The organism is Pseudomonas sp. 2 (genome assembly GCF_056627435.1).
This window is the reverse complement of record NZ_JBWXNG010000012.1, coordinates 55,530-110,614: the sequence shown is the minus strand read 5'-3', so window position 1 is coordinate 110,614 and position 55,085 is coordinate 55,530. Positions and strand designations below refer to the sequence as shown.

Here is a 55,085-nt window from a genome sequence, read left to right as displayed (position 1 = left end):
GACTTCGACGAAATCCACCGGCACGTCGGTCTCCAGAAAATCCTTGTAGTGCTCGCGGCGCAGGCCTAGCCCGTAACCTGAAAAAACTGCAGTCATCTTGTGTGCTCCATCAATCGGCATGAAAACGGGCCTGCCCGGCGAGCAGGCCCGTCATTCATTACTTGGGTTCGGTCAGAGTGCCGCCAGCCTTCAGGCATTCGGACGGGGTCTTGACGATCACGCCCTCGCCCTTGCAGCTGTTCAGGCCCTTGCAGTCGTTTTTGGCGGTCGCGCACAGGCTTTCGCCCTTGCAGTTGTTGACGCCGTAGCAGCGGCCCGGTTTTTCGGCGCTGGCGTCAGCAGCCGAAGCGCCCACGCTGAAGGAGGCCGAAGCCAGGGCGAGCAGAGCGGCGGCGGTGGCGATGCTGAAACGGGATTTGGCGGACATGGTCATGGTGTTTCTCCAGATGTTTGCGGTCGGGTTAAATCAAAAGGTGGAAAATCAGGGGTTATTTGACGGCCAGGGCCGCGTCTTCGATGACCTTCGCCACGGCTTCAGGCTGCGAGATGTAAACCGCGTGGCTGGCCTTGATTTCGGTGACTTTCGAGCCGGCACGCTTGTACATCCAGCGCTGCAGATCCGGACTCAGGGCGTGGTCGTCGGTGGCGACGATTCCGTAGGTCGGCTTGTTGTGCCAGGCAGCGGCCCAGGCCTGTACGCCGAAGGTGGCGGTGGTCGCGGCAGGCTGCGACGCGGCCATGAAGTCGGTGCGGTTGGTGGTCAGGTCGCCGGCAAAATCGGTGGCGAATTTGGCGCGGTCGAAGAACAGGTGGCCGTCGCGGGTCGGACGCACGTCATCGCTGGGCGACGGCATCGAGGCGATCAACTGGCCCATGCTTTCGCCAACTTCCGGCTGCAATGCCGCGACATACACCAGTGCCTTGACCTTGTCGCGCACACCGGCTGCGCTGATCACACCGCCGCCGGAGCTGTGGCCGACCAGCACCACGGGGCCGACCTGCTGATCGAGTATTTCGCGAGTGGCGGCCACGTCAGCGTCGAGGTTGGTCGCAGGCTGCCCGACCACGGTGACCTTGTAGCCCTTGTGAATCAGGATGTCGTGCACCACTCGCCAGCCCGAACCGTCGACGAACGAGCCGTGGACGATGACGATGTTTTTCGCGCCGGTCGCCGGAACGGGAGCAGCGGCAGGTGTTGCGGCCGACGCCAGCAGCGGAGCCGCGACGGCCATGATGCCCAGAGCGAGTTTTGAAACTGTACGCATGTTGACTCTCCAGGGGCCTGCGCGGCCCCGTTGTTGTTTCAGGGTTGTTGTTCAGCGCGCTTATTCGGCGCAATCAGTCAGCGCAATGCGGTGCGAAAGCGTGCAAAAAACAGCTCGTCCAGCGACCAGCGTCCGGCGCCGTACACCACCAGCGGCAGCAACAGCCCCGCCCAGGTCAGGTGCGTCGGCCAGGCATCGGGGTAAACGAAAATCTCGATCACCGCCGTCATGCCCAGCAGCGCCGCCGCTGCGGGCCGGGTGGCCAGGCCGAGCACCAGCAGAACCGGAAACAGGTGCTCGGCGTAGGTCGCCAGATAAGCCGCAAGATCGGTCGGCAATACCGGCAACGCGTACTCGTACTGGAACAGCTGGAAGGTCGACGGCTTGAGGGTCAGAAGGCCCGTGACCTTGGTCCGCCCCGACAGGAAGAACACCGAAGCGATGCCTAACCGCGCCACCAGCAACAGAAAGCTCGGCATGGCGGCCCGCAACGCAGGCGCCAGAATCGCGCCGCGCATCACTTCTGTTCCGTCAGCGAGCCGAAGCCCTTGGGTGTCTTGATCGAGGTGCAGGTGCCCTTGTCGACCAGCACCCAGGCGTTGCCCTGGTAGTCAGCGCTGGCAGTCGCGGCGCAGGAGGTGCCCGGGCCGGCGGCGCAGTCGTTCTGGCCGGCCAGCGACACGCCGTAGCATTTCTCTTTCGGGGTGGCCTGGTCGGCTGCCGAAGCAGTGCCCGCCAGAGCGGTGAGCGACAGGGCCAGGGTGGCGGCGAGGGCGGCGTATTTGGTGTTCATCGTGCATCTCCTGCTCATGTTGGAATGTGAGCCGATCGGCAACCTTGCGAGGGTTTCAAGGTTGAAACCGGCGCTGCGTTTCGGTGAGCAGATTTAATCGCGGGGCTGTATCTGGTCTGTGTCGCGGGGTGGGGAGAAGGCTTTGCAGATGTATCTCGCGGCGGTCTGTACACAGTGCGATACAAACCGGGATGGAATAAAACCGGAGATGCGAAAAAGAACGCCTCGCAGAAGCGAGGCGTTAACGAACGTTCACATTACCGTAGCAGCACGGCTTGCCGGCGGGGACGATCTCACAACCGCTCCCGCTGGCAAGCCATGCTGCTACGTGAAGACACCCACTCAACAATTACTCAGGCTTTTCCAGTTCCTCCACCAACGCCTTGAAGAACCGCGCTGCCTCGCCCCCGGTCACCGCCCGATGGTCGAAGGTCAACGACAGCGGCAGGATCGGGTGGATGACGACCTGCCCGTCCATCGCCACCGGCTCCTGACGAATCCCGCCCGCGCCGATGATCGCCACTTGCGGCGGAACGACGATGGGGTTGGCGTAGCGGCCGAACAGCGTGCCGAAATTGGACAGAGTGATGGTCGCGCCCATCATTTCCTTGGGCGGAATCGAGCGAGCCTTCACATCCGCGCGCAGGCAGTTCAGGCCCTCTTTCAGATCGGCAGCCTCACGATTGCCGACATCGCGCAGTACCGGTACGAACAAGCCGTCCGGCGTGTCGACGGCAATGCCCAGGTCGAGGTTGTCGTGTTGTTTGATCGACAGCGATTTGCCGTCGAACCAGCTGTTGAGCACCGGTTCGACCTTGCACGCCGCGGCCATGGCCTTGCCGATGCGAATCAGCGGGTCCCGGGCGGCGCCCCAGCGGTGCAGGTCGGCGTCGCCGAAAATCGTCACCGGCACCACCTCGGCGTGGGACTTAGCCATGTTCAGCGCCATGCTGCGGCGTACCCCGCGCAGCTTCTCGCCGCCAAACTTGTCGCGGGCCGCCTGCGAGGCGTTTTCCACATCGGCGCGGGTGATCAGGCCGTCGCTGCCAGAGCCGCTCAAGGCACTGAGGTCAACGCCCAGTTGCCGCGCCAGTTGCCGCACCGCTGGTGTTGCGCGGGTCGACAGGTGTTCGCGGGTCGATGGCGCAGCGCCGACGAAGAACTGGTCATCCTGGCTGCTGCCACCGCCCTCCAGGCGCCCGACCACCGTACCGGCATCGCCCTCGCCTTCGAACGCCATCAGCGGCTCGCCCACGTGCAGGATGTCGCCATCGCCGCCGTAGACCTTCGCCACCACGCCGTCGTAAGGCGCGGGAATGTCGACGATGGCCTTGGCCGTTTCGACCGACACCACCAACTGGTCAGCCTTGACCGTATCGCCCGCCTTGACGTGCCACTGGACGATTTCCGCTTCCTGCAAGCCTTCGCCCAGATCGGGCAGTTTGAAATATTTCATCGCAAGCCTCCTCGGGCGTCAGGCGAAATTCAGGGCAGCGTCACAGGCGTGAAGAATGTCTTCGACGCTGGGGATGTACAGCTGCTCCAGGCGATACAGCGGCGGTGGGATGTCCGGCGCGGTGACACGCTGGATCGGCGCTTGCAGGTCCAGCAACACGCGCTCGTACAGGCTGGCGGCGATTTCCCCGCCGAGCCCGCCGGACCGCGGCGCTTCATGGACGATCACGCAGCGCCCGGTCTTGCGCACCGAGGCTTCGAGGGTGTCCAGGTCCAGCGGCTTGACGCACGCCACATCGATCACCTCCGCCGACACGCCCTGCTCGGCCAGCGCAGTCGCCGCCTGCAGCGTTTCATGCACGCTGGCGCCCCAGCTGATCAGGGTGATGTCGCTGCCTTCACGCAGGGTGAAGCAAGTGTCCAGCGGTAGCCGCTTGCCGTCGTCGACCAGCGCTTGCGGGTTCATCCGGTACAGCCTTGTGGGTTCGAGGAAGATCACCGGATCCGGATCGTCGATGGCCGCCAGCAGCAGGCCATAGGCGCGGGCTGGCGAGGAAGGAATCACCACCCGCAGCCCGGGCACGTGAGCGAACATCGCTTCGGTGCTTTCACTGTGGTGTTCCGGCGCGCGAATCCCCGCGCCCATGGGCGAACGCATGACCATCGGGCAACTCAAGCGCCCACGAGTGCGATTGCGCATTCGCGCGGCGTGGGACACCAGATGTTCCATGGCGGCGTAGATGAAACCCATGAACTGGATTTCCACCACCGGCTTCAGCCCTTGCGCGGCCATGCCGATGACCAGCCCGCCGAGCATGGTTTCAGCCAGCGGCGAGTCGATCACCCGCTTGAAGCCGAAGGTATCGCGCAACCCCTGGGTGGCACGGAACACGCCGCCGTTGACGCCGACGTCTTCGCCCAGCACCACGACGTTTTCGTCCTCGCTCATGGCCCGGTGCATGGCCAGGTTGACCGCTTCGAGCAGGCTCAGCTTTTTATGGGTGGAGAGATCATTCGCCATGACCGGCACCTCCGTTGCGACGGGCCACACGTTCCAGGAACCACTCGCGCTGATCGGCCAGCGGCGTCGGCCATTTCGCGTAGACATGGTCGATGACGGATTCGGGCGTCTGATTGCCTGCGCTTTCGAAGTTATCAACAGACTGCTGCACCAGCCCCTGGCATTCGGCGATCAGCGCCTGTTCGCGGCCCTCGTCCCAAACGCCCTGGGCGGCCATGAACGATTGCAGGCGTTTGATCGGTTCCTCCTGCCAGGCTTGCTTGACCTCGTCTGCGGGCCGATAACGGGTGGCGTCGTCGGCGGTGGTGTGGTCGCCCAGCCGGTAGCTGATGCATTCCAGCAGCACCGGGCCCTTGCCCTTGCGCGCCCGCTCCAGCGCCACCTGCATGCGATCGTAGACGGCGAGGATGTCGTTGCCGTCGACCTGCTCGCCGTGGAAGCCCGCGCCGATGGCTTTCTGCGCCAGGGTCGGCGCGCCGCACTGGATGCGCCGCGGTACGGAGATCGCCCACTGGTTGTTGTTGATCACGAACACCACCGGCAACTGCCAGGCGCCCGCCACGTTGAGCGCTTCGAGAAAATCGCCCTTGCTGGTAGCGCCGTCGCCGCAAGTAGTCACGGCCACGCGGTGCTCGCCGCGGATCTTCATCGCGCTGGCCACACCGCAGGCATGCAGCGCCTGGGTGGCGATCGGCACACACAGCGGGAAGTCCTGGGCCACGGCAGGTTCGGCATAGTCGCTGCCGCGCTCGTCGCCGCCCCAATAGAGCAGGATTTCCTCCATGCGCACGCCGCGCATCAGTTGCACGGCGGTGTCGCGGTAGTAGGGAATCAGCACGTCTTCGGGGTGCATCAGGCTGCCAATGGCCACGCCTATGGCTTCCTGGCCAAGCGTCGGCGCGTAGGTGCCGATGCGCCCGGTGCGCTGCAGCGCCACGGCCTTCTGGTCGAAGAGCCGGGTGAGGACCATTTGTCGGTAGAGTCGGGTGAGGAGATTGAAGTCATCGGCCCAGCGGGGAAGCTCTCCGGTCAGGCGACCGTCCGGGGACAGATAACGGGTGTACGCAAGATCGATCTTGTTATAAGACATTGCACACTCCTGACACGCGCCTTCGTGACGGCGCGTGATGGTCAAGGCTTGCGACTTGTGGTCACAGGCCAGAGTCGAACGGCGCCGGTAAGGCGCCTATTCGAGGTTCAACAGGCGTTCTGCCAATGCGTCGGCAACCCGCGCGGGTGAGCGCTTCTCGGCCTGGGCATGGGCAAATACTTCAGTCAGCCGCGTCCCTATCTGGGACAGATGTGCAGTGATGGTGTTCTGGTTTTCTCCTTGATGTTGCAACGCCAGGTAAATCAATCCACCTGAATTGATGACGTAATCGGGGGCGTAGAGGATGCCGCGTGCTTCGAGCTGGTCAGCGATGGCCGCGCAGCTGAGCTGATTGTTGGCGCCGCCTGCCACGGCCGCGCAACGCAGTTTGGTCACGCTGTGGCTGTTGAGTACGCCGCCCAGCCCGCACGGCGCGAGGATGTCGCACGCGGTGCTGAGCAAGGCCTCGCTGGCCACCGGTTTGGCGCCCATCTGCTCCATGGCCAGTTGCACCTTGCCGCTGTCGAGGTCCGAGACCAGCAACTCTGCACCTGCCGAATGCAGTTGCTCGGCCAACGCGTAACCCACATGGCCCAACCCTTGAACCGCCACCCGCAGGCCTTCGAGATTGTCGCTGCCCAGCCGCGCCATGGCCGTGGCGCGAATCCCCGCGTACAGCCCCATGGCCGTGTGCGCGGCAGGGTCGCCGGTGTTCGTGGTGCTGGTGACGTGCTGGGTGTACTGGGCGATGCAGTCCATGTCTTCACTGGAGGTGCCGCTGTCCATGGCGGTGATGTAGCGGCCGTCCAGGGTCTGCACGAAACGGCCGAATGCCTCGAACAGCGCGGCGCGGTCCGGCACGTGGGCCGGACGCAGGATGACCGCGGTCCCGCCGCCCAGCGACAAGCCGGCCAGCACGGCCTTGTAGCTCATGTTCCTGGCCAACTGGATAGCGTCTTCGATAGCGCTCTCCTCATTTGGATAGGAAAGGTAGCGACAGCCACCCAGAGCCGGACCTCTCTGGCTGCTGTGTATCGCGATCACGGCTTTGAGGCAGGTGTGTGAGTCGACGATCAGGTGCAGCGATTGAACGCGTGAACTTTGCATGAGAGCGAACATAGGCAGTGCTCCCGGTTTTTGTTCTGCGAGTATAGGCGCTGGCAGAAAAATCGACGGCTTGATTGGGGAGATCCTGACAACATGTCCGCCGGATCCGCGCAGTACGCAACCGGCAACACACGGCGCTGGACGAACGTCTTCGCCAGCGCTAAAACGGGAGCATCGCCAGCCTGCATTTCAGACGCCTTTCCGAGCGGAGAAGTCGATGAATCCACGCCAACACTGCCTCGACTGCCTGCACCACACGCCGCCCTCGACGTTCGACGCCGCGCTGTGGATATCGCTGGAGCACGACGCAGAAGCCGACTTGAACCACACCCGCGAAACGATTTCGGGCCTGGAGCGCCGCATCAGCGCCGCCCTGCCCCTGATGCCCGCCGCCGAGCTGGCCCAGCCGCTGCTGCGGCAGATGGCGACGATCGGTTTCCAGCAGGACGACGTGGCCCAGCCCAAGCCGCAGGTGGCGTTGCTGCACAAGATCGTCGAGCGCCGGCGCGGACAGCCGCTGGGCCTGGCGCTGGTGGCGCTGGAACTGGCCAGGCGCCTGGATATTCCGCTGGAAGGGGTGAACTTCCCCGGGCACTTTCTGCTGCGCGTTCCCGGCGCCGACCACACGCTGGACCCTTGCGACGGCCGCAGGCTGTACCCCAAGGATTGCCGCGAGTTGCTGTTGCGTCAGTTCGGCCCGGACATTCCCCTCAAGGCCGAACACCTGCGCACCGCGACACCGGTGGCCATGATCCAGCGTTTGTCGCGCAATCTGCGCCATTTGCACCAGATCAACGACGATCTGCTCGCATCGCTCAAGGATGCCAACCGTGTGCTGGAACTGGGCGAGGCCAACACCAGCGATTACCTCGCCCGCGCCAGCCTCTACCAGCACCTGGATTGCCCCCAGGCCGAGCGCTTCGACCTGGAGCATGCGTTGCTGCTGAGTGACGATCCGGTGCAGCGCATCCGCCTGACCCAACGGCTGGTGCAACTGCCATCGGGCCGGGCGATTCATTAGGCTGGGAGGGTGAAGGCTTTCTCCAGCTCCAGTTTGCGCCACACCCAAATACCGGTCGTTGTGCCAATGCCTTTGGCGACCGTTTGACCACCGTTGATCAGCGCCCTGGCCGAGTCGCCCCCGGATACCAAGCCCAGCACACCAGCGACCAGTAAAGGGATGGCCGTCGCGTGATCGCCGGCGATGTACGCTTCGATACCCTGGTAAAACGCCACGGAAGTGGTCAGCACATTCCAGGCGAAGCTGGCTGTGGGGAACGGCAGCAGGACAATGGTTCCGGTCCACTTGATGATGGTCCATGCCAGCGCCAGGCGCTTTTCCGCCAGGCTTTCGGTCTGGCTGTCGGTGTCGGCGATCATCCGTTTGATCATGTCGTCATAGAGCCGGTGGGCATCGACGATACGATCGCCGTCTTTGATGCGAATGAAATCAGGGTCATGCTTGCCGCCGCGATGAAGCTCGTCGAAAAACCGCAGGACCCGGCGCTGCCCGTCATGGGCGACGCGAGCGCTGAAATACCGCTGCATTGGCGCCGACGCCAGTAGCTCGGCGAAGTCGGTCAGTGGGCGGAGGCTACGGCCGTCTGGCGCCAGAGGGGTATAGAGCAGCCGGTCATCAGGCTGGCCGAAGTCTTTAAAGATGTACACGCCTTCGACGATCTGACCGTCGATCTTAAACGTCGTCACCGCGCCAACGGCCTTGGTCCTTGGCTGAGCCGAGCTGGGCGAGAGGCCATTGATGATCTGCCGCATTCTGGAGTAGCGAGGCGCGTCCAGATCGCCGCGCAAACAGGCAGTCAGCGCAGCTTCGATCATTTCGTACTGGATGCGCTTGGCGAACAATGATTTGCGCTGCCTGTACAGCGGATGGTGGCGCCCCAAAAAGGATTTGCTCAGAAAATCCATGTACTTGGCACCCAGGTCGGCCTCGCTGATCTGCGTGTCGATGAACTTCACGACACGCACCGGCAGCTTGGTCAGGTTCAGCCCTGTCGACGAATACAGATGAATCTGCGGCCTGTGGCTCAGAACCTCCTCGTCGCCATACATCATCAGGTCTGTCAGCGAACGCAGGTGAGAATGCTCACCGAAGTCAGGGGTGTCGTAATACGGCAGGCTCAGGCCCAGGTACAAGGTATCGGGGTCGATCTGCCGGGTGTATCCCTGACTTCTCAGGTACTTGTTCAAGGCATCGCTCGTCTGTTGATGGACGTAGTCGCGCAGTGTGATCAGCCCCGGACTGAGTCTTGCAAACTCGTTGTTCAAGGCCGCGATGCGAGCTCGCACCTGTGCCAGAACAGCAGGACTTGCATATGACGAGGGCTGGTTCGTCTCTGTTAACGGAACCGACAGCCCTTCGAGGGTGCGCAAAGCTTTCAGATGAACGACCTCACGTAGACGACTTTCAAAATCCACGCCATCGCATTGCACGAAGATGAGACTTTCCGGGCCCCACTGCGTCGGTTTGAGCTCCACGCTGTTGAGCACCGCGTTGATCCTCGCCTCTGCTCGGCCGGCCAGCTGATCATGGAGAAAGCCACGCCCGGCGGTGCTTGCGAACCATTCGCCCACCTGAATGCACAGCTGGCGCCAGGTGCCGAATTCGAAAAAATCCTGGCCGCCCGGGGCACCTGGGGCATACAGCACGAAATGCTCATCAGCCTTGATCTTTTCTTTAAAAACGATCAGATCCCTGAAGCGGCTGTGGCCATCGGCCAGGTGCAGACTGCCCATGATGCGGCTGACGCCAGCCTCTACCATGTCGCCACGGATCAGGTGCAACAACTCATGGCTGCGATCCTCCATCAGGTGCCCTTGCATCAATGCCGCCTGGGCTGCCAGCGCAATGGCACTGTCGCGATGAAGGGTCATGGCGCGCAGGACTTGCTCATCGGTGAACGTCTCCTGCAGAACGGCGACGTGGCGCTGATGCAGATTCAGGTCATCGAGCATCGTGCGCACAAACTGCTCCGAGAATTCGGCATGCAGCTGGCCAGGAGGTGGAGAGAATTCGATGCCATCCTTGGTAAACGGCAGCCCCCTGACGGCGAACTCCAGTAACGAGTGATCGTACTGTGCGGCGAGTGCATCGCCTTCCACCAGATCGATGGTGTCGTGCACCGAGAGTCTCACGTTTCCGGGATCGATGAAACAGCCCAGACGCGCCTGGATATACGTCGTGATCTGCTCATGGGCGAAGCTTTCCAGGGACGCCGCGGCACCCAGCAAGCGCTCGACCTCGCGCTTGCGTTGCTGTTGCGCCTGTTCAAGCCTGAGCAAATACGCCTTTTGTTCAGGATCGGCAAACTTGCGCCAGTGAGGCTCGACCACTTCTCCCGTTTCGGCGAGCAGTGCGTTGAAACGCTGCCCCATCGCATCATCCAAGTGACTGCACTTTCGCACCTGTTCGAGCTGAGCGTGAAAGGCGACGGCTGGCAATTCGCTTGCGTCCTGGTCGAACAGGAACCTGCAGTCTTCCGCCTGTTTATGCTGCAGTCCCTCTACGCACGCTTCGACCAGAGAGTCATGCCTGGCCTCCAACTGCCACGCCTGCGGCTGTACCGGCTCCTCTGCGGCAAGTTGCATCTGGTCGGCAATCAGCAAATGCTCCCGCAGGCCGCCGTCCTGCGCAGCGAGCTTGTCGCTTAGCGCCTGGCGCAACGATTCGACCGACTCGAAACGTTCGACGCCTCGTCCGGGCAGAACCAGAAACACTACGCCAGCAGGCTCATCGCCCTCATGGGGCAACTCGCTGACGACGCAGGCCGACGGTAGCGCCAGATGCCCACCGTCGCCTTTGACACAGGACACGCCGAACACCCCACCAGTCACGGCGCCGATGATGACGCTGTCCAGGCGCTCTCGCTCTGCAAGCGACAGGGCAGTAAAGCACTCACTCAGGGCGAGTTCGCTTTGCAGGGAGAGACGTTGTTGATCGGCCAGAATCTCTGTGGTCGATTGGTACACTTTCGGATCTTCGGGGCTCTGGACCTGTTTACGCCAGAGCGCACTCAGATGAGCCTGATAGGACTCGGCCAGGATGCCTGCAAAACGACCGAGGGCTGTTTCTATTTCCTGCCGCTGGGCGGCCGATAGGGCATATTCGGGGTCCAGCGTATCGTGCCGCGTATAGAAGTTGCCGCCGGGGGCTGACATCACCGATTGACCACTGCGCATGACGTCAATCAGCAGATCAGTCAGCGCCACGGAGCGGAGATCGCCCTGCTCATCGTGGCGGTTGAAAAAAATGGCATCCGGATTGACCACAATCAGATCAAGCTCTGCCTGAAAGTGAAGGAGTCGATCGCGTAGCAGCGTCGAAGCCAGCTGTCGCAGGCTCCAGTTCTGGGTCAATGCATGTTGGCAGCGCGCACTGGCTTCGGCGAACTGCGCCAGGTGCCGGGTGATGTGTTCGTGCTTTTGCGCATCGTGGATGGATGAGGTAACAACAAGATCATTCATGGGTACAGCTCCAATGCAGGTCGCTTGCCTCCACACCGGCATCCAGCCGGAGGAAAATGACGAGCAAGCGACGAAAATGAGTCGCTATGACACCTCGCGTCAGGTATTGACGGGGCATATATATTTATCTAGAGACCGACGCCCGAGAGACAGAACACGTAGGAAATGGCGTTGCAAGACTGTTGTTTTTCGTAGCATTGTTGCCGCAGCGGTAAAACTGCATGTCGCAAATTGCCATGTTTAACTTCACGCCAAGGTACTAACATGCACTCACTTCGCGGCCGCCCTCGCCGCGAACGGGAAATACGGTTCAGGCTGGTTGTTTCGCAATTCCCAGAGACTCGACCGGATTTCCAGGCGTGGATTTTCAAGCTCCTGGATCTCACGCTTTATTGCGCCGCTGCCTTTGCAGCGGCTTTTTTTTGGCGACGCAATACATTTCGTCAATGTGTGGCGTATTTAATATTTCCTTGCCAGCACCGTGATCGACACCACTTGGATTGTGTAGATTTTTCCTACGCAATTATCAGACCCACTCCTACGTCAAGATATGTTTAAAGGTGAGTTGTCGGGGCGTGGCTCATGCGGTCACTGCACCGATAAAACAACAATGACTAATGGAGTTTCATCATGAACAAGAACAAGATGGCGGTGATGTTTCTGGTTGCCAGCACATTCAGCAGCCTCGCCACAGCAGCAAGCCCGACCAGCGGGACAGCCTCCTGCGCCAGAACATCAAGTTCGAACCCTACGAGTATCGCCGCAGCAAGGCAGCAGAAAGTCATATACGGACCTTACACAGTCACCTGCGCTTCGGGTTTACATAGCTTTCAGGTCAGGGGCGCTCCAAATCAACCGCGAGTTTCGATCCAGAAACTCACGCCGGGCGGCTGGTCTTCAGTAACCCCCATGACGAACAACCCATCGGCCCAGCTTGGAGCGGGTACCTATCGTTTGGTGCTGAGCAATACTCACTACAACAACATTCAGAGCTACGCGGTGAGCTATAGCGTCCCTAGGTAAGCCACACCCGAACCGAGCGCAAGGCGCTCGGCTCGGCCCTATATCAACCCCTCACTCACGCACGAATATTCACCAGCGATTTCACCCGTGGTTTTTTTGAATACTCTTCAATGGCCATCAATACCGAAATCGAGGCATTGATCTCTATCAGTTCCCCCTTGGCGACATCATTGCCCTTGAAGGCAGTCCCGCTCAGGCGTACCAATTGTTTGTTCAAAAAATCATAAACATTGATTTCCCTGTCCAGTCCGATGGGCTTCCCTTGCGCATCAAGCTGTAAATCCATAGTTGCTAGTGAATGAGCAAGATCACTGTCAATCAAACCTTCCTCAGCGAGAATATTGGCAAGATCCGCCATCTGTTTATTACTCGTGCGCCTGGGATCAAATCCGCTGAGATCCAGATTCAGGCCTTCGAGTTTTTTGGCAGCCACAATATCACTATCTGCCCAAAATTGACGGATCTTCTGTTTGGCCGCTGCTTCGTGCGGAGCGAGGGTGGATTTGACGCTGAACTGCTCGTTCGAGACAGGATGATAGGTTTTAAAACGCTGCTGTATTTTACTCAAGTTGCTGATCATAAAAACCTCCAAAAGACAGGGTCAATCTTCCGGAGTGTCGGGTTTTGACGGCCGACATTGAGCGTGAAACCGTAAATTCAGCGTCCTTGATTAATTTAGAGACCGTTCCTACAACTTATCAAATAACCTTCCTACAAAAACCGGCCAATTCAATCCTTCGAACCAGCCGTCCTGCCCATCACCCAGCAAACCGCTGCAAATTCGCCATCATCTCCCTCAGCGCCTCGACGTTATCCGCCGGGTGCACCGCGTTGTTGAAATCACCGATGGTGCTCCACTGCGCCGCCACGTCCTCGGGGGTGAAGCCTGCGTGCGGATCGAATCCCGCGCCCAGGCTGCGCTCCCAGCGCACCTTGCCGACCCAGCCGCCGCCGACTTCGTACAGCCCGGCGCTGTCCTGGCATTGCTCGCTGCCCAGGTACACCACCAGCGGGCTGACCAGTTCGGGTTTGAGCAGTTCGAAGACGCTGGCCGGGATCAGGCCTTCGGTCATGCGAGTGCCGCCGGTGGGGGCGATGGCGTTGACTAGGATGTTGTTCTTGCGCCCTTCCAGCGCCAGGGTGCGAGTCAGGCCGTAAAGCCCCAGCTTGGCCATGCCGTAGTTGGACTGGCCGAAGTTGCCGTAGATGCCGGAGGTGGATGCGGTGAAGATCACCCGGCCGTAGTTCTGCTCGCGCAAATGCGGCCAGGCGGCACGCGTGACCTTGTAGGCGCCTTCGACATGAACCCGGTAAACCAGATCCCAGTCGGCGTCTTCCATCTTGGCGAAGCTCTTGTCGCGCAGGATGCCCGCGTTGTTGACCACGACATCAACGCGGCCGAAGGCATCGAGCGCGTTCTCGACGATTTTGTGGCCGTCGGTGACCGAGTCATGGTTGGCCACGGCCTGCCCGCCCAGCTCGCGGATTTCGGCCACCACGCGATCCGCCGCCGATGCGTTGGCGCCTTCGCCGTGGGCAGAACCGCCCAGATCGTTCACCACCACCCGCGCGCCGTGGCGGGCGAACAGCAAGGCGTGGGCGCGGCCCAGACCGCCACCGGCGCCGGTGACGACCACCACTTTGTCTTCGAAACGTACCGACTCGCTCATGGCTCTTCTCCCCTTTTCAGTCAGGCGAGTGTCGGCCAGTCACGCAGCGGTCACAATCAATACGAGGCGCTCTGAATGGTGCTCGATAACGCAAAGGGATGATTGGCCGCAGCGCTGTTGTGCACAACCCGCAGCGGCGTAATGGTCGGCAGTTTTGCCTCGCAGGCGGCGCGAAACTCATCGTAAAGGCTCAAGACCAGCGTTGGCGCCTCGATGTGCGGGTAGCGGCCGACGGACGGAATCAGCACAGTGTCGGGATCGGGCACCAGCTCGCGATAACGCTCGACCATGTGCCGCCCGGACACCGGATCCCGGGCACCGTTGATGAAGCGCATCGGCACGCGGCTGTGCTGCATCGCCCTGACCCAACGCTCACGCTGACGGATCCGCTCGGGGATGTAGCTGACCAACCGATAGAGGATGTGATGGCCCTGATTGGCGGCGATCAGGCTCCAGAAATCATCCAGCTCGCTTTCGCTGGGGCGCGTGTCGGGGCCGAAGATGCGGCTGAAATCCCGATCCAGGCTGCAGCGGTTGAACACCCGGCCGAACAGCCAGCCAATCGGGCTGAGCAGCAGTTTCTGAATGCGCAGCGCCCGATGGGTTTCCGGAAACAGCCCGCCGTTGAGAAACACGCAACTGGCCATCTGGAATCGGTTTTCAGCGTGACGGGCCAGCAGTTCCTGCGCCACGCTGTCGCCGTAGTCATGGGCCAGCACGTGCACCGGTTGCGCCACTTCAAGGTGCTCGAGCAAGGCCTGCTGCAGATCGGCCTGTTCGACGAGGCTGTAATCGTGGTCGCGAGGTTTGTCCGAATCGCCGAAGCCCAGCATGTCGCAGGCGATCACCCGATAACGTCGCGACAGCGGCTGCCAGAGGTAATGCCAGTCCCAACTGGCTGTGGGAAAGCCGTGGATCAGCAGCAGCGGCTCCCCCTGCCCGGCCGCCCAATAGCGAATGTTGCGCCCCCGAAACGAGAAGTCGTGTCCGCGGGTGCGCCAGACACACAGCGGAATCTGCGCCAGGCTCATTAACGCCAGGCTCCTGGCTTGCACGGTTCGGCTTGCATGATCGGTGTCCCTCCGGCAGCTGATCTGCTCTCATGAGTGAGCAGTCTAGTCAGCCTTGCAGGAACCGGTACTCGCCTTGGCAGCCACGTTAGTGGCTTGGCGAGTCAGCCGTTGCCGACCCGCGCTTGAACCTCTGCGCTCAGGCGTGCAAATGGCTGACGAAATCCGCGAGCCAAGGCTCGGCATCGGTCTCAGGCGTGACCGTCTCGCTGGCGTCCAGACGCAGCATGTCTTGCACCTCGCGCACGCCAAGCTCCAGAAACAGCTCGCGCATCTGCTCGCCACCGCCGCAGAAGGTCTCGCCGTAACTGGCGTCACCCAGCGCAATCACACCGCCGGGCAAGCCGCGCCAGGCGGCAGGCAGCACGTCGCGGATCTGCGAATACAGCGGCTGCAGGTTGTCAGGCAATTCACCCAGCCCGGTGGTGGAGGTGACGGCCAGCAAGGCCTCGGGCGCAAAGGCCTGCAGATCGGCCAAGGTTGCCCGTGAATTGAAATACACCTCGTGACCGGCGTCCTTGATGATCTGCTGGGCGTGCCGGGCGACTTCTTCGGCCGAGCCGTATACGGAGCCCGAAACAATGGCGACTTTCATGCTGTGATCCTGATCCTGTGGATAAGTAAAAACGTGCGGCATTATGCCCCAGACCTACACAATGTTTTAGAATGCTGGCCTTGCGATACCTGCTTGGGAGCCTGTGATGATTAGCGCAAAACTGATGCAGATGGTGGTCGACGCCTCGAATGACGGGATCGTCGTTTCCGAGAAAGAAGGAGACGATAACATTCTCATTTACGCCAACAAGGCGTTCGAGCGACTGACCGGATTCAGTAGCGACGAAATCCTCTATCAGGACTGCCGCTTCCTGCAGGCCGATGATCGCGATCAGCCCGCGCGGCGTGTCATCCGCGAAGCCCTGAAGAAAGGCCAGCCCTGCCGTCAGATTCTGCGCAACTATCGCAAGGACGGGACGTCTTTCTGGAATGAGCTGTCGATCACGCCGGTGTTCAACGACGCCGAAAATGCCATGTATTTCATCGGCATCCAGAAAGACGTGACCGAACAGGTGCTGGCGCAACAGAAAGTGGTCGAATTGCAGGACGAACTGGCGCAAGCTCGCCTTGAGATCGAAGCCCTGCGGCGCAAAATTCAGTAACAGACGAACGGCAGCAACCAAAAAGCGAATGTACTGTCTGCTTTTTCAATAACCGGTTAATCGAGCTTGACCATGCAGCGCGACAATATCCTCACGCAGGATGAGCTGGACTTCATCCAGAACATGCAGCACAACCCCAAGCTGAACCTGCGCGACAAGTCCCGCAGCCTGGTGGTCAATGGCGGCGTGCAAATCCAGGATCTGCTGACGCGTCTGGCTGCCCATGAGCAAGTGACGATTCAGGCCCAGTTCGACAACCAGCAGATGACCTTTCCGCTGCACCTGGTCGAGGATGAATTCCACGCGCTGCATCTGGAACTCGGCGCGCCGAGCATCTTCGAGGAAGGCCCGAGGATTCGCCCGTGGCGCCTGATCCTGCCGCAGCCTGTCGCGCTGGAGACGGAAAAGGGCTCACTGACCGCCTTGTGGGCCCACGAAATTTCCTTCAAGGGCATCCTGCTGGAAATCCGCAAGGCGACCAAACCGCCCAAGTATTTCTCGGCCTGGTTCAATCCCGGCGGCATGGCGCCGATCGCCCTGCGCGGCACCTTCGAGCGCCTGACCGAGCAAGGTCTCGCCGCGTACCGCCTGAGCCAGGGCAATAAAGACGAGACCGAGCGTCTGCGCCAGTACATCCTTCAGGAACACCGCAAGATCCATCCTTCGATGCATCTTTAAAGAAAGCGCAACGATCTGTAGGAGCGCGCTTGCCCGCGATTGCATTCTTCCAGATGTCACCATGGGGAATGACACACCGCAATCGCGGGCAAGCGCGCTCCTACAGTGGTAATCGCCGTGCTCAGGTATCGAGTTTTCCAGCCAAAAACTGCTGCAAGCGCTCGCGCATGAGCATGCCGTTGCTGCCCAGGCACGCGATCGGCGAGCCCTTGAGGTCATCCTGCGCCATATCGGCCAACTCGCCTGCCAGCACCATCGGACACCCCAGCCCCATGCCCAGCTTGATCAGGCGCCTGGGTAGCTCGCTGGTGGGTTTCTGATGGGAGAAAAGCACCAGGGCATCGGGGCGAATCCTGCTACACACCAGATTCAGCTCCTCAAGCGGCTGGCCGGGTGCCAGGACACTGATCAGCGTCTGCGGGGTGGACATCAATAACGCGGCCACCCACAACTCAAGTTCTTTGCAGGAGCCCGGCAGCGAGGCCAGCACCACATGCCGAGCCACATCCGTGCAGGCAGACTGCAAACGCTGCAGCGTACGGGTGCGCAGATAAGTGTCGAAGAACAGCCATTCGCTGACCTGCCCGCAGGATTCGTTACGCGCGGCGAAGTCGTGCCAGACAGGCATGAGCACGTCCTCATACGCCTGTGCCAGCGGATAGGCGCTGAGCACCTGCTTCAACAGCTGATCGAGCAGGGTTTCATTGAAATCAGACGCGGCCTGCCGGAGGCGATCCTGCCAGGCGCGATGTCCTGAGCTGTCGATGACACCGCGCGGCCCCCGTGTTCTGGCGTCCTGATCCCGAGTAGCAGCCAGAATCCGGCCGACCTTGCTGACCGCAACGCCGCGTTCGATCCAGCCCATGATGCTGCGAATGGTTTCGACGTCGGTACTGGAATACAGGCGATGACCGCCTTCGGTACGAACCGGCGCGATCAGGCCGTAGCGGCGCTCCCAGGCCCGCAGCGTGATCGGGTTGACGCCGGTGATGCGCGACACTTCGCGGATGGGGAGCAGGTCATCGGCTAGAAGCCCCTCGACAGACGATGGGGTACCGAGCGATTGAGCCATGTGAATGTCTGTCGCCAAGTCAATAAAGAGGCGCCAATTGTACATCCACCCCCCGTCGTCAAATGTGTCCGGACTACAGGAAATTCTGAAATTTCACACAAATTCGGGAATAATCCTTGCTTGCTTCGTCTATCGAAGCCGACGCACCGCCACCACCCCGGCGCCGCGCCTGTGACTTCCTTATCCGGGAATCTCACTCGTCTTATCGGAGATACATAATGTCTACCTCACCCGTCACGCTGATGGTCGCCCGTCGCGTCGCCCACGGCCAGTATCAGGCGCTGATGACCTGGCTGCGCGAAGGCGAACAACTGGCCACCGACTTCCCCGGTTACCTGGGCTCCGGCGTGCTCGCTCCGCCTCCAGGCGACGACGAATTCCAGATCATTTTCCGCTTCGCCGACGAAGCCACGATGCACGCTTGGGAGCATTCGGCCTCCAGACGCTCCTGGTTGGTGCGCGGCAGCGGGCTTTTTGCCAAGAACTCGACCCACCGCGTGCGCGGCATGGACGGCTGGTTCGGCACCGTTGGCCAGCGCCCGCCGCGCTGGAAACAGGCTGTGGCGATCTGGCTGGCGTTCTTCCCGGTCTCGCTGATTTTCAATTACGTGCTCGGCCCGCTGCTCACGCAGTTCGAGCTGGTACCGCGGATCATGATCAGCACGCTGATTCTCACGCCGCTGATGGTGTTCTGGTTCATTCCCTTGTCCACGCATCTGTTGTCGGGATGGCTGCACAGCGATGCGCCGGTGCCAGCGGCCCAAACCGAATCAGCGTCCACCTGATCCGGTTTTGTCGGCGCAATGCTGAACCTGTGGGAGCCGGCTTGCTGGCGAATGCGTTTTGCGACTCAAAGGCGATGTTGATTGATCTATCGCATTCGCCAGCAAGCCGGCTCCCACAAGATCGTATTGACTCGCGCCCTTTGGCCGGGCCGCGACAGTTGTACAGCCCCACCCATTGGGTTAACTTTGCCCTCAGACGGCTGCGGTTGATGGCGCATTGAAACCAGGCGGCTGTCAGCGACTTCCCTTCCCGATCAACGCGTGAGCAGCCATGGCCTCCTCGATTGCCCCTGTCCTGATCACTGGCGCCGGCCAGCGCGTCGGGCTGCTGTGTGCAGAGCGATTGCTGCAGGATGGCCAGCCGGTGATCTTCACCTACCGCACCGAGCGCCCCGGCGTTCAGCGGCTCAGGGATCTGGGCGCAGTGGCGATCAAGGCAGATTTTTCATCGCAGGAAGCGGTCATGGCCTTCATCGAGCGCTTGAAGGAGGAAACGGACAGCCTGCGCGCCATCGTGCACAACGCCTCCGAATGGCTGGCCGAAACGACAGACGATCAAGGTGATGCCTTCCTGAGCATGTTCAACGTGCACATGCTCGCGCCCTACCTGATCAACCTGCACTGCGCCGAGCTGCTGCAACGCGCAACGCTCGCCGACATCGTTCACATCAGCGACGACGTCACGCGCAAGGGCAGCAGCAAACACCTGGCCTATTGCGCCAGCAAGGCCGGCATGGAGAACCTGACGCTGTCGTTCGCGGCGAAGTTCGCTCCGCATATCAAGGTCAACGGCATCGCTCCGGCCATGCTGATGTTTCAACCCGACGACGACGCGCAATACCGTACCCGCACGCTGGCCAAGTCGGCCCTGGGCATCGAACCCGGCGCCGAAGTGATTTACCAGAGCCTGCGTTATCTGTTGGACTGCCCGTACGTCACCGGCACCACACTGACCGTAAACGGTGGACGGCACGTCAAGTAAGCCGCCCCGAGGAACCCTTTGATGACACTGTCACTGCCTGAGCACTATCGTGAAATCCTGGTTGGCCTTGGCGAGGACCCGCAGCGCGAAGGCCTGCTGGACACCCCCAAGCGCGCGGCCAAGGCCATGCAGTACCTGTGTCATGGCTATGAGCAGACGCTGGAAGAAATCGTCAACGGCGCGCTGTTCGCCTCTGACAACGACGAGATGGTGATCGTCAAGGACATCGAACTCTATTCGCTGTGCGAGCATCACCTGCTGCCGTTCATTGGCAAGGCCCATGTCGCCTACATTCCCACCGGCAAGGTACTGGGCCTGTCGAAAATCGCGCGGATCGTCGACATGTACGCCCGCCGCCTGCAGATCCAGGAAAACCTCACCCGACAGATCGCCGACGCGGTGCAGAGCGTGACCAGCGCCGCTGGGGTGGCGGTTGTCATCGAGGCTCAGCATATGTGCATGATGATGCGCGGCGTCGAGAAGCAGAACTCGACCATGAACACCTCGGTGATGCTCGGCGCCTTCCGCGAATCGACCACGACCCGCATGGAATTTCTGCAACTGATCGGACGGAGCAAGTAAGTCATGGCCAGACTCGAACCAGGCACCGCGCGCATCCGGGTCAAGGACCTGTGCCTGCGCACCTATATCGGGATCAACGAGGATGAAATCCTCAACAAGCAGGACGTGCTGATCAACCTGACGATCCTCTACGCGGCCCAGGAAGCGGTGCGCGACAACGACATCGATCACGCACTCAACTACCGCACCATCACCAAATCGATCATTCATCACGTCGAAAGCAACCGCTTCGCGCTGCTTGAGCGCCTGACCCAGGAAGTCCTGGATCTGGTCATGGCCCATGAGGCCGTACAGTACGCCGAGGTGGAAGTCGACAAGCCCCACGCGCTGCGCTTTGCCGAGTCGGTGTCGATTACCCTGGCCGCCGAGCGCTGAGCGCCTTTAGAATCCGCAGCACTTTTACATGCAGAGCCCATCATGACCGAGCAACAACGCCTGGAACTCGAAGCCGCCGCCTTTCGCCGCCTGGTCGCGCACCTGGACAGCCGCAAGGACGTGCAGAACATCGACCTGATGAACCTGTCCGGCTTCTGCCGCAACTGCCTGTCCAAATGGTACAAGGCCGCCGCCGACGAGAAGCAGATCGACATCAGCCTCGACGACGCCCGCGAAGTGGTTTACGGCATGCCGTACAGCGAGTGGAAATCCCTCTACCAGAAAGAAGCCAGCGCCGAGCAGCAAGCCGCGTTCGCCAAGGAAAAAAAAGCATGACTGATTTGAACACCCTGCGCGCCAGCCTCAAGAGCGGCGAACACGTTTTCGCCGATACCCTGGCGTTCGTGGCCGCGCACTATGACTACCAGCCTCAGGCGTTCAGCAACGGCCCGGTGGAAAACGCCGCTGGCCAGAACGAAGGCTCCTGCAAGACCCTGGGCCTGGCCGTGCTGGAAGGACTGAGCGATGAAGAAGCGCTGCTGGCGTTTGGCGAACACTACCGCTCGGTTGTGGCCACGCCGGAAGGCAGCGACCATGGCAACATTCGCGCGCTGATCGCGCATGGTCTGGCGGGCGTGAAATTCAGCGCGCAGCCATTGACCCGCAAGGCCTGATACGATCTGTTGGAGCGAATTTATTCGCGAATGATCTGCCAGACGATATAAATGTGTCGCCGGGTTCGTCTTTTCGCGAATGAATTCGCTCCTACAGGGACAACGTCCTCAAGATCGCTGCTGCTACGGGGCGCGGTGATGGCGTAGCGCACGAGCATGGGGTGCTAGGGGGCGAGCGTTCAATGAGATGCCCAACGCGCAGGCACAAAAAAACCGGCTCAATCGAGCCGGTTTTTTGTTTGGAGCACCTAATCAGAACGAAGCGTTCGCCAGGCCGTCCAGGTAACGCTCAACGTCCAGTGCGGCCATGCAGCCTGCGCCGGCCGAGGTGATCGCCTGACGGTACACGTGGTCAGCCACGTCACCTGCCGCGAACACACCCTCGACGCTGGTGGCGGTCGCATTGCCTTCACGGCCGCCGTTGACGACCATGTAGCCGTCTTTCAGCGCCAGCTGGCCGTCGAACAGCGAGGTGTTCGGCGTGTGGCCGATGGCGATGAATACGCCGTCGACTTTCACTTCGTCGAAGCTGCCGTCGTTGTTTTTCAGGCGCGCGCCGGTGACACCCATGTTGTCGCCCAGCACTTCGTCCAGGGTCGCGTTCAGCTTGAGCTCGATCTTGCCTTCGGCGACACGGGCGTGCAGCTTGTCGATCAGGATCTTCTCGGCGCGGAAGGTATCGCGGCGGTGCACCAGGGTCACTTTGCTGGCGATGTTGGCCAGGTACAGCGCCTCTTCCACCGCCGTGTTACCACCACCGACCACGGCCACCGGCTTGTTGCGATAGAAGAAACCGTCGCAGGTCGCGCAGGCCGAAACGCCCTTGCCCATGAACGCCTCTTCGGACGGCAGACCCAGGTAGCGGGCGCTGGCGCCGGTGGCGATGATCAGCGCGTCACAGGTGTAGGTGCCGCTGTCGCCCTTGAGGCTGAACGGTTTGCCCGCCAGGTCGACCGCGTTGATATGGTCGAAAATGATCTCGGTCTCGAAACGCTCGGCGTGCTCGCGCATGCGCTCCATCAGCACCGGGCCGGTCAGGCCATGGGGGTCGCCCGGCCAGTTGTCGACTTCGGTGGTGGTGGTCAGCTGACCGCCGGCCTGCATGCCGGTGATCAGCAGAGGCTTGAGGTTGGCGCGTGCCGCATAGACCGCAGCGCTGTAACCGGCAGGGCCGGAGCCGAGAATAATCACTCGGGAATGACGTACATCGGACATGACACACTCCTATTGACCGGCCAACGTTTACCTGTGGTCGGAGTTACAGTTTTCGAACCGGCGCATCTGTACGCATACCGGCGCATCTATAAAGGATGGGCGACTGCTCGCAGCGAGGCGCGCCGCCCTTCCTGGAATCTGGATGCTGCGACTCGCGTCGCAGCAAGGGTCTTACAGGCTCTTGGCGTTTTCAGCCAGGTAGTCGGCAACGCCCGAAGCGTCAGCCTTCATGCCTTTCTGGCCTGGACGCCAGCCAGCAGGGCAGACTTCGCCGTGCTGTTCGGTGAACTGCAGGGCTTCGACCAGCCGCACCATGTCGTCGACGTCGCGGCCCAGTGGCAGGTTGTTCACGACCTGATGCTGAACCACACCGTTCTGGTCGATCAGGAACGAACCGCGCAGCGCAACGCCGTCTTCGTGTTCGATACCGTAGGCGCGAGTGATCTCGTGCTTGATGTCGGCCACCATGGTGAACTGGACCGGACCGATGCCGCCCTGATTCACCGGGGTGTTGCGCCAGGCGGCGTGGGTGAAGTGCGAGTCGACGGAAACGCCGACCACTTCTACGCCCAGGTCGCGGAATTTAGCGATGCGGTTGTCGTGGGCGATGATTTCCGATGGGCACACGAACGTGAAGTCCAGCGGCCAGAAGAACAGCACGACGTATTTGCCACGCAGGGAGGACAGCTGGAAGCTGTCGACGATCGAACCGTCACCCAGGACTGCCGCTGCGGTGAAATCAGGGGCTTGTTTGTTTACCAGAACGCTCATCAAAACTCCTTCGAGGTTCAAAGTGAATGGGAATAGGTCTAAAAGTTGCCCGCAAGCTTATCGGGGCCGCGAAGATTAAGGAAATATCGATTCACAATCCAGCTCATAGACCGCACCTATTCCGACAAAGCGTGTCGCAGGGGATGTGGATAGGACTTTACCCGCGCCAGATTGTTTCGGCGAATGTCACCGCAGCGATCGCGCTTCCGCCCCTTGCGCAAAGCCGGTAAGGTCGGCGCGATTCCAACGTTTGGAGGCCCACATGCCTGCACCCGCCCTGTCTGGCCCGCAATACCTGCGCGAAGGTTTGAAACTGGTCCTGAGCCCCAGCCTGCGCCTGTTCGTCCTGCTGCCGCTGACCATCAACCTGGTGCTGTTCGGCGCCCTGATCTATTTCGCCGGCCACGAGTTCAGGCTCTGGGTCGACTCGTTCATGCCCACCCTGCCCAGCTGGCTGAGCTTTCTCAACTACATCCTCTGGCCGCTGTTCGTGGTGCTGGTGGTGCTGATGGTGTTCTTCACCTTCACCATGATCGCCAACGTCATCGCCGCGCCGTTCAACGGCTTCCTCGCGGAAAAGGTCGAAGTGGTGGTGCGCGGCACCGATGATTTCCCCGCGTTCAGCTGGGGCGAACTGGTGGCGATGGTCCCGCGCACCTTCGGCCGCGAGATGCGCAAACTGGGATACTTCCTGCCCCGCGCCATCGGCCTGTTCATCCTGTCGTGGATCCCCGTGGTCAACATCATCGCCGCACCGCTGTGGCTGCTGTTCGGCGTCTGGATGATGGCCATCCAGTACATCGACTACCCGGCGGACAACCACAAGATGAGCTGGCAAGACATGCTCGCCTGGCTGCGGGCCAAGCGCTGGCAGAGCATGAGCTTTGGCGGCATGGTCTATCTGGCGCTGCTGATCCCCGTGGTCAACATCCTGATGATGCCGGCAGCGGTGGCCGGAGCGACGTTGTTCTGGGTCCGCGAGCGTGGCGCAGAGGTACGGGTGCCGCAAGCGAGCTGAATAGATCAAGGCCTCTGACGAGGCCTTTTTTCTGCCCGAAAAAATTCAGACAAGTCTTACAAAAGTCTTCCATACATCCCACGCACCACCTGTTCAACCATGGACCCGCCCCTAACAGGCGACCGGCCTTCGCCGGCCCACGCTTTTTATCGTCGGGAGTTTCAGACCATGGAATCGAACCGCATCACCTCAGCGAACGTCCCTGCATCGACGCTGCTCAAGCCAAAACCCAAACCCGAACCCAACGCCCCCAAGTTCCTGCAGGCACTGGCGGAGGCGATGGAAAACCCACCATCAAAAACGCTCAAGGCAGAACCGGCCAATCTTTCAAGACTGGTAAGACCGCGCTCGCATCTGGATCTGGTGAGCCTTAATCCAGTGCAGACCAGCTACATCCCCGAGGCTGCGGCGCTGGAGAAAGTGGGCACGTCGCGGATTGTGCCGTTTGTGACGGGAAATGGCGGTTGAGACAAAGCGTGTACTGCCAACTCAGGCGGATCTGCGATCAGATTCGCCTTCCAGACTAGCGTCGTCACAAATCCATCACCCAACCGCCACACAAGCGCAACGCGCGGCTCAGAAACTGGCTGTCATGAGTAAATCCCTGCGCATTACCCTGATCACCGAAACCTACGCACCCGAGATTAATGGTGTGGCCAACACGCTGAGCCGGTTGTGCGATGGCTTGCGCTTGCGCGGGCATCGGGTGGAGGTGATTCGGCCGCGGCAGAGCGAGGATGAATTGCGCGCTGCCGGGGACGATCTGATGCTGTGTCGCGGCTGGCCGATTCCGGGGTATCCGGGGTTGCAGTGGGGGCAGTCGTCGATGCACAAGCTGCTGCGGCGCTGGACGCGCAACCGGCCGGATGTGTTGTACATCGCCACGGAAGGGCCGCTGGGGCTTTCGGCACTGCGGGCGGCACGGCGGCTGCGCATCGCGATCGTCAGTGGGTTTCACACCAATTTTCAGCAGTACACGCGCCCCTATGGCCTGGGGTTCGTCACGCGGATTCTGACCAACTACCTGCGCTGGTTTCATAACCGCTCAAATGCCACGCTGGTGCCCAGTGTCAGCCAGAAGACCGAGCTCGAGCGGCGCGGTTTCGAGCGGCTGGAATTGCTGTCGCGGGGCGTGGATTGTCAGCTGTTCCACCCGTCCAAGCGCTCGACGTTCCTGCGCGAAGCTTGGGGCCTTGAAGCCGGTGACACCGCAGTGTTGCATGTGGGGCGGCTGGCTCAGGAGAAGAACCTCGGCCTGCTCAAGGTCAGTTTCGACAAGCTGACCAGCGCCTATCCCGACAAGAAGCTCAAGCTGGTGATCGTCGGCGACGGCCCCATGCGCGCGCCGCTGGAGCAACAGCTGCCTGATGCAATCTTCTGCGGCACCCAGCGCGGCGAAGCGTTGGCGGCTCACTATGCCTCGGGCGATCTGTTTCTGTTCCCCAGCCTGACCGAGACCTTTGGCAACGTGGTGCTCGAAGCCCTCGCCTCCGGATTGGGGGTGGTGGCGTACGATCAGGCGGCCGCCGCCCAGCATATTCGCCACGGCCACAATGGCGCGCTGGCGATGCCGGAGGATGAAGAAGGCTTTATCGATGCCGCCTGCTGGATGCTCGAAGACGACGAGACCTTGAGGCGAGTGCGGCTCAACGCCCGGCAACACGCCAGCCGTCAGGGCTGGAGCGGGGTCATCGATGCGTTCGAGGGGTATCTGCGCAATGCGAGCGAGTTGCGCAATGGGGTGGTGTTGGGCATTTGAAGGCGTGAGCCTTGCGTAGCAGCCGGGCTTGCCCGCGGGAGCGATCTCGAGGACGCCCCCGCCGGCAAGCCGTGCTGCTACAGAAAAACCAGCATCCGCTTACACCAACTTGCCCAACGCATCCCGGCTGAACGGCAGGATGTCTTCCTCGCGGCCGTCACGCACTTTCACCGCCCAGTCCGGATCGACCAGCAGCGCACGCCCCACCGCCACCAGATCGAACTCGTCGTCGCCCAGGCGCTTGAGCAGGTTTTCAAGGCTCGCGGGTTTGGCCACCTTGTCGGTATTGACCATGAACTGCAGAAACTCGCCATCCAGGCCCACGCTGCCCACGGTGATGGTCGGCTTGCCGGTGAGCTTGCGCGTCCAGCCGGCCAGGTTCAGGTCGGAACCTTCGAACTCCGGCTCCCAGAAACGCCGCGTCGAGCAGTGGAAAATATCCACGCCTGCGTCAGACAGCGGCTTGAGGAACGCGCCCAAGGCTTCCGGCGTTTCGACCAGGCGCGCGCTGTAGTCCTGCTGTTTCCACTGCGAGTAACGGAAGATGATCGGGAAATCAGGGCCCACGGCAGCGCGGACGGCCTGGATCAGCTCGATGGCAAAACGCGAGCGCTGGGCCAGATCGCCACCGTATTCATCGGTGCGCTGGTTGGTGCCTTCCCAGAAGAACTGGTCGACGATGTAACCGTGGGCGCCGTGGATTTCCACGCCATCCATGCCGATGGCCTGCGCATCCTTGGCCGCCTGGGCGAACGCGGCGATGACCTCGTCGATGTCCTGTTTGCTCATGCCATGAACGACGACATTGCCGTCCTTGAGCTTCTCGGTCGGGCCATAACCCGGAACGCTGGCGTCAGGCTCGGTGCCGAGACGACGCACCGCCCCCACGTGCCACAGTTGTGGGACGATCTTGCCGCCTTCGGCGTGAACCGCATCCACCACTTGCTTCCAGCCAGCGAGCGCCGCTTCTCCGAAGAACTGCGGAACATTCGGATAGCCGTTGGAGGCCTTGTGGCCCACCGTGGTGCCTTCGGTGATGATCAGCCCGACGCCTGCAGCGGCGCGACGACGGTAGTACTCGATGACCTTGGCATTGGGTACGCCACCGGGGGAGAACGAGCGGGTCATCGGCGCCATCACCACGCGGGTCGGCAACTCCAGGCTGCCCAGGTGGAACGGTTTGAACAAGGCTTTGACTGGCATGCAAGCGTCCTCGGCATGGAAAATATTATTCAGGTAATACAGGATGAGCCGAATGCGCCGCGATGCCCAGCACTATTGATTGGAGTGATTAAGGTCAAGAAACGCGCGAAACGGGTGCTCGCGGCGTGGCGGAATAAAAACGATCTCTGTAGGAGCGAATTCATTCGCGAATGGCTCTAACCGACGATACATCTAAGTCGCCTTACCTTTTTTCGCGAATGAATTCGCTCCTACAGGGGTTGCGAATCTGATTCAATGCAGCGCTTTTTCGATCGCCTGGATCACTGCAGGATCATCCGGCGTGGTCCGTGGCGAGAAACGCGCCAGCACCCGGCCGTCCTGACCGACCAGAAACTTTTCGAAGTTCCAGGTGATGTCGCCGGGAAACTCGGCGCCTTCGCCGGCCAGCATCTGATACAGCCGGTGGCGATGAGGGCCGTTCACGTCGAGCTTGTCGCCCAGCGGGAAGGTCACGCCATAGTTGAGCGAGCAGAACGCCTGGATTTCTTCCTGAGTACCAGGCTCCTGGCCGGCGAACTGGTTGCAGGGCAAGCCCAGAACGCTGAAGCCTTTGTCCTTGTACTGCTGGTAGAGGTTTTCCAGTGCTGCGTACTGAGGTGTGAGGCCGCATTTGGACGCCACATTGACCACCAGGACCACTTTGCCTTTGAGCGGCGCGAGAGGCAGTTCCTGGCCATCCAGAGCTTTTAATTTCAGGTCGTGAAATATACTCATGACGAACTCCCCTGATAAACGTTGGCCTGAAAAAAGCGCCCTGTCGGGTCGCGAAAACAAGAAGGTTTTCGCAACGACCCGCGAGGACGCCTGGCCAGCTAAGTGAAGCTTAGCAGGACAAATCAGTGGTGATGGCCACCTTCGCCATGCACGTGACCGTGGGCGACTTCTTCCTGGCTGGCATCACGAACGGCAACGATTTTCACCTGGAAATTCAGGCGCTGACCGGCCAGCGGGTGGTTGCCGTCGACAGTGACTTCGTCGCCGTCCAGGTCACGAATGGTGACGATCTGCATCTGGCCGTCCGGAGCGGATGCGTGGAACTGCATGCCCACTTCCAGTTCGTCGACGCCTTCGAACATGCTGCGGTCCAGGGTGCTGACCAGCTCGGCGGAGTACTCGCCGTAAGCGTCTTCAGGCTCGATGGCGACCTTGAGCTCGTCACCGACATCCTTGCCTTCCAGTGCCTTTTCCAGACCCGGGATGATGTTGCCTGCACCGTGCAGGTAAACCAGCGGCGCGCCGCCGGACGAGCTGTCGATGACCTCACCAGCGTCGTTGGTCAGGGTATAGTCAATGGAGACAGCCTTGTTGGCGGCGATCGGCATGGGGCAAGACCTTTTGCAAAAAGAGATATGAGCGAACAAGTCTAACCAAGCCCTCGCGCGAAAGCGAACGCAACTCAGACGGACGGCCCCGATTGCGCGACTCCCCATTGCCTGTGAGCGACACCACCATTACCGGCTTTCATCAGGACGACGACGGGCACTGGGTGGTGGAGCTTGCGTGCGGCCATACCCAGCACCTGCGCCACCAGCCGCCCTGGCAATCCCGGGCCTGGGTCCTCGATGCTCGCCTGCGCGAGGAAAAAATAGGCCAATCCTTTCACTGCGGCTGGTGCGCGCAGGGGCCTGTTGACGATAACCTTGTGCCCCGTTGAGGCGCTGCGACTGAACAGCGCCCGGTTTTATTCGGTCCACTGGCACAACTGATGCCGTGACCCTTGCACGCTCACTTTCGAGAAGCCCGCATGCAGACTTTTTTTATCGCGCCCACAGACTTCGGTGTGGGTTTGACGTCCATCAGCCTGGGGCTGGTGAGAACCCTGGAGCGCGCCGGACTCAAAGTCGGCTTTTTCAAACCCATCGCCCAGCCGCATCCCGGCGATCTCGGCCCCGAGCGCTCCACCGAACTGGTCGCCCGGACACACGGCCTGCGCCCGCCCAAGCCGCTGGCCCTGGCCCATGTCGAGCGCATGCTCGGTGAAGGCCAGCTCGATGAACTGCTCGAAGAAATCATCAACCTATACCAACAGGCTTCGGTCGGCCGCGACGTGCTGATCGTCGAAGGCATGGTGCCGACCCGCAGCGCCAGCTACGCCGCGCGGGTCAACCTGCACATGGCCAAGGCACTGGATGCCGAGGTGATTCTGGTCTCGGCGCCGGAGAATGAAGTGCTGACCGAGCTGTCCGGCCGCGTCGAGTTGCAGGCGCAGATGTTCGGTGGACCGAAAGACCCCAAAGTGCTCGGCGTGATCCTCAACAAGGTGCGCACCGATGAAAGCATGGAAGCGTTTTCGGCGCGTCTGCGGGAGCACTCGCCACTGCTGCGCAGCGGTGATTTCCGCCTGCTGGGCTGCATTCCGTTTCAGGCCGATCTGAACGCTCCGCGCACCCGCGATGTGGCCGAGTTGCTCGGCGCCCAGGTGATCAACGCAGGGGATTACGAACAGCGGCGCATGTCGAAAATCATCCTCTGCGCGCGCACCGTGCTCAACACCCTGGAGCTGCTCAAGCCGGGCGTGCTGGTGGTGACACCGGGTGATCGCGACGACATCATTCTGGCGGTGAGCATGGCGACCATGAATGGCGTGCCACTGGCCGGCCTGTTGCTGACCAGCGACACCCGCCCCGACCCGCGCCTGATGGAGCTGTGCCGCGGCGCCTTGCAGGCCGGGCTACCGGTGCTGTCGGTGAGCACCGGCTCTTACGACACCGCCAACCAGCTCAATCAGCTGAATAAGGAAATCCCCATCGATGACCGCGAGCGCGCGGAAATCATCACCGATTTCGTCGCCAGCCACCTGGATGCCGACTGGTTGAGCCAACGCTGCGGCACGCCGCGGGAGATGCGCCTGTCGCCGGCGGTGTTCCGCTATCAGCTGATCCAGCGCGCGCAGAATGCCAACAAGCGCATCGTCCTGCCCGAAGGCGCCGAACCGCTGACCGTGCAGGCTGCGGCCATCTGCCAGGCCCGAGGCATCGCTCGCTGCGTGCTGCTGGCCAAACCTGAAGAAGTGCATGCCGTTGCCCGCGCCCAGGGCATCGAGCTGCCGCCGGGGCTGGAAATTCTCGACCCGGATGAAATCCGCGAGCGTTACGTGGCGCCGATGGTCGACCTGCGCCGGGCGAAAAACCTCAACGCGCCAATGGCCGAACAACAACTGGAGGATCCGGTGGTGATCGGCACCATGATGCTGGCGCTCGACGAGGTCGATGGCCTGGTGTCGGGGCTTGTGCATTCGACCGCCAACACCATTCGCCCCGCCCTGCAACTGATCAAAACCGCACCGGGTTGCACCCTGGTGTCGTCGGTGTTTTTCATGCTGTTTCCCGAGCAGGTGCTGGTCTACGGCGACTGCATCATGAACCCGCATCCGACGGCCCGGGAGCTGGCGGAAATCGCCGTGCAGAGCGCGGACTCCGCTGTCGCCTTCGGCCTGTCGCCGCGGGTGGCGATGATCAGCTATTCCAGCGATCACTCGGCGGTGGGCGAAGAAGTGGAAAAGGTCCGCGAAGCCACCCAACTGGCCCAGGAAACCCAGCGCAGCCTGTTGATCGACGGCCCGTTGCAATACGACGCCGCCGCCAACGAAAACGTCGCCCGGCAACTGGCGCCGGACAGCCCCGTGGCCGGGCGCGCCAACGTGTTCGTGTTCCCGGACCTCAACACCGGCAACACCACGTACAAAGCCGTGCAACGCAGCGCCGACTGCGTGAGCCTGGGCCCGATGCTGCAAGGCCTGCGCAAGCCGGTCAACGACCTGCCACGCGGCGCGCAGGTGGACGACATCGTCTACACCATCGCGCTGACCGCCATTCAGGCTGCAACCCTGCCTTAACAGACGTCACTCACAATGAGCCGCCGGGCACCCACCGGCGGCCGTCTTGCCTCTGGAGTTCGATCCACCATGGATTTTTTGCCCGCCCCCTTGCGCGGTGTCATTGCCTCGCTGCTGTTGGCGCTCAACACGATTATCTGCTGCACGCCGCTGTTTATCGTCGCGATCCTCAAACTGTGCCTGCCCTTCCCCGCCGCCCAGAAAGCCACCGACTGGCTGATGAGCCACATCCACGAGGCCTGGATCAGCAACAACAATGCCTGGATCAACCTGCTCGGGCGCACCCAATGGCACCTGACCGGGCTGGAGCGCCTGGATTATCAGCACTCGTATCTGGTGACCAGCAACCACCAGAGCTGGGTCGACATCATGGTTCTGCAATACGTGCTGAATCGGCGTGTTCGCCCGCTCAAGTTCTTCCTCAAGCAAGAGTTGATCTGGGTGCCGGTGATCGGCCTTGCCTGGTGGGCGCTGGGGTTCCCGTTCATGAAGCGTTACAGCAAGGCGTATCTGGCGAAACATCCGGAAAAGAAAGGCAAGGACCTGGAAACCACACGCCGCACCTGTGCGAAATTCCGCAACAACCCGGTGGGCATCTTCAACTTCGCCGAAGGCACGCGCTTCACCCGGGCCAAGCATGCCCAGCAGGGTTCACCGTTTCGCTACCTGCTCAAACCCAAGGCCGGCGGCATCGCCTTCGTACTGGACGCGATGGGTGAACAGCTTGAATCCATCGTCAACGTAACCATTCATTACCCTTCGGGCCAGCCCGGTTACTGGGACTTGCTCTGTGGCCGGGTTCGCCAGGTGGTCGCGCACTTTGAAGAGGTGCCGATTCCGGCGCAGTTCATCGGCAAGAGCTACGACCAGGACGAGGCCTACCGCCTTGAGTTCCAGCAATGGATCAACCGGTTGTGGGAAGAGAAGGATGCGTTGCTGGGGCAGATGCACGAGCAGTATTCGGCATAAGAACAAACGCTGATCTTTCTGTAGGAGCGAATTCATTCGCGAAAGACGGGTCAGGCGCCAGAGATGCATCGGATGTACCGACCATTCGCGAATGAATTCGCTCCTACAGAGAAATCTCTACTGTGCACAAATAAAACCCCGGCACACAGGCCGGGGTTTTCACATCACTTGCAGCTTGAAACTTGCAGCTTGCCGCTGACTGAGCTTATTGCTGCTGATACTGCTGACCAGGAATCGGCTTCAGGTTGACCTCGACGCGACGGTTCTGCGCGCGGCCATTGACGTCGGCGTTGCTGGCGATCGGCGAATCCGGGCCCGCACCGCGTACCGACAAGTGGGACGCATCCACGCCCTGGGACGTCAGGTAAGTCGCCACGCTCTGGGCGCGCTGCTGCGACAGGTCCATGTTGTGCTGGCGGCTGCCGGTGCTGTCGGTGTAACCGACGATCTCGATGACGTTCTGGTTGTACTGCTTGAGCGAACCGGCCAGGTTGTTCAGCGGCGCGTAGAAGCTGCTGGCGATGGCCGAAGAGTCGGTGGCGAAGGTGATGTTGCCTGGCATGACCAGCTTGATGTTGTCGCCTTCACGCTGCACTTGCACGCCGGTGTTGGCCATGCTCGCGCGCAGGGCGGCTTCCTGCTTGTCGGCGTAGTAACCATAACCGGCCGAGGCCGCGCCCACGACGGCGGCGCCGATCAGAGCGCCCTTGCCACGGTTGTTGTGATCGATGGCAGCACCGGCGACGGCACCGGCCAACGCGCCCAGGCCACCGTATTTGGCGGTCTTGCTCATGCCACCGGAATTCTGGGCCTGCCCCTGATTGTCATACGGATTCTGCGATGCGCAGCCAGACAGCACGGCAAGTGCAGTGGCGGCGATGACCAAACGGCGGAAAGTGAACATCAAGGAGAGCTCCTGTTTTGCTTTTCTGTGGCGCACCGGCCTGATACCCAAGGTGGGGCCGAGCCATGTGCGCGATTAGAGCATGGAGACCGTCAAAAATTCCTTAACCGCACCTGAACATTCCTACGCACGGACGAAAGGATTCTCTCGCATCTCATCGCCCAGGCGAGTGTCAGGCCCGTGCCCTGCCACCACCGTAGCATCCTCATCGAGGGTGTACAGGCGCTCCTTGATCGAGCGCACGATGGTGGCCTGATCGCCGCCCCACAAATCCGTGCGGCCAACACCACGCCTGAACAGCGTGTCCCCTGCAATCAACAGCCCGGCGTCCGCAAACCAGAAACTCATCGACCCCGGCGTATGCCCCGGCGTGTGCAGCGCCACGCCACAACCACAGGCCAGCTCTTCTTCATGCTCCAGCCAGCGATCCGGCGACGGCACCGGAACATAAGGCACGCGAAACACCTGACACTGGGTTTCGAGGTTATCCCACAGGAACTGATCCTCTTTATGCAGATGCAGCGTCGCCCCGGTCTTCTCTTTTAACTGCCCCGACGCTAGGAAGTGATCCAGATGCGCGTGGGTGTGAATGATGCTGACCACCTTCAGACCGTAAGCTTCGAGCTTGGCCAGGATCAATTCGTGATTGCCACCCGGATCGACCACGATGGCTTTTTTGCTGACCGGATCGCCGATGATCGTGCAATTGCACTGCAAAGGGCCGACGGGGAAGGTTTCGCGGATGAGGGTGGGTTTCATGGGAGGCCAGGGGAAGTCAGTCAGGCTTCAAGGGTCTCCCGAAAACTGTCGTTATTCAACCCACTACTGGCTCACCTCATACCACCATCATGCTCACCATGACCAACCCCAACAACCCCACATACACCTTCGCATGCAAGGCATCAGGAATCCGCCCGACCCACTTCGACGCCAGACGCATGCCGAAACAGGCGCCAATCGTCAGCACCGCAAAAGCGACCAGATCCACATACCCGATGTGAGCGGCTCCCAACTCTGCGCTCCCGTGCCATCCGGACAGCATGTAGGTGGCCGTACCCACCAGCGCCACAGGCAGGCTCAACGGGTTCGCCATGGAGGTGGCCTGGGTCATGCTCAGGCCGCTGCGGCGCATCAGCGGCACGGTCATGACGCTGCCACCCACGCCCAGAAATGTCGCCACGGCCCCCATCACCACTCCCCCCGGCCCCATGATCCTGCGACTCAGACGCCTGGGTTCGGTGGACTCGGATCGCGAAACGAAGCCATGGCGAAACAGGCAGTCGACGATGGTGACGGCCAGATAGACGATGAACGCCACTCGCAATGCCGCCCCGCTGACCCATCCGGCTGCCAGCGCCCCCAGCAGCGACCCCAGAGCGATGAATCCCGCCAGCGGCCACAGCCACTCCTTGAGCAAATGCCCGGCGCGTGCGGATCGGCGGGTACTCAGTGAAGCGTTGACGATCATCACGCAGGTCGACGTGGCGACCGCGACGTGCATCGCCACCTGCTCGCCCATATCGCCGCTGTGGGTCAACACGCCATACAACACCGGCACCACGACGAAACCGCCGCCGAATCCGAATAGGACGGTGGTGATACCGGACAACCCGCCAAACAGGGCCAGAATCAGGTAAGTCATTGCTTGAATTCCTCGAACACGATGGCCAGACCCTAAGCAATGCCACTCAAACGGGCTTGAGCAATCAGGCCAATCATGTTTGTGTTTCAGCCAACTTCCCCTCGCAACGGGCCGTCATGCGCAACATCTCCATCGATACGCTGGACAGCACGCCTCGCGCTGTCATCGCAATTGGCACTGACTATCCCGACGGATTTCTGTTGCGCCGCCATCAGCATCGACGTGCACAATTGCTGTACGGCGCGACGGGGGTGATGAAGGTAGCCACCGATCAGGGTGACTGGGTGGTGCCACCGCAACAGGCAGTCTGGATTGCGCCGGGTGTTGCGCATGAAGTCCTGATGCTGGGCGTCAGCACCCGCAGCCTGTATATCGAGCCCGCTGCCGCACCGGCTTCGCGCTCGGCCTGCGAGGTGATCGGTGTTTCGCCGTTGCTGCGTCAACTGCTGATTGAAGCGGTGGACATGCCGCTGGAGTACGACGAACAGGCCCGCGATGGCGTGCTGATTACCCTGGCGCTGCTGGAGCTGGCCCAGGCGCAGGAGTTGCCTCTGCATATTCCACTGCCCGACGAGCCGAGACTTCTGGCCCGCTGCCAGGCATTTCTGCAAAAGCCGGACATTCATCAGTCGCCGCAGGATTGGGCCCGCGAGCTGTTCGTCAGCGAGCGATCCTTCAGCCGCCTGTTTCGGGAGCAGACCCACATGAGTTTCGGCCAATGGCGCCAGAGAGCCTGTGTCGTGCTGGCGCTGGCGCGGCTGTCTTCGGGAGATTCGGTCACCCGTATCGCGCTGGATCTGGGCTACGAGAGCCCGGCCGCATTTTCGACGATGTTTCGCCGGCTGATCGGTGCACCGCCCAGCCTTTACTCGAATAACGGTGGCCTGGCGCACGAATTCGAAAATCGTTGAGCCGCTGGTGAACCCGGAAGCGGAAAAATCCACCGGTCTGGGCCACACTTTTCCCTGATGATTTTTTCAGGGACCCGCTCATATACTGGCACTGCGCAACTATCGGAATGGCTGGCGCTCGAGACTGATATCCCACTCGATGCCCCTGCAGGAAGCCCGGACCTGAGCGTAAAAGAGCAGTCTTATGCTGAGAAAAATCGCTGTATCGGATCTCACGCTGGGCATGTACATCCATGAATTCTGCCGTCCGCGGATCAACGATCCGTTTTGGACTGCGCATATCGAGCGCGAATTGCGCGACGAAGCGGTATTGCGGCGCATCCAGGCCACCTTGCGCGAGGTGTGGATAGACACCGGTCGCGGCAGGAGCCCCGACGCGCAGACGCCCATTCTGGCTGCGGTTTCGTCAACCCACCTGGCCAGCGACACGGCGCCCAGCACCATGGACAAGGAGCTGGCCCGCGCCAAGGCGATCTGCGGCCGGGCGAAGGCGGCGGTCATGACCATGTTCAGCGACGCGCGCATGGGCCGCTCGATGAACACCGAGGACGTCGATCTGCTGGTCGAGGAGATCTCAACCTCGATCATGCGCCATCCCCACGCGCTGATCAGCCTGTCGCGCCTGAAAACTTCCGACGAATACACCTACATGCACTCGGTGGCCGTCTGCGCACTGATGGTCGCCCTGGCCCGGCAGATGGACCTGAGCGAAGAGTTGGTGCGCGAAGCGGGCGTGGCCGGGCTGATGCACGATGTCGGCAAGATGATGATCCCCCTCGCCATCCTCAACAAACCCGACCGCCTGACCTTTGAAGAATACGAAGCGATGAAAGTCCACCCGCAGGCCGGGTTCGACATTCTTAGCGGCTCCGAGCAAGTGACCCAGGCGGTGATGGACGTGTGCCTGCATCACCACGAAAAATTCGACGGCAGCGGTTATCCACATGGCCTGAAGGGCGACGAGATCAGCCTGTTCGCCAGAATGGGCGCGATCTGCGACGTCTACGACGCCATCACCTCGGAACGGCCCTACAAAAAAGGCTGGGACGGCGCGCAATCCATCCGCGAAATGGCCTCCTGGAAAGGCCATTTCGATGAACAGATCTTTCAGCACTTCGTGAAAACCGTGGGGATCTACCCGGTCGGCGCGCTGGTGCGTCTGAAAAGCGAACGCCTGGGCGTAGTGATCGAACAGGGTGAAAAATCGCTGCTGCACCCCAAGGTCAAGGTCTTCCTGTCCACCCGCACCGGGCGTTCGGTCGAACCTGAAGTCATCAACCTTTCGCTGGATCAGGACGCCATCGTCAAGTACGAACTGGCCGAGGAATGGGGCGTGCGGGATGTGGACAAGATGTGGGCCGGGGCGGCGGCCAGCTGAGGTTCAACGGCCCATCGGCACGATCCCCACGCGCATGCCGAAGGGTTTGAAGACGGCGTTCAGCGTATTGATGGTCGGGTTGCCTTCGTCCTGTTCGATCTGGCGCAAGGTGCGCAGCGAAATCTTGCACATCTGGGCAAATTGCTCTTGCCGCAAGCCGGTGATTTCGCTGCGCAGCCGTTTCACTGCGGCACCGACGCTGATCGAGCCGTCGGCCAAACGGGTGCGTAACTCATCGAGGATGATGCCTCGCTGGCGCAGTTCGTCGTTCATAGCAGCCCCCACGTTTTCAGCGTCGAGTCCAGACGGGACAGGGCAATGCGCGGATGCCTGAATGTCTGCTGTGGCAGGCCGATTTCACTCAGCAGATCGGGCAACGCGAGAAAGCGCCGAGCATCCTCCCTCAGCCCTTCGAACAACTGATCGGCATCTGCCCAGGCGGCGAGGGATTGGCAAGCGGCTCGCCAGTCGACTTCACCCGCGCGCTCGACAGGCTCCGGCCATTTGGTCGTGCGGGTGATCCCCTCTTCGTCCATGACCATCGGCGCCAGATCGTAGATGGGCGCCAAGGCCAGGCGTTGCCAGTCGCGCACAATCGACGTATTGCGCCCGTGGTTGTCGCTGTTGCCAAGAATCTGGTTGATCAGGTCGCGGCGCAGATACTCGGCGACCATTCGAGGCGTGTCCTGCTGCTGCCCATTGGCTGCCCAGGCGTCGGCCAGAACGTTCACCGCCTCGACATGGGACATGTAACTGCCCGGGCGGGTGACCTGCGCAAGCGAATAAACAGACTCGACGGCCAACCGCTCCACCCCGGACTCCGTCACCTTGCGATCAAAGCGCTTCATCCACAGGCTCGGTTTGCGTGCTTCCTCCAGCGCCATCCCCTCGCAAGAAACCGTATCGATCCCGATCTTCTCCAGCGCCTGGTAGTAACAGAACTCGCTTCTCAAAATAGTGCGATCGGTTTCATTGCCCCGGTTGCGGGAAAACTTGATGAACCAGTGCTGGCGCACCTGTTCATCCGCAAGCGTTGCGTCAGGATGCAGCAGTCCGCCGGCATCTTCTGCAAGCAACAGTTTCGGCGCCTCGCCCCCGGCGCCGGTTGCACCACCGACCGCAGCGCCTTGCTCGTAAGCGTATTCGAGGAAACGACTGTCGCGAGCGATGACCTCGGCGCGTTCAAAGCCGATGCTGTCTGCACTGCCCAACCGTTCGAAGGATTCCTTGATCCGAAGATGCCCTACAGGCGCGGGGGTGCAGCGTTGAAGCAGGGTCAGATCCGCCGCGGTATTCTCGCCTTCAGGGATGGCCAACCTCGCCAACAAGAATCGGCGAGCCGCCCCGGCCGGAAGGATGTCCAGCAAAAAGGCAGGCATGGTCGCTGTTCGCTGCAGATCCCATGACAGGGGAATCCTGGCGCTGACCGATTGGGCGGTCGTGCAGCCAAGTGCCGGGAGGTTATCGATCAGATAGTTCTGTTCATACCCGAAACTGCAGGGGCTGTTCTGTCCCAGTTGCGGATCTTCGAACTCCAGACGCATCACGTCCCGCCACGCGCTTTCGGCATACAGCTGTAAGGTGAGCAACATAGGCGGGACTCGGCAATTTAATGCCTAAAAAATAGTCCCATCGAGGCAAAAAGGCAATTTAATGCCGAAAAATCCGCCAAGCGTTAAAAAATCAGCATTTTAATGCCGATCCCATCTCACCCCAACAATCCTAACTCCTGCGCCCGGGCCACGGCCTGGGTCCTGCGTTCGACGCCGAGCTTGCTGTTGATATGGCTGGCGTGGGTCTTGACGGTGTGCAGGGAGATGAACAGGCGGTCGCTGATTTCCTGGTTCGAGCAGCCTTGGGCGATGAGTTGCAGGACGCCCAGTTCGCGGGCGCTGAGGGCGTCGGTTGCGGTGCCCGTGCAGGCGCTCGGTTCCGTGGCTTCCCGCGCGCAGGGCAGATCGGCGCCGGTGCCCGGGGGCAGTTGATCGAGCAGGTAGCTGACCAGCCGGCACCGTGGGCGCTTGAGCAACTGCTCGCGCAGCCAGTCCGGGTGCTGGCCAATGACGCCAAGCAGCGGCAGGATCGCGCCGCCGGTTGCGGCTTGCAGGGCGCGTTCGAGCAGGCTTTGCGCGAGGGTGCGGTTCGATGACTCCAGCGCCAGCAGGATGTGCTGGCTCAGGGCGTGCAGCGCGATCACGCCAGCGCCGGCTTGTCGGGCATGGTCTTCCAGTTGAGTAAGGCGTTGCGCCGATTGCTCGGAGCGGCCCTGAATCCGGTCGAGCACGGCGCGCAGCAATTCGATGTGTTGCGGCATTTGCGGCAGGCATTCGGGCGCGGCGGCAGGATGTTCGCCGCCGTAGGTCTGGCCCAGGCGCAGCAGCCAGGCGTCGGCCAGGTCGATACGGCCCTGGGTCAGCCACAACTCACATTTGGCCAGGGTGATCATCGCCAGGTAATACACCGGCGGCACGTCCCAGATGTGCATCAGGCGTTCGGCCTCGGCCAGCTCGGCGAAGGCTTCGGCGAAGCGCCCTTCCCGGCCTTCGAGCCCGGCAATCACGCAATGGCCGATCAGCACGCTGATGTCGCGACAGGCGCGGGCTTCGGCAAGGCCGGCGTTCAAACGCTCACGCCCGGCCGCCGGTTGCAGGCGCTGGGCGAGCAAGTAGCCTTCGTACAGCGTCAGCCGGGCGCGCACCGCGTAGAGGCGCTGGGACGACAGGCCGCTCAAGCGCTTGAGCCCTTGGCGCACTTCCTCCAGCGCGCGCAACGCCTCGCCCCGGGCCTGCAAGGTGCGCGCTCGGTCGTAATGGGCCAGCGCTTCGAACAGCGGATTGGCGACCCGCTGCGCCAGTTCCAGCGCTTCGCGATTGCGCGCCCGGGCACGCCACAGATCGCCCTCGGCAATCGCCAGGTTGGCCAGGGTCGACAGGCACATCAGCCGCTGGCCGTAGCGTTTCTGCGGCAGGCTCGCCAGCGCCTCGCTGCAATAAAGGTGCGCGGTTGCGCTGTCACCACGGCCGCGAGCGATGATCCCGCTGAGGGCCAACCACTGCGCCAGCATGGATTTCTGCGCCGTGGCCGAAGGCGCCGGCAAGAAGCGGCTCAGGTGATTGCCCAGTTCTTCGGCGGCATCCAGCTGGCAGGCCAGCCCCAGCGCCCAGGCATACAGCACGATCAGCCGCGGCGTGCTGACCAGCAGGCTGTCGGGCAAGTCCATTTTCCAGCGCAGCAGCATGCCGACGTTCTGCTCGGCCAGCAGTTGCTCCTCGGACAGGTTCTGCACCAGATTGGCCGCCACATCCAGATGCCCGGCGCGCAGGGCCTGCTCGATGGCTTCATCGAGCAGGCCCTGTTCGCTGAACCAGCGGCAGGCGTTCAAGTGCAGGCGGCGTTGCCCCGGCGCGACATTGCTGCCGGCGCGCGCCCGCAGCAGATCGGAAAACAGATGGTGATAACGGAACCACAGCCCGCTCTCGTCCAGCGGCACCAGAAACACCTGATGGGCCTGCAGGAAGGCGAGCATCTGGGCGCTGTCGTGGCTGTCGCGGGCGGCGTCGCACAGGGCGCTGCAGAATTTCTCCAGGCACGCCGTTTCATAAAGGAAGGCCTGCACATCGGCGGGCAGACTGTCGATGACCTCTTCGAGCAGGTAATCGCGGATCAGCCCTTCTGCCCCGTTGAAGCCTTGGGTCAAGGCGTTGCTGCCCGCCTCGTTCGCCGCCAACTGCCAGAAGCGCAGCCCCGCCACCCAGCCTTCGCTGCGTTGCAATAGCGCGTGCAGCGCGTCCTCACTCAGCGAATTACTGTGCTGATCCAGCACCGCCAGAGACTCGTCATGAGTCAGGCGCAAATCCTGTTCGGAAAGCTCCAACAATTGCCGGGAAAGACGCAGCCGCGCCAGATGCCAGTCAGGTCGCTGGCGGCTGGTGACCATGACGATCATGCCCGCAGGCAAATGATTGAGGAGAAATTGCAGGCAGCGGTCCAGAACAGGGCCCTGCACCAGATGATAGTCGTCGAGCACCAGCAACAGCGGCTCGCTCAGCATCAGGTGCATCGCCAGCTCATCGAGTAAACCGTCGAGCCATTCTTCGAAGGCAAATGGCTGATGGCGCTGACGCATTTTCAGCAGGCCCAGCGCCTGGTTGCCCAATTGCGGAAAGAATTGCTGAAGGCCGGACAGCAGACGTTCGAGGAAGCGCCCCGGATCGCTGTCGCGCTGGCTCAAACCCAGCCACAGGTTCTGCCATTGGCCGGGCAGGCTCTGGCAGAACTCCACCGCCAGCGAACTCTTGCCGAAACCCGCCGGCGCACTGACCAGCAGCAGCCGCCCCGACAGACCGGCGCTCAAGCGCTCGCAAAGCCTGGGCCTTGGCACATAGCCTTCGGGCAAGGGTGGGCGGAAGAAACGTCCTTCCAACGCAGTGACTGCGTGATTTGCGAATCCCTGCAAACGCGACAGATCAGTCATGGCCGGCTCTTGTTGAGATGCTTGTTATTCGGCGTTCAGATGATCCGGAGACTAGCGGCTCAGCAGGGTGTTTTGAAGAAAGTTCGACGAAAGACTGTAAGAAAACATATCCAATCAACAGTGCGAATGTTGCTTTATATGTTTGAGGAGGGATCGCGGAGCAGAGGTCACCACAAAAAACACCCCGACGAATCGGGGCGTTTTCTTCTTGCGGCTATGGGGTTCAACCATAGGGTAAGGCGGCGCAGGACAACGGTGCTCTTGCAGCTGTGATCAACAAGGCAGCTCTGCGCCAATTCAGCTCAGACTCAACGCACCCCTTCCTGGCGCAGGGCGTTGGGCTGGAAGTCGCTGATCGAGGCGGTGAAGCCGAAGTCGTAGGCACGCTTCTCTTCGTTCTTCATACCCAGCGCCAGGTAGCGGCCCGATTGCAGGTCGTACAGGGCTTCCAGGGCGTACCACGGCACTTGCTTGTCGTAGTAGTTCTCGCCGTGGGCCTCGGCCACGCGCCACAGTTGGCCACGGCCGTCGTAGTGGTCGATCACCGCCGCCTGCCAGGTGTCCTCGTCGATGAAGAAGTCACGCTTGGCGTAGATGTGGCGCTGGCCTTCCTTGAGGGTCGCGGTCACGTGCCAGACCCGGCGCAGCTCGTAGCGGGCCAGATCCTGGTTGATGTGGCCGGCCTTGATGATGTCGGTGTACTTGAGTTTCGGGTCGTCGAGCTTGTAGCTGTTGGACGCGATGTACATCTCCTGCTTGCCGATCAGTTTCCAGTCATAACGATCCGGTGCACCGTTGTACATGTCCAGGTTGTCGGAAGTGCGCAGGCCGTCCGCTGCCGTACCCGGGCCATCGTAGGACACCTGCGGAGCGCGACGCACGCGACGTTGCCCGGCGTTGTAGACCCACGCCGCACGCGGCTCCTTCACCTGGTCGAGGGTTTCGTGCACCAGCAGCACGGAACCGGCCAGACGCGCCGGCGCGGTCACTTCCTGCTTGAAGTAGAACAGGATGTTGCCCGGATTCTTCGGATCGAAATCCTTCATCTTGTCGCGGAACACGAACTCGTCGTGGAAGTACACCGGGTTGAACGAGCCGTTGGTCTGCGGCGTGGCCTGGGTCACCAGACGCTGCACACTGCCGCCGCGATAACGGGTGATGTGGTTCCAGATCACCTCAAGGCCATCCTTGGGAATCGGGAACGGCACGGCGGTCTCGAAGTTCTCCAGGCCGTTGCCGCCCGCGACCAGCTTGGTATTGGTGGCGTTGCGCTTGATGGCCGCGAACACGTCAGCCGGCACGGTCGCCCCGCGATGGGTCGGGTAGACCGGCATCTTGAAGGTGTCGGGGTAACGCTTGAACATCGCGTATTGACCCGGCGCCAGCTTGTTCTTGTACTGCTCCACGTTCTGCGCGGTGATGGTAAACAACGGTTTTTCACTGGCGTACGGGTTGGCCAGGAAGCCCTTGTCATCGACTGCGCCGGCGTTGGTGGCGATCGGCGTCCAGGCGGAAATCGAGTTGTCGGCGTTACCGGCTTTTTCCGCGCCCATCGGCGTCAGGCTGGCGCCCAGTTTGGCGGCTTCGTCGGCAGAGACGGCAGCCATGACGCTGGTGGCCAGCATCGACAGCCCCAGCAAGGCGACAGGCAACAGACCCTTGGTGATTTTCATGTTCATAAAACGTCCTTAGAAGTTCATGCCGAAGCTGAGGGCCACGAAGTCACGGTCATCCACGGTGCTGAAATCGCCGCCGAAGAAGTTGGTGTAGGAAAGGTTGGCGGTGTAGGTGTTCTGGTACTCCGCTTCCACGCCCAGGCTGACGGCCTTGCGACCTTCCTCGAAGTTGCCGCCAGGGCCTGGCGAATAACCTTTGACGTCGTGGGACCAGGCCACACTCGGCTTGAGGTTCACACCGGCAAAGACGTTGTTGTAATCCCAGATGGCGCGAGCGCGATAACCCCAAGAGGTCGCGGTGGTGTAACCATCGTTGTTGCAGTTGGTGTTCAGACCGGCCGCATTGGCCAGGCCGCCACCTTGCGCAGTCGAGTTGTTGAGGATGTTGCAGAAGTTGTTCGGCAACGCACCCGGGCCGAACACCGGATCACGACCGTAGCGCGCATCGGATTTGCTCTCCAGCCCACCGACGTGAGTGACACCGACTTCAGCGACGGTCGTCATGCGGCTGGCGCCCATGACCTGATCGAAGAAGTGAGTGAAGGTGGTCTGGAACTGGGTGATCTCCTTGCGGTTGTAGCCGTGCAGATCCTGGCCTGGCGTGCCGGTCAGCACAGAGGCGTTGGAGAAGCCCGGGATCGGCGTCACACCGGCAAACAGAATATCGGTGGTGCTCAACTGCACAGGCGCATTAGGGCGATAGCTCAGTTCACCACTCCACGCCGTACCGGTGGGCAACGTGGTCGAGAAGCTCAGGCCGTACAGACGAATGTCTTCCGGGTACTCGACGAAGTAGTTGGAGCTGCCCGCCACGATCAGCGGACGCAACGCTGCCAGCGGCCCCAGCGGACGGGTGTAGGCCGAAGCCGCCGCACCCTGGGCACTGAAGATCGGGTTGCGGCTGTGGTAGTTCATGAAATACGCGCCGAACTCGGTGTCCAGCGGTTCGAAGTTGTAGTGCATCGCCACGCCGAACTGGCCGCTGTCGCGCGCATCACGGTCCGGACCACGACGCACAAGCACGCCTTCCTGGTTCACGTCCACGCCAAGCGCGGTAAGGGTTGGCAAAGCGGCAGCCGGAATGGTCGAGCGCTTGTTCAGAACACGCAGGTTGTTGCTGCAACCGTCAGCGATGACATCTGGCTGCGAGAAAAAGGTGCCGCAGTTGTCGACGACAGTCTGGTCCCACTCCAACTGATAGAACGCCTCGGCCGACAGGTTCTCGGTCAGGCTCTGGGAGATGTAGAACATGTTGACCGGAATCAGGCCTTCCTTGATTTCCGACCCGGGACGGCGAAACGCCGAAACGTCGATAGGGTTGATGCTGTTGATGCCGCCACCGATGAAGGTACTTTCACCCCAGCTGACGACCTGTTTACCGAAGCGCACGGAGCCCGGCTCATCGGCGATGGAGTAGTTGTGATAAACGAACGCATCGAGCAACTGGAAACCCGAGGATTTGGCGCCTTCTTTGCGGCCTGAGTCGCTGATGTCCTTGAACTCGCGATTTTCGTCCTTGAGTTCAAAGTCATACCAGTACTTGCCCCGCAGGAAAACGCCGGTGTCCCCGTACTTCAATTCAAGATCATGGATACCCTTGAAGATCTTCGAGAACGTCTCGCCGCGCTTGAAGTTCAAGTGCCCATCGTCGGACGTCTGGGACAAACCCCGGCCGCCGTTGTTTACGCCGATCAGGTCCTTGTTGGGCTTGGCAGTCGACCAGCTGGCGCCGATGGAGAGCGACGAGTCGAAATTGCCTTCGATTTCCCCGATGTTGAAACTGACGCCGAATGCAGGACCGGCGAGCGTAGAAGCGAGGCTGACGGCCAGAGGCAGTTTCGCCCGGCGCCAGAACAGGTTTGCAGATGTCATCGACGCTACTCCATGTGCTTTATTTTTATGGCAGTGGGTACTTGCCCAAACGACTCGAGTTCACTGGTCCTCAGTGTCTTGGGCAGCAACACTTTTCGGGCGGCCCATGTAAAGCCGCGAAACGAAAAAGCATTTTTTCTCCGGTGTGTACCTACAGCCGACTATAGCCAGCACGTACTGGCACTTGATCCCTCTAAAGTGTGATTTGCACGATCAGAGCCTCTGGCCCGCCGATTGCGGCGCACCCTTGGGCGAGGCAGAGGGAGGATGGCTGAATTTCGAAATTTGGCAAGGCAGACGCAAGCCAGACACGTTCACGACACATTGCCACGACTGGCGTCGTGACAATGCGCGTGCGAAAAGACGACTCAGAGGGTCGAGAGAAAGGCGCTGTTAGTGCTCTGCCATTCGAGGATGTCCAGGCGGATTCGCTTCTTGTCGAGCTTGCCGACGCTGGTCTTGGGAATTTCGGTAACAAGGGCGATCTGGCTCGGAATCGCCCACTTGTTAATGTGCCCCTGTTCCACGAAAGGCTTGAGATGTTCCTTCAAAGCCTTGGCATCGATGGCGTGGCCTTCCCGCGCGACCAGCAGCGCAAACGGCCGCTCGCCCCACTGCGGATCGGCAATGCCGACCACCGCCACCTCACGTACGCCGGGATGGCGACTGCACAGGTCTTCCAGCTCCAGCGATGACACCCACTCGCCGCCGGTCTTGATCACGTCCTTGATGCGGTCGCGAATGTCGATGCCGCCCATGCTGTCCAGCGTGGCGACGTCCCCCGTGTGCAGCCAGCCACCGGCCCACAGCTCGGCGCCCTTCTGCAGCTCGCGGTAGTAACCCTCGGTCAGCCACGGCGCGCGCAGCACCAGTTCGCCCTGGGTTTCGCCGTCATGGGGCAGGAAGTTGCCTTCACTGTCGACGATCTCGGCTTCGACCAGCACCCCCGGCGCACCGGCCTTGATCCGGTAGGTGGTGCGTTCGTCTTCGCTGCCCGCCATCAGTTCGTCGTTCAGGTGAGCCACCGAAACCAGCGGCCCGGTTTCGGACATGCCATAGGCCGCCGTCAGCTGAATGCCCTTGGCTTTGGCCGCCTCATACAGCGAGCGGTTGAGCGAGCTGCCGCCGATGATGATGTTCCAGCCGGTGAAGTCGACGTCCTTGGCGGCCTTGGCGTTGAGCACCATTTGCATGATGGTCGGTACGCAGTGGGAGAAACTGACCTGCTCGTCGCGCCACAACTGCACCAGCAGTTCCGGGTCGTAACGGCCGGGATAAACCTGCTTCACCCCCAGCATGGTGGCGGCGTAGGGCACGCCCCAGGCATGCACGTGGAACATCGGGGTGATCGGCATGTAGACCTTGTCGGTGCCCAGCAGCCCCTCGACGCTGCCCATGATCGTGGCCACGGCCATGGTGTGCAGCACCAGCTGCCGATGGGTGAAATACACGCCCTTCGGATTGCCCGTAGTGCCGGTGGTGTAGAAGGTGGTCGCCACCGAGTTTTCGTCGAAATCCTCGAAGTGATAGGTCGCGCTCGCGCCCGCCAGCAGGGTCTCGTACTCCCCCACCAGGTTCGGCAGTTCGGCGGTTTTTTCCGGGGTGTCGGTAAGGAGCAGCGTCTTCTCGACGGTGGTGAGCTTGTCGGCGAAGCAGTTGTACAGCGGCACGAACTCGCTGTTGACCAGCACGAACTTGTCTTCGGCGTGGTTCATGGTGAACAGGATCTGGTCTGGAGAAAGGCGCACGTTGATGGTGTGAATCACCGCGCCGATCATGGGAATGGCAAACATGCATTCCAGATAGCGATGGCTGTCCCAATCCATGACTGCCACCGTATCGCCCGCTTTCACTCCCGCCTCGGTCAGCACATTCGCAAGTCTGCAGATACGCTCGTTGAGCGTCAGATACGAATAGCGTGATTGGTCCCGGTAGACGATTTCCCGCGTTTTTTCATAGCGGCTGCCCGACATCAGCAAGCGTTTGATCAACAGAGGGTACTGGTACGCGCCATCAGCTGGCGCAATCACGCGTGTCTGCAGCATAGGAATCCCTTTTCAAGATGCATTGGCGGAGCCGAAAATATGCACTCTAGAGCCTTCGCTCGCCAGCCAAATCAGCCAAAGGGATGATTCGGGTGACGAGCGACCATACAGGCATTGCGCCATTTGAAAGGGCAAAACAGCCTTACGCGAGCTTTGCCACGGGGCTTTGCGCTGGAGTGCGAGGGAAAATCAGCGCAGCGGCGAAGGTCAGCGCGGCGAACCCGGCGAGGATCACATACAGGCCCGTCAGCCCTTGGCGCGGCTCGACGAAGGCAATCAGCGGAATCGCCGTGGCGCTGGCGCCGAACGACAGAAAGTAACGCAGCGCGAACACCCGGGATTGCCATTGCGGTGCGACGAAGTTGGCGACCATCGCATCGTTGACCGTCACCTGGCCGAACACCACGAACATGAACGCCGCGCCGAGCACGATCACCGGCCAGCTGTCGACGTAGGCCATCGCGAACAGAAACGGCGCCTGGGCAACAGTCAGGATCACGAACGGCCACTTGAGGCTGAAACGGTCGAGAAAGCGGCCGATGGTCAGCTGCGCGACGGCGCCGAAGGCGTAGGCCAGGCTGATGACCAGGCCGAGGGTCTGCGGCGAGGCGAACAGGTCATGCAGGCGATCCTGAAACAGTTTCGGGTAGGTCATGGTGGTGGCGTTGAACACCACGCCGCCGGTGGCCGTGGCGATCGCCAGTACGCTGAAGACCATGGTCATGGAAATGCGCTGGCCGGTCTTGCCCTTGGGTGCCGTGTGCGGGCGCGCCGGGATGGGTTCATCCTTGACCTGCCAGGCGAAGAAGAGCCCGATCAGAATCGACACCGCGCCAGGCAGAATGAACGCCGAGCGCCAGCCGAACTGCGCCACCAGAAACCCGGTCAGCAGCGCCGAAAACGCCACGCCCAAGTTGCCCCACATGCCATTCACACCGATTTCGCGCCCGCGATTCTGCGCGTAGGCCACCAGCATCGCCGTGCCCACCGGGTGATAAATGGCGGCGAACACGCCCACCAGTGTCATGCTCACGGCGAGCATCGTGGTGCTGGTGCTCAGCCCCGTGAGAATCGATGCTGCGCCAATCCCGAAGAAAAACACCAGCATCATGTGCCGCCGACTCCAGCGATCCCCCAGCCACCCGGCCGGTAGCGAACAGGCGCCAAAGGCGATGAAGCCGCCCAGCGACAGGCCGATCAGTTGCGCGTAGTCCAGCGCAAACGCGTGAGTCATGCCCAGCACGGCGGCCGGGAAAATCAGCATGAACATGTGGTCGATGACGTGGGCGGCGTTGATGAAGTGGATCACCCGTTGGGGTGAGTTGGCTCGGGTCTGAGGCATGGCAGCGCTTCCTGGGCTTGCGGTGATGATGGGAACCCATGCTAAGTTGGCGACAAACCGCATTTGGGACACTTAAGTCATCGAATCCGCCATGTTGATCAGCCTGCTCAGTCATCACCCTGTCACCGCCCATCCCAGGGATTATCCCGACGGCGCCCACCAACCCCGGCACCTGCATGCCGAGGCGCAATTGTTGTATGCGGTCAGCGGCGTGATGCGGCTGATCACCGACAAGGGTGCCTGGGTGATTCCGCCCAGCCGCGCGGTGTGGATACCGCCCATGGTCGAGCACGAGATTTTCATGTCGGGCCCGGTGCAGATGCGCTCGTTATTTGTGGTCGCCGAACATTGCCCGCCGGGCCTGAGTGACTGCTGTGTGCTGGCGGTCACGCCGCTGCTTCGCGAGTTGATCGTGCGAGCGACCCAGAGCGAGGGGCATGCGGCCAATCCGCTGATCCAGCGCTTGATGCTCGAAGAGGTCGCGACGCTGGAAAACCTGCCATTGCACATCCCCATGCCTCGGGACCGGCGCCTGCAGAACATCTGTATGGCGCTGCTGCAGCGCCCTGATCATGGCAACACGCTGGAGGATTGGGCGCAGGCAGTGGGCGCAAGTTCACGCACGCTGACGCGCCTGTTCAGCCAGGAACTGGGCCTGAGTTTCAACGGGTGGCGTCAGCAGGTGCGCTTGATGGAGGCGCTGCCAAGATTGCTCGATGGCGAAAGCGTGCAGCGGGTGGCGAACGATCTGGGCTACGGCAGCGCCCGGGCGTTCAGCGCGATGTTCAGCCGCTTGCTGGGCGAAAGCCCGCGGGAGTATCTGGGGGCATTGAAGTCACCGCGGATCAGCTTGTAGGAGCGCGCTTGCCCGCGATTGCGGTGTGTCTATGACGAATATTTTGTCTGACACGACCCCGTCGCGGGCAAGCGCGCTCCTACGATTTGTGGCTTTATCAACTGGCTTGGGTAAACGCCAATTTCACCCCCAACGCCACCAGCACACCACCCATCGCGCGGTCGAACCAGTGGCCCATGCGGGCGAAACCTGCGCGTACGCGCGGCTGGCTGAACAGGCGCGCCACCAGGCAGAACCAGATGCCGGTCGCGAGCGCCAGGTAAACCCCGTAACCGGCCTGCACCAGCAGCGGCGTGTGCGGGTTGATCACCACGGTGAACAGCGACAGGAAGAACAGCGTGGCCTTGGGGTTCAGGCCGTTGGTCACGAAACCGGCCACATATGCGCCCTTGGCGGTGCGCTCGCCCTTGGCGATGTCCACCGGCGCATCCGAAGCGCCCGCAGGCTTGGCGCGCAGCGCCTTGACACCGATGTACAGCAGGTACGCCGCCGCCGCCCATTTCAGCGTATTGAACAGCACGATGGACTGCGAAACGATCAGGCCGATGCCCAGCAGCGAATAGCCGACGTGCAGGAAAATCGCGGTCCCCACGCCCATCGCGGTGTACGTACCGGCCTTGCGGCCATGGGTCACGCTCTCGCGCACCACTACGGCAAAGTCCGGGCCGGGGCTGGCGACGGCGAGCAGGTGAATCAGCGCAACGGTGAGAAATTCTGTCCAGTACATCGGGGGCTCCAGGCGTTTTTACGAGCGGCAGGCTCTGGTAGGCTCGTCACATTACGCCCCCCATTCATCGAACGAAAGGTACAGCTGATGTCGAGTCAAAGCAGAGCAGTTTTCCTGGATCACACCTCGCTGGACCTCGGCGACCTGGACCTCGACCCATGGCGTGAAACCTTCGGCGAACTGGTTCTGCACAGCAGCACCACCCAGGATCAGGTGATCGAACGCCTGCAAGGCGCACAGGTGGCCATTTCCAACAAGATCCTGATCGATGCCGCCACGTTCGCCGCCTGTCCTGATCTCAAGCTGATTCTGGTCACCGCCACCGGGGTCAACAACGTCGACCTGGAGGCTGCGCGCAAACACGGCGTGGTGGTCAGCAACTGCCAGGGCTACGGCACGCCGTCGGTTGCCCAGCATACGCTGATGCTGTTGCTGGCGATGGCCACGCGCCTGCCGGACTACCAGCAGGCAATTCATCAGGGTCAGTGGCAGAAGTCGAAACAGTTTTGCCTGCTGGATTTCCCCATCGTCGAGCTGGAAGGCAAGACCCTCGGCCTGCTGGGCCATGGCGAACTGGGCGGCGCAGTAGCGAAGCTGGCCGAGGCATTCGGCATGCGCGTCGTGCTGGGCCAGATTCCGGGCCGCCCTGCCCGCCCGGACCGCGTGCCACTGCATGAGCTGCTGCCGCAAGTCGACGCCCTGACCCTGCACTGCCCGCTCAACGAGCACACCCGCGACATGATCGGCGCCCAGGAACTGGCCCTGCTCAAACCCAAGGCCTTCATCGTCAACACCGCGCGCGGCGGGCTGATCAACGAACAGGCGCTGGCCGACGCCCTGCGCAACGGCCATCTGGGCGGCGCGGCCACCGACGTGCTGACCGTCGAGCCGCCGGTCAACGGCAACCCGCTGCTGTCCGGCGACATCCCGCGCCTGATCATCACCCCGCACAGCGCCTGGGGCAGCCAGGAAGCGCGGCAGCGTATCGTCGGCCAGGTCAACGAAAACGCCCGGGGGTTCTTTGCCGGCAATCCGGTGCGGGTGGTGAGTTGAACAGCTGAGCGCTGCTTCTGGCCGCAGGCCGTGGGAGCTTGGCTTGCCAGCGATCTGCCGGGAACCGGCAGCAAAACTACGCGACGCGGTTGAATCAGGCACACCGCGTTGGCAGGGTTCACTGCCGCTGCGCGTCAGATCGCCGGCAAGCCAGGCTCCCACGGCCTGCGGCCAGAATCAAAAGCCATCCAGCGCCGCCATCATCAAGCATCCCTGTTAAACTCCGCGCTTTTTGCAGGAGCCGAAGATGGACCCGCGCAGTGAAGTGTTACTCCGTCAGGCCGAACTGTTTCAGGGCTCGTTGCTGCTGACCGGTCTGCCCGCCGACGACCTGCTCGGGACCTTGTCCAACGCCCGTGGCTGGAGCTGGCACGCGGGCGACTTCGCGGCGCTGGACGCACGCTTCGCCGGGCGCACGCACTTCGGTACCGAACCACCCGCCGACAGCTTCGACGCCGCCGTGCTGTTCCTGCCCAAGGCGCGGGACCTCAGCGATTACCTGATCAACGCGCTGGCGTCCCGCCTGGCAGGCAAGGAACTGTTCCTGGTCGGCGAAAAACGCGGCGGGATCGAAGCCGCTGCCCGCCAGTTGAGCCCATTGGGCCGCGCCCGCAAACTCGACAGCGCGCGCCATTGCCAGCTCTGGCAAGTGACGGTGGAGAACGCACCACAGCCGGTCGAACTGAGCAGCCTGGCCAAGCATTTTGAAATCGAGCTCGACGGCGAACCGCTGAAGATCGTCAGCCTGCCCGGCGTGTTCAGCCACGGCCGTCTGGATCGCGGCTCGGCGCTGTTGCTGGAGAACATCGCCAACCTGCCCACTGGCCACCTGCTGGACTTCGGCTGCGGTGCTGGCGTGCTCGGGGCTGCGGTCAAACGTCGCAACTCAGGGATGCAACTGACGCTGCTGGATGTCGACGCCTTCGCCACTGCCAGTAGCCGCCTGACCCTCGCCGCCAACGGCATGGAGGGTGAGATCATCACCGGTGACGGCATCGATGCGGCGCCCAAAGATCTGGACGTCATTCTGACCAATCCGCCCTTTCACACCGGCGTGCATACCGACTACGCCGCAACGGAAACTCTGCTGCGAAAATCCCGCGATCATCTGAAAAAAGGTGGCGAACTTCGCCTGGTGGCGAACAGCTTCCTGCGCTATCAGCCGATCATCGAGCAGCATCTTGGCGTATGTGCCATCCTGGCCGAAGGACAGGGCTTTCGGATTTACCGCGCAAAACGTGGGTGAAAATTAGCGCTTGCCGAATGCGGATCGCGAAGGCAGAATCCGCTCCGTCCTAGGGGAGTAGTCTCCCGCGAGCCCCACGCTCGCATGGTACGCATCAACATACTTGGTCCTCAGACCATGGTGCGTGCGACCCCAGATCCGCACAGACGGATCGGCGGTTTGACAAGACCTATGACACGAACATCCTGACCCGGGGCGGGTAGGCTGTACGTGTCATAGCCGTGTCGACCCGCCCCTTAGGAAAATCCTGATGCTGGAATCCCTGTTGGTCCCCACCGCCGTCGTCGCTCTGGCCGAAATCGGTGACAAGACCCAACTCCTCGCGCTTATCCTCGCAGCCCGCTTCCGCAAGCCCTGGCCGATCATCGCCGGTATTGTCGCGGCCACGCTGGCGAACCACGCTGCGGCGGGTGCTGTGGGTGCCTGGTTCAGCAGTTTCTTCTCCGACGCCATGCTGCACTGGATTCTTGCCGCAAGCTTTACCGCGACAGCGCTCTGGACCCTGGTTCCGGACAAGATGGACGACGATGAAGCCAACACTGCGCGCAAGTTCGGCCCGTTCATGACTACGCTGATCGCCTTCTTCCTCGCAGAAATCGGCGACAAGACGCAGATCGCAACGGTGATGCTGGCGGCGCAGTATTCCTACCTGTGGCTGGTGATCCTGGGCACGACGCTGGGCATGCTGCTGGCCAATGTTCCGGTGGTGCTGGCGGGTAACTTCGCGGCGGAAAAACTGCCACTGACCCTGATTCGCCGCCTGGCGGCGGGTGCGTTCTTCATCCTGGCGATCGTGGCGGTGTACAAGGCGATGCAGGTGAGTGGCTGGGTTTAATCCCGCGCAAACTGATCGCTTCCCAACTCTGCGGGGGAACGATCACACCATCCCCCTCGTAGCAGCACGACTTGCCGGCGGGAGCGTCCTTGAGATCGCCCGCGGGCAAGCCCGGCTGCTACGGGTCCTGAGTTGGCCGGATGAGGTATGAATCACCTCAGGATTTCGGGGCCTGCTCATAAAGCGGCATCACCTTCGGAATCGCCGCCTGCAACGAGGCGATCCGGTTGCTCGATGCCGGGTGGGTGCTCATGAACTCAGGCTGGGACGCACCGGCCTGGGCCTGCATCTTCTGCCACAGGGTGATCGCGGCATTGGGGTTGTAGCCCGCGCGGGCGGACAGTTCCAGGCCGATCAGGTCTGCTTCGTTTTCGTTGGCCCGGCTATTAGGGAGGGTCAGGCTGTAATTGACCACCGTATCGGCCAGCGCCAAGCTGTCCTGCCCCAACCCGAGCAAGGCTCCGGCGCCCTGCTTGGCCATCTGCACGCCATAGGCCTTGGACATGGCTTCGCGACCATGCTCGCGCAGGGCGTGGGCAATTTCATGGCCCATCACCGCCGCCAGCTCGTCGTCGCTCAACTTGAGCGTGTCGATCAACCCGCTATAAACGATGATCTTGCCGCCAGGACCGCAGTTGGCGTTCAGCTCGTCGCTCTTGATCAGGTTCACTTCCCACTGCCACTGCGCAGCATCGGGGCGCAGCTTCGGCGCTTGGGCAATCAACCGCTTGGCAACGTTCTGCACGCGCTTGGCCTCGGCGCTGCTGTTGTCGAGCACACCCTTGGTCGTGGCTTCGCTGACGGTCTGCTGATAGGACTGGGCATACATCTGATTGACCTGATCGGTCGACAGCATGCTGAACATGTACTGCTTGCGCTCGACACCCACCGAATCGCCGCTGGTGGTATTGACCGACTGGCAGCCTGCAACCAGCAGCGCCGCACTGAGTGCACAAAGAGCAAAGGCCTTACGCATTTTGTATCTCCCTGGAAACAATGGCGCCCATCCTAGGCGGTACGCCGCGCGAGTACCAGATGGTAGTGGTTTGCCATATAGATAGAGGGTGGTGATCTATTTCGCCAGCAACCCGGCTCCCACAGATCTGAGTTCGCAGGCTCGCGCCCTCTCATTCGTAACAACCCTGAAACACAAATCGTCTCCCTTTATGGACGCTCGAGGCCCAATGAATCCGGGCATGCGAGCCACATATCCAATAGCGACCAAAACCAGCCGAAAACGGCCACTTCGTCGGATTCCACCTCATGGAAACCCGCGCCGGGGCGATAGCCCATTCAGGCGTAATTCCACGTCCGGAGCCCCTATGAAGTTCAAGTCGATCCAGTTTTCGGTGGCCGCATTGGCCGGTGCCATCGTCCTCAGCGTCGTGGCCGCCCTCGTTCTTTATGCCCTGTTCTCCGGAGCGCGGACGCAAGAACTGGTGGAGCAACGCACCACCGCGCAATTCGAACAAGCCATCCAAGAGCGCCTGACCGCCATCGCCCGCACCCAGGCCAGCGAAATCCAGCGCGAACTCGAAGCGCCGCTGCACACGGCTGCGGGCCTGGCCACCACCAACGCCACGATAGGCATGAAGGACGCCAAGGGCGAGCCGCTGCTGAAAGTTGCGCGCGAGCAACTGCTCAACGTGCTGCACGAAACCGTGGTGCGCAATCCGAAAATTCTGGGTTCCTACATCGGTTGGGAACCCAACGCACTGGATCACAACGACGCGGCCTACGCCGAAGCACCGATCACCGGTGTCGACCCCAAGGACGGCCGCTTCATGGCCTGGTGGTACCGCAAGCCGGACGGCTCGTTCAATCTGGAAAAACTCGCCAGCCTTGAAGACCAGAAAATCCTCTCCACCGGCATCCGCTCCAGCGAGTACTACCTGTGCTCCCGGGAGACCCGCAAGGCCTGTGTGATTGACCCGGCGCCATACAAAGTCGGCGACAAGATGGTCATGCTGTCTTCGTTCATCGAGCCGATCATGGTCGATGGCAAATTCCAGGGCATCGTCGGCGCCGACCTGTCGGTGAACTTCATTCAGG

At 61.5% G+C, this 55,085-nt stretch carries 53 protein-coding genes, 2 pseudogenes and 1 riboswitch (2 of these 56 cut by a window edge); of the genes and pseudogenes, 23 read left to right on the top strand and 32 right to left on the bottom strand.

All coding sequences use genetic code 11. The features are described from left to right. The 9 genes from bufB to AC1MEK_RS19985 form a co-directional block, all read right to left on the bottom strand. On the bottom strand, positions 1 to 96 hold the 5' portion of the coding sequence (gene bufB / locus AC1MEK_RS20025) for an MNIO family bufferin maturase (protein ID WP_480398006.1). It extends 747 nt beyond the left edge of the window; only the first 96 of its 843 coding nucleotides appear in the window; its start codon is at positions 94 to 96; its stop codon lies beyond the left edge, outside the window. A 61-nt stretch (positions 97 to 157) separates the two neighbouring features. Beyond that, complete coding sequence (gene bufA2, locus AC1MEK_RS20020; RefSeq protein WP_480398005.1) at positions 158 to 433, bottom strand: BufA2 family periplasmic bufferin-type metallophore; 276 nt, start codon at positions 431 to 433, stop codon at positions 158 to 160. Positions 434 to 488: 55 nt separating this feature from the next. Next, entirely contained in the window at positions 489 to 1,265 is a 777-nt protein-coding gene (locus AC1MEK_RS20015; protein ID WP_480398004.1) for an alpha/beta fold hydrolase, read from the bottom strand. A 77-nt stretch (positions 1,266 to 1,342) separates the two neighbouring features. Beyond that, positions 1,343 to 1,783 carry a DoxX family protein gene (locus AC1MEK_RS20010; protein WP_480398003.1) on the bottom strand — a complete coding sequence of 147 codons (441 nt, stop codon included), beginning with the start codon at positions 1,781 to 1,783 and terminating at the stop codon, positions 1,343 to 1,345. After that, a complete protein-coding gene (locus AC1MEK_RS20005) occupies positions 1,783 to 2,058 on the bottom strand; it encodes a BufA1 family periplasmic bufferin-type metallophore (protein WP_480398002.1) in 276 nt (91 codons plus the stop codon). Before AC1MEK_RS20005 ends, AC1MEK_RS20010 begins: the two co-directional genes overlap by 1 nt. A 349-nt stretch (positions 2,059 to 2,407) precedes the next feature. Next, the gene (locus tag AC1MEK_RS20000) at positions 2,408 to 3,514 is read right to left on the bottom strand and encodes a dihydrolipoamide acetyltransferase family protein (RefSeq protein WP_480398001.1); all 1,107 of its coding nucleotides are present in this window, start codon (positions 3,512 to 3,514) and stop codon (positions 2,408 to 2,410) included. An 18-nt stretch (positions 3,515 to 3,532) separates the two neighbouring features. Then, a complete protein-coding gene (locus tag AC1MEK_RS19995) occupies positions 3,533 to 4,534 on the bottom strand; it encodes an alpha-ketoacid dehydrogenase subunit beta (RefSeq protein ID WP_480398000.1) in 1,002 nt (333 codons plus the stop codon). Continuing rightward, positions 4,524 to 5,624, bottom strand: coding sequence for a pyruvate dehydrogenase (acetyl-transferring) E1 component subunit alpha (gene pdhA, locus AC1MEK_RS19990; protein WP_480397999.1), 1,101 nt, complete (start codon positions 5,622 to 5,624; stop codon positions 4,524 to 4,526). The genes AC1MEK_RS19995 and pdhA overlap by 11 nt, the downstream gene beginning before the upstream one ends. A gap of 96 nt (positions 5,625 to 5,720) precedes the next feature. Then, positions 5,721 to 6,743 (bottom strand): Glu/Leu/Phe/Val dehydrogenase family protein, encoded by a 1,023-nt coding sequence (locus AC1MEK_RS19985; protein WP_480397998.1) that lies wholly within the window; start codon positions 6,741 to 6,743, stop codon positions 5,721 to 5,723. A 205-nt stretch (positions 6,744 to 6,948) separates the two neighbouring features. Here AC1MEK_RS19985 and AC1MEK_RS19980 point away from each other — a divergent pair, with 205 nt between their 5' ends. Next, positions 6,949 to 7,752: a SirB1 family protein gene (locus AC1MEK_RS19980; protein WP_480397997.1), complete on the top strand. Its 804-nt coding sequence runs from the start codon at positions 6,949 to 6,951 to the stop codon at positions 7,750 to 7,752. Here AC1MEK_RS19980 and AC1MEK_RS19975 read toward each other — a convergent pair. Continuing rightward, on the bottom strand, positions 7,749 to 11,213 hold the full coding sequence (locus tag AC1MEK_RS19975) for a dermonecrotic toxin domain-containing protein (protein ID WP_480397996.1): 3,465 nt from the start codon (positions 11,211 to 11,213) through the stop codon (positions 7,749 to 7,751). The genes AC1MEK_RS19980 and AC1MEK_RS19975 overlap by 4 nt on opposite strands. A gap of 630 nt (positions 11,214 to 11,843) precedes the next feature. Here AC1MEK_RS19975 and AC1MEK_RS19970 point away from each other — a divergent pair. Further along, the gene (locus tag AC1MEK_RS19970; RefSeq protein ID WP_480397995.1) at positions 11,844 to 12,236 is read left to right on the top strand and encodes a hypothetical protein; all 393 of its coding nucleotides are present in this window, start codon (positions 11,844 to 11,846) and stop codon (positions 12,234 to 12,236) included. 55 nt (positions 12,237 to 12,291) lie between these two features. On the opposite strand, the gene AC1MEK_RS19965 is transcribed toward AC1MEK_RS19970, so the two are convergent. The 4 genes from AC1MEK_RS19965 to AC1MEK_RS19950 form a co-directional block, all read right to left on the bottom strand. After that, the gene (locus AC1MEK_RS19965; protein WP_480397994.1) at positions 12,292 to 12,816 is read right to left on the bottom strand and encodes a hypothetical protein; all 525 of its coding nucleotides are present in this window, start codon (positions 12,814 to 12,816) and stop codon (positions 12,292 to 12,294) included. Positions 12,817 to 12,994: 178 nt separating this feature from the next. Then, positions 12,995 to 13,906 carry an SDR family oxidoreductase gene (locus tag AC1MEK_RS19960; protein ID WP_480397993.1) on the bottom strand — a complete coding sequence of 304 codons (912 nt, stop codon included), beginning with the start codon at positions 13,904 to 13,906 and terminating at the stop codon, positions 12,995 to 12,997. Between the two features lie 56 nt (positions 13,907 to 13,962). Beyond that, positions 13,963 to 14,937, bottom strand: coding sequence for an alpha/beta fold hydrolase (locus AC1MEK_RS19955; RefSeq protein WP_480397992.1), 975 nt, complete (start codon positions 14,935 to 14,937; stop codon positions 13,963 to 13,965). A 178-nt stretch (positions 14,938 to 15,115) separates the two neighbouring features. Then, entirely contained in the window at positions 15,116 to 15,571 is a 456-nt protein-coding gene (locus AC1MEK_RS19950; protein WP_480397991.1) for a flavodoxin, read from the bottom strand. A 106-nt stretch (positions 15,572 to 15,677) separates the two neighbouring features. Between AC1MEK_RS19950 and AC1MEK_RS19945 the strand changes: the two genes are divergently transcribed. Beyond that, positions 15,678 to 16,133 carry a PAS domain-containing protein gene (locus AC1MEK_RS19945; RefSeq protein WP_480397990.1) on the top strand — a complete coding sequence of 152 codons (456 nt, stop codon included), beginning with the start codon at positions 15,678 to 15,680 and terminating at the stop codon, positions 16,131 to 16,133. A 72-nt stretch (positions 16,134 to 16,205) separates the two neighbouring features. Then, positions 16,206 to 16,811 (top strand): hypothetical protein, encoded by a 606-nt coding sequence (locus tag AC1MEK_RS19940; protein WP_480397989.1) that lies wholly within the window; start codon positions 16,206 to 16,208, stop codon positions 16,809 to 16,811. Positions 16,812 to 16,932: 121 nt separating this feature from the next. Here the strand turns inward: AC1MEK_RS19940 and AC1MEK_RS19935 are convergent, their stop codons facing one another. After that, entirely contained in the window at positions 16,933 to 17,883 is a 951-nt protein-coding gene (locus AC1MEK_RS19935) for a MerR family transcriptional regulator (protein ID WP_480397988.1), read from the bottom strand. A gap of 218 nt (positions 17,884 to 18,101) precedes the next feature. Between AC1MEK_RS19935 and AC1MEK_RS19930 the strand changes: the two genes are divergently transcribed. From AC1MEK_RS19930 to AC1MEK_RS19905, 6 genes are all read left to right on the top strand, one after another. Beyond that, positions 18,102 to 18,668, top strand: a complete 567-nt coding sequence (locus tag AC1MEK_RS19930) for an antibiotic biosynthesis monooxygenase (protein ID WP_480397987.1) — start codon at positions 18,102 to 18,104, stop codon at positions 18,666 to 18,668. 271 nt (positions 18,669 to 18,939) lie between these two features. Continuing rightward, a complete protein-coding gene (gene folM, locus AC1MEK_RS19925; protein ID WP_480397986.1) occupies positions 18,940 to 19,650 on the top strand; it encodes a dihydromonapterin reductase in 711 nt (236 codons plus the stop codon). A 21-nt stretch (positions 19,651 to 19,671) separates the two neighbouring features. Then, complete coding sequence (gene folE, locus AC1MEK_RS19920) at positions 19,672 to 20,232, top strand: GTP cyclohydrolase I FolE (protein ID WP_480397985.1); 561 nt, start codon at positions 19,672 to 19,674, stop codon at positions 20,230 to 20,232. Between the two features lie 3 nt (positions 20,233 to 20,235). Beyond that, on the top strand, positions 20,236 to 20,607 hold the full coding sequence (gene folX, locus AC1MEK_RS19915) for a dihydroneopterin triphosphate 2'-epimerase (RefSeq protein ID WP_480397984.1): 372 nt from the start codon (positions 20,236 to 20,238) through the stop codon (positions 20,605 to 20,607). A gap of 42 nt (positions 20,608 to 20,649) precedes the next feature. Continuing rightward, positions 20,650 to 20,943 (top strand): DUF1244 domain-containing protein, encoded by a 294-nt coding sequence (locus AC1MEK_RS19910; RefSeq protein WP_480397983.1) that lies wholly within the window; start codon positions 20,650 to 20,652, stop codon positions 20,941 to 20,943. Next, a complete protein-coding gene (locus AC1MEK_RS19905; protein WP_480397982.1) occupies positions 20,940 to 21,281 on the top strand; it encodes a HopJ type III effector protein in 342 nt (113 codons plus the stop codon). The genes AC1MEK_RS19910 and AC1MEK_RS19905 overlap by 4 nt, the downstream gene beginning before the upstream one ends. Positions 21,282 to 21,533: 252 nt before the next feature. On the opposite strand, the gene trxB is transcribed toward AC1MEK_RS19905, so the two are convergent. Both trxB and AC1MEK_RS19895 read right to left on the bottom strand, forming a co-directional pair. Beyond that, positions 21,534 to 22,496 (bottom strand): thioredoxin-disulfide reductase, encoded by a 963-nt coding sequence (gene trxB / locus AC1MEK_RS19900; protein ID WP_480397981.1) that lies wholly within the window; start codon positions 22,494 to 22,496, stop codon positions 21,534 to 21,536. 171 nt (positions 22,497 to 22,667) lie between these two features. After that, positions 22,668 to 23,267 carry a peroxiredoxin gene (locus AC1MEK_RS19895; RefSeq protein WP_480397980.1) on the bottom strand — a complete coding sequence of 200 codons (600 nt, stop codon included), beginning with the start codon at positions 23,265 to 23,267 and terminating at the stop codon, positions 22,668 to 22,670. 262 nt (positions 23,268 to 23,529) lie between these two features. Between AC1MEK_RS19895 and cysZ the strand changes: the two genes are divergently transcribed. The 3 genes from cysZ (at position 23,530) to AC1MEK_RS19880 (ending at position 26,044) form a co-directional block, all read left to right on the top strand. Continuing rightward, on the top strand, positions 23,530 to 24,285 hold the full coding sequence (gene cysZ, locus AC1MEK_RS19890; protein WP_480397979.1) for a sulfate transporter CysZ: 756 nt from the start codon (positions 23,530 to 23,532) through the stop codon (positions 24,283 to 24,285). A 168-nt stretch (positions 24,286 to 24,453) separates the two neighbouring features. Beyond that, the gene (locus AC1MEK_RS19885) at positions 24,454 to 24,753 is read left to right on the top strand and encodes a hypothetical protein (RefSeq protein WP_480397978.1); all 300 of its coding nucleotides are present in this window, start codon (positions 24,454 to 24,456) and stop codon (positions 24,751 to 24,753) included. Between the two features lie 124 nt (positions 24,754 to 24,877). Beyond that, positions 24,878 to 26,044, top strand: a complete 1,167-nt coding sequence (locus AC1MEK_RS19880) for a glycosyltransferase family 4 protein (protein WP_480397977.1) — start codon at positions 24,878 to 24,880, stop codon at positions 26,042 to 26,044. A 99-nt stretch (positions 26,045 to 26,143) separates the two neighbouring features. Here AC1MEK_RS19880 and AC1MEK_RS19875 read toward each other — a convergent pair whose 3' ends face one another. The 3 genes from AC1MEK_RS19875 to AC1MEK_RS19865 all read right to left on the bottom strand — a co-directional run bounded on the left by AC1MEK_RS19875 (position 26,144) and on the right by AC1MEK_RS19865 (position 28,590). Further along, complete coding sequence (locus tag AC1MEK_RS19875) at positions 26,144 to 27,247, bottom strand: NADH:flavin oxidoreductase (RefSeq protein WP_480397976.1); 1,104 nt, start codon at positions 27,245 to 27,247, stop codon at positions 26,144 to 26,146. Positions 27,248 to 27,499: 252 nt separating this feature from the next. Continuing rightward, positions 27,500 to 27,982, bottom strand: coding sequence for a glutathione peroxidase (locus AC1MEK_RS19870; protein WP_480397975.1), 483 nt, complete (start codon positions 27,980 to 27,982; stop codon positions 27,500 to 27,502). 122 nt (positions 27,983 to 28,104) lie between these two features. Next, positions 28,105 to 28,590 carry an FKBP-type peptidyl-prolyl cis-trans isomerase gene (locus AC1MEK_RS19865; protein WP_480397974.1) on the bottom strand — a complete coding sequence of 162 codons (486 nt, stop codon included), beginning with the start codon at positions 28,588 to 28,590 and terminating at the stop codon, positions 28,105 to 28,107. On the opposite strand from AC1MEK_RS19865, the pseudogene AC1MEK_RS19860 reads away from it, so the two are divergent. The 3 genes and pseudogenes from AC1MEK_RS19860 (at position 28,559) to AC1MEK_RS19850 (ending at position 32,072) form a co-directional block, all read left to right on the top strand. Continuing rightward, positions 28,559 to 28,922: pseudogene (locus AC1MEK_RS19860) on the top strand (DUF3565 domain-containing protein). The gene AC1MEK_RS19865 and the pseudogene AC1MEK_RS19860 overlap by 32 nt on opposite strands. A 90-nt stretch (positions 28,923 to 29,012) precedes the next feature. After that, entirely contained in the window at positions 29,013 to 31,103 is a 2,091-nt protein-coding gene (pta, locus tag AC1MEK_RS19855; protein ID WP_480397973.1) for a phosphate acetyltransferase, read from the top strand. A 69-nt stretch (positions 31,104 to 31,172) separates the two neighbouring features. Beyond that, positions 31,173 to 32,072 carry an acyltransferase gene (locus AC1MEK_RS19850; RefSeq protein ID WP_480397972.1) on the top strand — a complete coding sequence of 300 codons (900 nt, stop codon included), beginning with the start codon at positions 31,173 to 31,175 and terminating at the stop codon, positions 32,070 to 32,072. Positions 32,073 to 32,277: 205 nt separating this feature from the next. On the opposite strand, the gene AC1MEK_RS19845 is transcribed toward AC1MEK_RS19850, so the two are convergent. The 3 genes from AC1MEK_RS19845 to AC1MEK_RS19835 form a co-directional block, all read right to left on the bottom strand. Further along, on the bottom strand, positions 32,278 to 32,976 hold the full coding sequence (locus tag AC1MEK_RS19845; RefSeq protein ID WP_480397971.1) for a YiaD family glycine zipper/OmpA-like lipoprotein: 699 nt from the start codon (positions 32,974 to 32,976) through the stop codon (positions 32,278 to 32,280). A gap of 123 nt (positions 32,977 to 33,099) precedes the next feature. Further along, positions 33,100 to 33,735 (bottom strand): MBL fold metallo-hydrolase, encoded by a 636-nt coding sequence (locus AC1MEK_RS19840; RefSeq protein ID WP_480397970.1) that lies wholly within the window; start codon positions 33,733 to 33,735, stop codon positions 33,100 to 33,102. 76 nt (positions 33,736 to 33,811) lie between these two features. Continuing rightward, a complete protein-coding gene (locus AC1MEK_RS19835; RefSeq protein WP_480397969.1) occupies positions 33,812 to 34,618 on the bottom strand; it encodes a sulfite exporter TauE/SafE family protein in 807 nt (268 codons plus the stop codon). Between the two features lie 116 nt (positions 34,619 to 34,734). On the opposite strand from AC1MEK_RS19835, the gene AC1MEK_RS19830 reads away from it, so the two are divergent. Together AC1MEK_RS19830 and AC1MEK_RS19825 are read left to right on the top strand one after the other, a co-directional pair. After that, complete coding sequence (locus AC1MEK_RS19830; RefSeq protein ID WP_480397968.1) at positions 34,735 to 35,529, top strand: AraC family transcriptional regulator; 795 nt, start codon at positions 34,735 to 34,737, stop codon at positions 35,527 to 35,529. A gap of 184 nt (positions 35,530 to 35,713) precedes the next feature. Continuing rightward, positions 35,714 to 36,907 (top strand): HD-GYP domain-containing protein, encoded by a 1,194-nt coding sequence (locus tag AC1MEK_RS19825; RefSeq protein WP_480397967.1) that lies wholly within the window; start codon positions 35,714 to 35,716, stop codon positions 36,905 to 36,907. A 3-nt stretch (positions 36,908 to 36,910) separates the two neighbouring features. Here AC1MEK_RS19825 and AC1MEK_RS19820 read toward each other — a convergent pair whose 3' ends face one another. The 7 genes from AC1MEK_RS19820 to AC1MEK_RS19790 form a co-directional block, all read right to left on the bottom strand. Beyond that, on the bottom strand, positions 36,911 to 37,180 hold the full coding sequence (locus AC1MEK_RS19820; protein ID WP_480397966.1) for a helix-turn-helix domain-containing protein: 270 nt from the start codon (positions 37,178 to 37,180) through the stop codon (positions 36,911 to 36,913). Continuing rightward, a complete protein-coding gene (locus AC1MEK_RS19815; RefSeq protein WP_480397965.1) occupies positions 37,177 to 38,499 on the bottom strand; it encodes a type II toxin-antitoxin system HipA family toxin in 1,323 nt (440 codons plus the stop codon). The genes AC1MEK_RS19820 and AC1MEK_RS19815 overlap by 4 nt, the downstream gene beginning before the upstream one ends. A gap of 116 nt (positions 38,500 to 38,615) precedes the next feature. Continuing rightward, positions 38,616 to 41,381, bottom strand: a complete 2,766-nt coding sequence (locus AC1MEK_RS19810) for a winged helix-turn-helix domain-containing protein (protein WP_480397964.1) — start codon at positions 41,379 to 41,381, stop codon at positions 38,616 to 38,618. Positions 41,382 to 41,689: 308 nt separating this feature from the next. Next, a complete protein-coding gene (locus AC1MEK_RS19805) occupies positions 41,690 to 43,054 on the bottom strand; it encodes a DUF1329 domain-containing protein (RefSeq protein ID WP_480398098.1) in 1,365 nt (454 codons plus the stop codon). 15 nt (positions 43,055 to 43,069) lie between these two features. Beyond that, the gene (locus AC1MEK_RS19800; protein ID WP_480397963.1) at positions 43,070 to 44,929 is read right to left on the bottom strand and encodes a DUF1302 domain-containing protein; all 1,860 of its coding nucleotides are present in this window, start codon (positions 44,927 to 44,929) and stop codon (positions 43,070 to 43,072) included. Positions 44,930 to 45,297: 368 nt separating this feature from the next. Next, entirely contained in the window at positions 45,298 to 46,974 is a 1,677-nt protein-coding gene (locus AC1MEK_RS19795) for a fatty acid--CoA ligase (RefSeq protein ID WP_480397962.1), read from the bottom strand. Positions 46,975 to 47,116: 142 nt separating this feature from the next. Beyond that, positions 47,117 to 48,316 carry an MFS transporter gene (locus AC1MEK_RS19790; protein WP_480397961.1) on the bottom strand — a complete coding sequence of 400 codons (1,200 nt, stop codon included), beginning with the start codon at positions 48,314 to 48,316 and terminating at the stop codon, positions 47,117 to 47,119. Positions 48,317 to 48,407: 91 nt separating this feature from the next. Here AC1MEK_RS19790 and AC1MEK_RS19785 point away from each other — a divergent pair, with 91 nt between their 5' ends. Next, on the top strand, positions 48,408 to 49,172 hold the full coding sequence (locus AC1MEK_RS19785) for an AraC family transcriptional regulator (RefSeq protein WP_480397960.1): 765 nt from the start codon (positions 48,408 to 48,410) through the stop codon (positions 49,170 to 49,172). Between the two features lie 97 nt (positions 49,173 to 49,269). On the opposite strand, the gene AC1MEK_RS19780 is transcribed toward AC1MEK_RS19785, so the two are convergent. After that, the gene (locus AC1MEK_RS19780) at positions 49,270 to 49,899 is read right to left on the bottom strand and encodes a LysE family translocator (protein WP_480397959.1); all 630 of its coding nucleotides are present in this window, start codon (positions 49,897 to 49,899) and stop codon (positions 49,270 to 49,272) included. A gap of 87 nt (positions 49,900 to 49,986) precedes the next feature. On the opposite strand from AC1MEK_RS19780, the gene AC1MEK_RS19775 reads away from it, so the two are divergent. The 3 genes from AC1MEK_RS19775 to AC1MEK_RS19765 all read left to right on the top strand — a co-directional run bounded on the left by AC1MEK_RS19775 (position 49,987) and on the right by AC1MEK_RS19765 (position 53,033). Beyond that, the gene (locus AC1MEK_RS19775; RefSeq protein WP_480397958.1) at positions 49,987 to 50,952 is read left to right on the top strand and encodes a 2-hydroxyacid dehydrogenase; all 966 of its coding nucleotides are present in this window, start codon (positions 49,987 to 49,989) and stop codon (positions 50,950 to 50,952) included. Positions 50,953 to 51,199: 247 nt separating this feature from the next. Then, positions 51,200 to 52,198 carry a methyltransferase gene (locus AC1MEK_RS19770; protein ID WP_480397957.1) on the top strand — a complete coding sequence of 333 codons (999 nt, stop codon included), beginning with the start codon at positions 51,200 to 51,202 and terminating at the stop codon, positions 52,196 to 52,198. 39 nt (positions 52,199 to 52,237) lie between these two features. After that, positions 52,238 to 52,359, top strand: a riboswitch (yybP-ykoY riboswitch). An 89-nt stretch (positions 52,360 to 52,448) separates the two neighbouring features. After that, the gene (locus tag AC1MEK_RS19765; protein WP_404633905.1) at positions 52,449 to 53,033 is read left to right on the top strand and encodes a TMEM165/GDT1 family protein; all 585 of its coding nucleotides are present in this window, start codon (positions 52,449 to 52,451) and stop codon (positions 53,031 to 53,033) included. Between the two features lie 157 nt (positions 53,034 to 53,190). Here the strand turns inward: AC1MEK_RS19765 and AC1MEK_RS19760 are convergent, their stop codons facing one another. Further along, positions 53,191 to 54,009, bottom strand: coding sequence for a M48 family metallopeptidase (locus tag AC1MEK_RS19760; protein ID WP_480397956.1), 819 nt, complete (start codon positions 54,007 to 54,009; stop codon positions 53,191 to 53,193). 190 nt (positions 54,010 to 54,199) lie between these two features. Here AC1MEK_RS19760 and AC1MEK_RS19755 point away from each other — a divergent pair. Continuing rightward, positions 54,200 to 55,085, top strand: a pseudogene (locus AC1MEK_RS19755) (methyl-accepting chemotaxis protein) (its annotated part continues 557 nt past the right edge of the window); the annotation flags it as partial.

Excerpts from the sequence above, each read along its gene's own strand:
- bufA2 (WP_480398005.1), bottom strand. The coding sequence starts at position 433 with ATGACCATGTCCGCCAAATCCCGTTTCAGCATCGCCACCGCCGCCGCT.
- AC1MEK_RS20015 (WP_480398004.1), bottom strand. The coding sequence starts at position 1,265 with ATGCGTACAGTTTCAAAACTCGCTCTGGGCATCATGGCCGTCGCGGCT.
- AC1MEK_RS20010 (WP_480398003.1), bottom strand. The coding sequence starts at position 1,783 with ATGCGCGGCGCGATTCTGGCGCCTGCGTTGCGGGCCGCCATGCCGAGC.
- AC1MEK_RS20005 (WP_480398002.1), bottom strand. The coding sequence starts at position 2,058 with ATGAACACCAAATACGCCGCCCTCGCCGCCACCCTGGCCCTGTCGCTC.
- AC1MEK_RS20000 (WP_480398001.1), bottom strand. The coding sequence starts at position 3,514 with ATGAAATATTTCAAACTGCCCGATCTGGGCGAAGGCTTGCAGGAAGCG.
- AC1MEK_RS19995 (WP_480398000.1), bottom strand. The coding sequence starts at position 4,534 with ATGGCGAATGATCTCTCCACCCATAAAAAGCTGAGCCTGCTCGAAGCG.
- pdhA (WP_480397999.1), bottom strand. The coding sequence starts at position 5,624 with ATGTCTTATAACAAGATCGATCTTGCGTACACCCGTTATCTGTCCCCG.
- AC1MEK_RS19985 (WP_480397998.1), bottom strand. The coding sequence starts at position 6,743 with ATGTTCGCTCTCATGCAAAGTTCACGCGTTCAATCGCTGCACCTGATC.
- AC1MEK_RS19980 (WP_480397997.1), top strand. The coding sequence starts at position 6,949 with ATGAATCCACGCCAACACTGCCTCGACTGCCTGCACCACACGCCGCCC.
- AC1MEK_RS19975 (WP_480397996.1), bottom strand. The coding sequence starts at position 11,213 with ATGAATGATCTTGTTGTTACCTCATCCATCCACGATGCGCAAAAGCAC.
- AC1MEK_RS19970 (WP_480397995.1), top strand. The coding sequence starts at position 11,844 with ATGAACAAGAACAAGATGGCGGTGATGTTTCTGGTTGCCAGCACATTC.
- AC1MEK_RS19965 (WP_480397994.1), bottom strand. The coding sequence starts at position 12,816 with ATGATCAGCAACTTGAGTAAAATACAGCAGCGTTTTAAAACCTATCAT.
- AC1MEK_RS19960 (WP_480397993.1), bottom strand. The coding sequence starts at position 13,906 with ATGAGCGAGTCGGTACGTTTCGAAGACAAAGTGGTGGTCGTCACCGGC.
- AC1MEK_RS19955 (WP_480397992.1), bottom strand. The coding sequence starts at position 14,937 with ATGAGCCTGGCGCAGATTCCGCTGTGTGTCTGGCGCACCCGCGGACAC.
- AC1MEK_RS19950 (WP_480397991.1), bottom strand. The coding sequence starts at position 15,571 with ATGAAAGTCGCCATTGTTTCGGGCTCCGTATACGGCTCGGCCGAAGAA.
- AC1MEK_RS19945 (WP_480397990.1), top strand. The coding sequence starts at position 15,678 with ATGATTAGCGCAAAACTGATGCAGATGGTGGTCGACGCCTCGAATGAC.
- AC1MEK_RS19940 (WP_480397989.1), top strand. The coding sequence starts at position 16,206 with ATGCAGCGCGACAATATCCTCACGCAGGATGAGCTGGACTTCATCCAG.
- AC1MEK_RS19935 (WP_480397988.1), bottom strand. The coding sequence starts at position 17,883 with ATGGCTCAATCGCTCGGTACCCCATCGTCTGTCGAGGGGCTTCTAGCC.
- AC1MEK_RS19930 (WP_480397987.1), top strand. The coding sequence starts at position 18,102 with ATGTCTACCTCACCCGTCACGCTGATGGTCGCCCGTCGCGTCGCCCAC.
- folM (WP_480397986.1), top strand. The coding sequence starts at position 18,940 with ATGGCCTCCTCGATTGCCCCTGTCCTGATCACTGGCGCCGGCCAGCGC.
- folE (WP_480397985.1), top strand. The coding sequence starts at position 19,672 with ATGACACTGTCACTGCCTGAGCACTATCGTGAAATCCTGGTTGGCCTT.
- folX (WP_480397984.1), top strand. The coding sequence starts at position 20,236 with ATGGCCAGACTCGAACCAGGCACCGCGCGCATCCGGGTCAAGGACCTG.
- AC1MEK_RS19910 (WP_480397983.1), top strand. The coding sequence starts at position 20,650 with ATGACCGAGCAACAACGCCTGGAACTCGAAGCCGCCGCCTTTCGCCGC.
- AC1MEK_RS19905 (WP_480397982.1), top strand. The coding sequence starts at position 20,940 with ATGACTGATTTGAACACCCTGCGCGCCAGCCTCAAGAGCGGCGAACAC.
- trxB (WP_480397981.1), bottom strand. The coding sequence starts at position 22,496 with ATGTCCGATGTACGTCATTCCCGAGTGATTATTCTCGGCTCCGGCCCT.
- AC1MEK_RS19895 (WP_480397980.1), bottom strand. The coding sequence starts at position 23,267 with ATGAGCGTTCTGGTAAACAAACAAGCCCCTGATTTCACCGCAGCGGCA.
- cysZ (WP_480397979.1), top strand. The coding sequence starts at position 23,530 with ATGCCTGCACCCGCCCTGTCTGGCCCGCAATACCTGCGCGAAGGTTTG.
- AC1MEK_RS19885 (WP_480397978.1), top strand. The coding sequence starts at position 24,454 with ATGGAATCGAACCGCATCACCTCAGCGAACGTCCCTGCATCGACGCTG.
- AC1MEK_RS19880 (WP_480397977.1), top strand. The coding sequence starts at position 24,878 with ATGAGTAAATCCCTGCGCATTACCCTGATCACCGAAACCTACGCACCC.
- AC1MEK_RS19875 (WP_480397976.1), bottom strand. The coding sequence starts at position 27,247 with ATGCCAGTCAAAGCCTTGTTCAAACCGTTCCACCTGGGCAGCCTGGAG.
- AC1MEK_RS19870 (WP_480397975.1), bottom strand. The coding sequence starts at position 27,982 with ATGAGTATATTTCACGACCTGAAATTAAAAGCTCTGGATGGCCAGGAA.
- AC1MEK_RS19865 (WP_480397974.1), bottom strand. The coding sequence starts at position 28,590 with ATGCCGATCGCCGCCAACAAGGCTGTCTCCATTGACTATACCCTGACC.
- pta (WP_480397973.1), top strand. The coding sequence starts at position 29,013 with ATGCAGACTTTTTTTATCGCGCCCACAGACTTCGGTGTGGGTTTGACG.
- AC1MEK_RS19850 (WP_480397972.1), top strand. The coding sequence starts at position 31,173 with ATGGATTTTTTGCCCGCCCCCTTGCGCGGTGTCATTGCCTCGCTGCTG.
- AC1MEK_RS19845 (WP_480397971.1), bottom strand. The coding sequence starts at position 32,976 with ATGTTCACTTTCCGCCGTTTGGTCATCGCCGCCACTGCACTTGCCGTG.
- AC1MEK_RS19840 (WP_480397970.1), bottom strand. The coding sequence starts at position 33,735 with ATGAAACCCACCCTCATCCGCGAAACCTTCCCCGTCGGCCCTTTGCAG.
- AC1MEK_RS19835 (WP_480397969.1), bottom strand. The coding sequence starts at position 34,618 with ATGACTTACCTGATTCTGGCCCTGTTTGGCGGGTTGTCCGGTATCACC.
- AC1MEK_RS19830 (WP_480397968.1), top strand. The coding sequence starts at position 34,735 with ATGCGCAACATCTCCATCGATACGCTGGACAGCACGCCTCGCGCTGTC.
- AC1MEK_RS19825 (WP_480397967.1), top strand. The coding sequence starts at position 35,714 with ATGCTGAGAAAAATCGCTGTATCGGATCTCACGCTGGGCATGTACATC.
- AC1MEK_RS19820 (WP_480397966.1), bottom strand. The coding sequence starts at position 37,180 with ATGAACGACGAACTGCGCCAGCGAGGCATCATCCTCGATGAGTTACGC.
- AC1MEK_RS19815 (WP_480397965.1), bottom strand. The coding sequence starts at position 38,499 with ATGTTGCTCACCTTACAGCTGTATGCCGAAAGCGCGTGGCGGGACGTG.
- AC1MEK_RS19810 (WP_480397964.1), bottom strand. The coding sequence starts at position 41,381 with ATGACTGATCTGTCGCGTTTGCAGGGATTCGCAAATCACGCAGTCACT.
- AC1MEK_RS19805 (WP_480398098.1), bottom strand. The coding sequence starts at position 43,054 with ATGAAAATCACCAAGGGTCTGTTGCCTGTCGCCTTGCTGGGGCTGTCG.
- AC1MEK_RS19800 (WP_480397963.1), bottom strand. The coding sequence starts at position 44,929 with ATGACATCTGCAAACCTGTTCTGGCGCCGGGCGAAACTGCCTCTGGCC.
- AC1MEK_RS19795 (WP_480397962.1), bottom strand. The coding sequence starts at position 46,974 with ATGCTGCAGACACGCGTGATTGCGCCAGCTGATGGCGCGTACCAGTAC.
- AC1MEK_RS19790 (WP_480397961.1), bottom strand. The coding sequence starts at position 48,316 with ATGCCTCAGACCCGAGCCAACTCACCCCAACGGGTGATCCACTTCATC.
- AC1MEK_RS19785 (WP_480397960.1), top strand. The coding sequence starts at position 48,408 with ATGTTGATCAGCCTGCTCAGTCATCACCCTGTCACCGCCCATCCCAGG.
- AC1MEK_RS19780 (WP_480397959.1), bottom strand. The coding sequence starts at position 49,899 with ATGTACTGGACAGAATTTCTCACCGTTGCGCTGATTCACCTGCTCGCC.
- AC1MEK_RS19775 (WP_480397958.1), top strand. The coding sequence starts at position 49,987 with ATGTCGAGTCAAAGCAGAGCAGTTTTCCTGGATCACACCTCGCTGGAC.
- AC1MEK_RS19770 (WP_480397957.1), top strand. The coding sequence starts at position 51,200 with ATGGACCCGCGCAGTGAAGTGTTACTCCGTCAGGCCGAACTGTTTCAG.
- AC1MEK_RS19765 (WP_404633905.1), top strand. The coding sequence starts at position 52,449 with ATGCTGGAATCCCTGTTGGTCCCCACCGCCGTCGTCGCTCTGGCCGAA.
- AC1MEK_RS19760 (WP_480397956.1), bottom strand. The coding sequence starts at position 54,009 with ATGCGTAAGGCCTTTGCTCTTTGTGCACTCAGTGCGGCGCTGCTGGTT.